Below are 47895 nucleotides of genomic sequence, written 5' to 3' on the forward strand. Positions count from 1 at the left end.
TTTTTTCTTTTGATCTTCCGTGGCTGACGCGCACGGAAACTGTCAGAGGTCGGGCGGGGTGGGTTCGCGGGGGTGTCCGCGGCATGGATGCCGCGGCCAAGCCTCCASGGACGGATTCACGGCGTCYCCCGCGAACCCACCCCGCACGGCCAAGCCCAGCTGCTGCTCCAAGCCACGAGGGGCTCCGCCGTTGGCCGTATCCGCGCCGAAGGCGCGATAATGCCCGGATGGAAACCGTCCGCATCGCTACCCGCAAGAGCCCGCTCGCCCTCTGGCAGAGCGAACACGTCGCCGACCGCCTGCGTCAGGCCCACCCCGGCCTGCATGTGGAACTGGTGCCGATGAGCACCCGCGGTGACGAAGTGCTCGACCGCTCGCTGGCCGCCATCGGTGGCAAGGGCCTGTTCCTGAAGGAACTGGAGCTGGCGATGCTGCGCGGTGACGCCGACTGCGCCGTGCATTCGCTCAAGGATGTGCCGATGGAGCTGGACGCGCCGTTCGCGTTGCCGGCGATGCTGACCCGCCACGATCCGGCCGATGGCTTCGTTTCCAATCTTTATGCCTCGCTGGATGCGCTGCCGATCGGTGCGCGGGTCGGTACGTCGTCGCTGCGTCGCCAGGCCCAGCTGCGCGCGCTGCGACCGGACCTGGAACTGCTCGACCTGCGCGGCAACGTCAACACCCGCCTGGCCAAGCTCGACAACGGTGGCTACGACGCCATCGTGCTGGCGGTGGCCGGGCTGGAACGGCTGGGCCTGGGCGAGCGCATCGTCGCGCGCCTGCAGCCGCCGCAGTGGCTGCCGGCCCCGGCGCAGGGCGCAGTGGCGGTGGAGTGTGATGGCGGCAACGCGCGCCTGATGGCGTTGTTCGCCGGCCTGGATGATGCAGCTACGCGTGCCTGCGTGGAAGCCGAGCGGGCGATGAACCGCGCGCTGCATGGCAGCTGCCATGTGCCGGTGGCGGCGATCGCGCAGTGGCAGGGTGATGATCTGCACCTGCAGGGCCTGGTCGGCAGTGCCAGTGATGGGCGTGCGGTGCGCGCCGAAGCGGTGGGCCCGGCCGGCGATCCGGAAGCGCTGGGCCAGCGCGTGGCGAAGCTGCTGCTGGACGATGGCGCCGGCGAACTGCTGAACGTCTGAACCATCGCAGGTAGTGCCGGCCGCTGGCCGGCAACCTCGTGCCCCAGTTGAATGCAGTTGCCGGCCAGCGGCCGGCACTACCGGAAGCAGAACGGGCGCCCTGGGCGCCCGTTCTGCTTATTTGAACTTGTAGACCACGTTCATCGTGGTCAGCGTATCGGTCTTGCGCTTGTCCTCGGCCACGTCACTGTTGTAACGCGCCTGCCAGCCAGCCTTCAGCGCCAGGTGCTCGTTCATGCTTACCGACACGCCGAAGTCGTTCTGGCCGAAGGTGTTGTACGAACCGGATTCGACCAGCAGGGTGTTCACCAGATCGGTGTTGTCGGTCAGCGAGTACTTCAGGTCGAACAGGCCACGACCGATCATGCCGGTACGGGTGCGGTCGTCCTCGGTGCTGTGGGTGCGGCGCACACCGGGGCCGATCTGCGCGTCGAAGGAGAAGCGCTCGGTGTTCCACAGGCGGGTGCCGTAACCCAGACCGAACGAGCTCTGGCGGTCGTAGGTGGCGAAATCGTCGCGCTCGGTACGTACCGTCGCGGTCAGCTGGCGGTGCTCGCCCAGCTGCAGCGCGCTGCCGGCGCTGCCGGTGTAGCGGTTGGCGGTGGTGTTGTTGCGGCGGGTGGTGGTGCCGTCGTCGTTGGTCTCGGTCACCTTGGAGCTGGAGCGCAGGCCGAACAGGTCCATGCTGTGCACCCAGTCGCCGTCGGTGTAGCGCAGGCGCAGGCGGCCGTTGAAGCTCTCGGTGCTGCTGTTGCCGCGTGCCGAGGCGAAGCCGAGCTCGCCGCCACTGCCGCTCCACGGCGAAGACATCGCCGCCAGTTCGGAGGCATCCTGTGCATACGCGAGCGGCGCGCACAGCAGCAGGGGGATCAGCAGGGACACGCGCAGGGACATCGGGCTTCTCCGAAGCGGTTGACAGCCGGTGATGATACTGGAAGCGTGATGGCGGTCCGAATCGATCCAAAGCGCGCTTCAGCGAACGTTGCCGCGATCGCCTATTCAGGGCCGATCGATACGCAATGCCGGGTCGTTGAAGCGCGAATAGCGCAGGCGCAGCTGGAAACTGCGGCCATTGCTGCTGCCGCTGCGCACGATCTGCCTCGGCAGGCCCTGGGCGTCCACCCAGTACTCCAGGCGTTCGCCGGCCTGCGCGCCGCGAAGGCGGTAATGACGGGTCTCGACCCCATCCAGCGCTTGGCTGCCCAGGTCTTCGGCCTGCAGGTCGGCAGGCAGGGCGTCGGCCGGCAAAGGATTGCGCCACTGCTCCAACACGCCCGGCGGGGTGGGAACCTGGCGGATCGCGCCGTCAGCCTGCAGGAACATGGTGTCGCCAATGATCGTCTGCGGCCCGGCCGGGGTCTGCACCCGGAAGCGGTCGGGGGCGACGAAGTCCATGGCGCTGCGCACCGGCTGTGGTGCGCCCAGCACCTCCAGCTCGGCGTGGAAACTGCTCAGGGCCGCAAAGCGTTGGCTGGCGCCCAGTACGGCCTGCGCCGGATCTGCCGCGGGCACCGGGGCTTCGGTACTGGCCGGCGCCGGTGCGCGATCGCAGGCAGCCAGCAGCAGGCAGGCCAGCAGGGACAGGGCGGGCAACCGGCGCATCGGGCGTTCCATGGGGGTGGGGGCGACCACGATAGCCCAAACGTCCCACACAAGACCCGCGACTCGGACATAATCGGGGGTATGGACCGATACGAACGCATCACCGCCCTGCATCGTCTGCTCAAGTCCGCGCGCTATCCGGTGACGGTGGCGACCCTGCAGGACAAGCTCGGTTGTTCCCGTGCCACCGTCTACCGCGACCTGGCCTTCCTGCGCGATGCGCTGATGGCACCGATCGAGGGCGACGGCGAGGCCGGCTTCCGCTACCAGGCCGACGAGAGCGACCGCTTCGAGCTGCCCGGCCTGTGGCTCAGCTCGGAGGAGCTGCATGCCCTGCTGGCCTCGCAGCACCTTCTGGCGCGGACCGGCGGCGGCGTGCTGTCCTCGGTGCTGGCGCCGCTGCAGCAGCGTATCGAGAGCCTGCTGGCAGCCCAGGCCGGTGTCTCCAACTGGCCGGTGGACCGTGTGCGGGTGATCCCGCACCGCGGACGCAAGTTCGATGAAGGCAGCTTCCGCAGTGTCGCGTCGGCCGTGCTGGAGCGCCGCCAGCTGGCGTTCGAGTACCGTGCCCGTTCCACCGACGAGCCGACCAAGCGCACCGTCTCGCCACAGCGCCTGACCCATTACCGCGACAACTGGTACCTGGATGCCTGGGACCATGACCGCGAAGCCCTGCGCAGCTTCGCCGTGGACCGCATCCACAAGGCGCGGGTCGTCGACAGCACCGCCCGCGACGTGGCCGACAGCGAGCTGGACGAACAGCTGGGTGCCAGCTACGGCATCTTCTCCGGTGCGCCGAAGGGCTGGGCGACCATTCTGTTCAGCGCCAAAGCCGCGCGCTGGGTGGCCGACGAGCATTGGCACTCCAAGCAGCAGGGCCGCTTCCTGGCCGATGGCCGCTATGAACTGAAGGTGCCGTACAGCGTCTCGCGCGAGCTGCTGATGGACGTGCTGCACTACGGCTCGGATGCCGAGATCGTCGAGCCGGTGATGCTGCGCGAGCAGGCCAAGGCGCTGCTCGAGCTGGCCCTGAGCAACTACGAAAAATCCTGACACTCCCCCCGAGAACCCCGCCGCCCATGAAGAAGACCCTGTTGCTGCCCCTGCTCGCCGCTGCGCTGGCCCTGACCGCCTGTGGCAAGTCCGGCGAACCCTCGCAGAAGCTGGTGGTGGCTGCCACGGCCGTGCCGCACGCCGAGATCCTCGAGGTGGTCAAGCCGATCCTCAAGCAGGAAGGCGTGGACCTGGACGTGCGCGTGTTCAACGACTACGTGCAGCCCAACGACCAGCTGGTGCAGAAGCAGGTGGACGCCAACTATTTCCAGACCGAACCTTACCTGGATGCGTACAACCGCGACCGCAAGACCGATCTGGTGAAGGTGATCGGCGTGCACATCGAGCCGTTCGGTGCGTACTCGCGCAAGATCAAGTCGCTGGCCGAGCTGCGCGAAGGTGCCGACGTGGTGATCCCGAACGACCCGAGCAACAACAGCCGCGCGCTGATCCTGCTGCACAAGGCCGGCGTGATCGCTCTGAAGGACCCGGCCAATGCCCTGTCGACCCAGCGCGACATCATCGCCAACCCGAAGAACCTGAAGTTCCGCGAGCTGGACTCGGCGATGCTGCCGCGCGTGCTGGACCAGGTCGACCTGGCCTTGATCAACACCAATTATGCGCTGGACGCCGGCCTCAACCCGACCCAGGACGCACTGGCGATCGAGAGCAAGGATTCGCCGTACGTGAACTTCCTGGTCGCGCGGCCGGACAACAAGGACGACGCCCGCGTGCAGAAGCTGGCCAAGGCCCTGACCAGCCCGCAGGTGAAGGCCTTCATCGAGACCAAGTACAAGGGCGCGGTGCTGCCGGCGTTCTGACCGGCGCTACGGACGTTCTGACCATGCAGTAGGTGCCGGCCGCTGGCCGGCAATCTGCAAACGCCGCCAAGGATCATGGGGTTGCCGGCCAGCGGCCGGCACTACCGTCAGTCGACGTGGAAGGCGAGGGTGGCCGCCACGGCCTGCTGCCACCCGGCATACAGCTTCTCGCGCCGGGCCACCTCCATCCGTGGCTCGAAGCGCCGGTCCAGGCCCCACTGCGCGGCGATCTGCTCGCGGCTGGACCAGAACCCCACTGCCAGACCGGCCAGGTAGGCCGCGCCCAGCGCAGTGGTCTCGGTCAACCGCGGCCGCAGCAGCGGCACGCCAAGGATGTCGGCCTGGAAGCCGGCCAGGAAGTCGTTGCCGATCGCACCGCCGTCGGCGCGCAGTTCGGTCAGCGCGATGCCCGCATCGGACTGCATCGCATCAAGGACGTCGCGGGTCTGGTACGCCATCGCCTCCAGCGCCGCGCGCACGAAGTGTGCCTTGCGGGTGCCGCGGGTCAGGCCGAACATCGCGCCGCGCACATCGCTGCGCCAATAGGGGGCGCCCAGGCCGACGAACGCCGGCACCAGGTAGGTGCCACCACTGTCGGGCACCTGCGCGGCCAACGCCTGGCTGTCACTGGCACGCTCGATCATGCGCAGGCCGTCGCGCAGCCATTGCACCACCGAGCCGGCGATGAAGATCGAGCCTTCCAGCGCATACTCCACGCGGCCATCCAGGCCCCAGGCGATGGTGGTCAGCAGGCCGTTACGGGATCGCACCGCCTGCGCGCCGGTGTGCATCAGCATGAAGCAGCCGGTGCCATAGGTGTTCTTGACCATGCCCGGCTGGAAGCAGGCCTGGCCGAACAGCGCCGCCTGCTGGTCTCCGGCGATGCCGGCGATCGGGATCGGGTGGTCGAAGAAGAACTGCGGCCGGGTGTGCGCATACACCGCGCTGGAATCGCGCACCTGCGGCAGCATCGCGCGGGGTATGTCCAGCAGCGCCAGCAGGTCGTCATCCCAGTCCAGCGTGTGGATGTTGAACAGCAGGGTGCGCGCGGCGTTGCTGTAGTCGGTCACATGGGCCTGGCCGCCGCTGAGGTTCCATACCAGCCAGCTGTCGATGGTGCCGAACAGAAGTTCGCCACGCTCGGCGCGTTGCTGCGCACCTTCCACATGGTCGAGGATCCAGCGCACCTTGGTGGCGGAGAAATAGGCGTCGATCAGCAGGCCGGTGCGTTCGCGGACCAGTGCCTCATGCCCGTCGGACTTCAGCCGCTCGCAGATGGCGTGGCTCTGCCGCGACTGCCAGACGATGGCATTGTGGATCGGCTGGCCGGTGGCGCGGTCCCAGACCACGGTGGTCTCGCGCTGGTTGGTGATGCCCAGCGCGGCGATGTGACGCGGATCGATCTGTTCGCGGCTGAGCAGTTCGGTCAGCGTGGCATAGACGCTGGTGAGGATCTCGCGCGGGTCATGCTCGACCCAGCCGGGTTGCGGGAAGATCTGCGCGAACTCGCGCTGCGCACTGCCGACGATGTCGCCAGCACGGTCGAACAGGATCGCGCGCGAACTGGTGGTGCCCTGGTCGATGGCCAGCACGTAGCGGGGCGTCATGCAGCGTCTCCGGTAGCGATGGGGAAATCCTAAAGCATCGGTAGCGCCAGGCCATGCCCGGCGCCACTGCGAACCGCCGCGCATGGCCCGGCGCTACCGTTGCGACATCCACGCCTGCAGCCGTGCCACCTGGGCAGCGTCCATCCGCAGGCCCAGCTTGCTGCGTCGCCACAGCACGTCCTCGGCGCTGCGTGCCCATTCGTGGTCACGCAGGAAGGCGACCTCGCGCGCGTGCAGGCCTGCACCAAAGTCCTCGCCAAGATCCTCCAGGCTGCGCGCATCCTGCAGCAGCGCAGCACTGCGGCTGCCGTAGGCCCCGGCCCAGCGCTGTGCCGTATCGGAGGGCAACCACGGTGCCAGTGCCTGCAGGTGCAGGCGTGCCTGCGCGGCGTCGCCCCAGTCGCTGCCCGGCAGCGGATGGCCTGCTGCCGTCCATGCTGGTCCCATCTGCGGCAGGGCAGGGCGCAGCAGGTCCAGCGCTTCTTCGGCCAGTACCCGGTACGTGGTCAGCTTGCCGCCCAGCACATGCAGCGCAGGCGCCGGGCCGGACTGCAGTTGCAGGCGATAGTCACGGCTCAGTTTCGCTGCACGCGGGTCCGGATCGGCCAGCAGCGGGCGTACCCCTGCGAACTGCCAGACCACATCCTGCGGGGCGATCGGCTCGCGCAGGTAGCGGTTGGCGGCCTCGCACAGGTAGGCCACTTCGGAAGGCAGCACGCTGCACCGGGCCGGGTCGCCGCGGTAGTCGGTGTCGGTGGTGCCGACCAGCAGGTGGTCGTGGGCGAAGGGCAGCAGGAACACCACGCGGCCATCGGGCTGCTGAAGCAGGCAGGCACTGTCATCGGGCCAGGGCCGGCGCAGTACGATGTGGCTGCCCTGTACCAGGCGCAGGGCGGGGCCGCCATCGCGCGCCTGCATCCGTTCCAGCAGGCCTCCTGCCCAGGGGCCGGCCGCATTGGCAACGGCGTGGGCGATCACCGTTTGCTGCCGGCCGTCGGTGGCTTCCAGCGTGGCCTGCCAACGGCCCTGCACAGGGCGCAGTCCGATGCAGCGGCTGCGCACATGTACCCGTGCGCCACGCTGGGCGGCGTCCAACGCGTTGAGCAGCACCAGCCGCGCGTCATCCACCTGCGCATCGGCGTAGCTGAAGGCCTGCCGCAGATCCGGGGAGAGCCAGGGCCCGAGCGGGTCGCGTTGCAGGTCCAGTGCGCGCGAGGCGGGGAAAGTCGGGCTGCGTCGGCCGAGATTGTCATACAGCCACAGGCCCGCGCGCAGCATCCAGCGCGGTCGCAGGTGGGGTTCCCATGGCAGTACGAAGCGCAACGGACGGACCAGATGGGGTGCCTGCCGGCGCACCACTTCGCGTTCACCCAGTGCCTTGCGCACCAGTCCGAACTGGCCTTGCTCCAGGTAGCGCAGGCCGCCGTGGATCAGTTTGCTGCTGGCGCTGGAGGTGTGCGCGGCCAGGTCATCCTGCTCGCACAACAGCGCCCGCAGGCCGCGGCCGGCTGCATCACGGGCGATGCCGGCGCCGTTGATTCCGCCACCGATCACCAGCAGGTCGACTTCGTCCATCGCGCCTCCGTGTCCTGATTATGTAGAGCCGAGCCCATGCTCGGCTGCTTTCCGGGTGGCCGGGCAAGCTCGACTCTACAAAAAATGCAGCCGAGCATGGGCTCGGCTCTACAGGCGGAACGTGGGTGACGGAAACGACGACGGGCCCCGCAGGGCCCGTCGCGTTACATCAATGAAGCCGGTGCTGCCTGGATCAGAAGCGGGCGCCGATGCCGAAGCCGACGGTCCACGGATCCATCTTGGCTTCGCCGATCTTCTCGCCGCCGACCTTCACGTCCGGACGCGAACGCATGTAGCGGGCATCGGCACGGGCGAACCAGGTCGAGTTGATGTTCATGTCCACGCCGACGGTGCCGATCACGCCCTTGGCATCCTTGAGGCGGATGTCGGAGCTGCTGCCGTCAGCCAGCGTTTCATTGCTGAAGCTGGACTGGTAGTAGCCCACGCCCACGAACGGACGGAACACGTTGTCAGCCTGGCCGAAGTGGTACTGGCCGCTCAGCGCGACCGGCTGCTGCTCGACGTTGCCCAGGCGGGCATTGTTCGGGCCCTTCACCTTGTGGTCGAACTTGTCGGCGGCGCCCCACAGTTCAACGGCCCAGTTGTCGTTGATGTAGTAGCTGAAGCTGACGGTCGGCGCCGGGCCGCCATCGACCTTCTTGATGCCGTCGATCGGATCATTCTTCGGCTGCAGCAGCGCGACGCCGCCAACCACGGCAAAATGCTTGCCCGAAGCGGTATCGGTGGAGCTGCTGTCCTGGGCGAAAGCGGCCGGCGCGAAGGCGGCGGAGGTCAGCAGGGCGAGACTGAGGATACGGATGGAGCGCATGGGGGTATCTCCTAGTGTTTCTTGTTTTGGGCCCCCGGTTGCGGGGCGAGCACACCGTAGTCGCCTCAACATGAATCGAATCCGACGCGCGTTAAAAAATAGTTCTCCTTGTTCAGCGATCAGTGCGAAAAGCCTGTTTCCATGGGGTTTTCCGCGCGCGCCGACATTCATGCAGTTGGAGAAGATGTGAGCGAAGCAACGTTGTGCATCGGCCTGCAAGCGCAGGTGAACGTGCAGTGCCGGGTGCTGTTGCTGGGCTCGATGCCGGGCGCGGCGTCGTTGCAGGAGCAGCGCTACTACGCCCATCCACGCAATCGTTTCTGGTCGCTGATGGCTGATATCTGCGGGTTTGATGCAGGCCTGCCGTATGCACAGCGGTTGCAGGCAGTGCGGGCGGCAGGTGTCGGCCTGTGGGATGTGATCGGCCAATGCGAACGTCGCGGCAGCCTGGATGCGCACATCGTGCGCGGCACGGAAGTGCCCAATGCGCTGCCGGCATTGATCGCTTCTCTTCCTGAGCTGGAGCTGATCGGTTGCAATGGTGGTGCATCGATGCTGGCGTTCCAGCGCTGGGTGCTGCCACGGCTGGAGGCCCCACCCCGGCTGCTGGCGCTGCCTTCCACCAGCCCGGCCAATGCGGCCTGGTCGTTGCCGCGCCTGCGTGTGGCCTGGCAGCCGGTGGCCGACGCACTGGCGACATGAAGCGGACATCGTCCGGACAATACGCTACCGACTGGTCGGGGCCGCACCCCATGGGCAACAGCCTGTCCCGGCTGCGTGCGTACTGAAAACACCTGTAACGGTTGGCGCTGGCCCCCGCTGGCCGCACAATAGACGTTTCCCTACACCAGATTGCCGGAGTTATCCCCATGGCCGAAATCAAGGAAGCACTTGTCCCCGATATCGGTGACTACAGCGATATCCCGGTAATCGAGGTGCTTGTCGCCGTCGGCGATACGGTCAGGAAGGACCAGGGCCTGGTGACGCTGGAAAGCGACAAGGCCACGATGGAAGTGCCGTCCTCGGTGGCCGGTGTGGTCAAGGAACTGAAGGTCAAGGTTGGCGACAGCCTGTCCGAGGGCAAGGTCGTGGCGCTGATCGAAGTGGCCGAAGGCGAGGCCGCTGCGCCGGCAGCTGCCGCTCCCGCACCGGCCAAGGCCGCTGCCCCGGCTGCGGCTGCCCAGAGCGCACCGGCTCCGGCCGCTGCTGCTCCGGCTGCTCCGGCTGCCCCGGCTGCCAGCGGCGGTGCGGTGGAAGCGCTGGTGCCGGATATCGGCGATTACTCCGGCATCCCGGTCATCGAAGTGCTGGTCGCCGTCGGCGACACGGTCAAGAAGGACCAGGGCCTGGTCACGCTGGAAAGCGACAAGGCCACCATGGAGGTGCCGTCTTCGGTGGCCGGTGTGGTCAAGGAGATCAAGGTCAAGGTTGGCGACACTCTGTCGCAGGGCAATGTGGTCGCCATCATCGAAGCCGAAGGTGCTGCCGCGCCGGCACCGGCCAAGGCGGCCGCTCCGGCCCCGGCGGCTGCACCGGCCGCTCCGCAGGCTGCCGCACCGGCCCCGGCTGCGGCTCCGGTTGCTGCCGCGCCGTCGGCCGGCACCCCGGCAAGCCCGCCGGTGCAGTTCAACGCCGATGGCGTGCTGCCGGCCAAGGTGCCGTACGCCACCCCGGCCGTGCGCGTGTTCGCCCGCGAACTGGGCGTGGACCTGCTGCAGATCAGCGGCACCGAGAAGGGCGGCCGCATCACCAAGGGTGACGTGCAGAAGTTCGTCAAGGCGGCACTCAGCGGTGGCGTGCCGGCGGCTGCCGGTGGCGCCGTTGCTGCTGGCGGTGGCCTGAACCTGCTGCCGTGGCCGAAGGTCGACTTCAGCAAGTTCGGCGAGACCGAAGTGCAGCCGCTGTCGCGCATCAAGAAGATCTCGGGTGCCAACCTGGCCCGCAACTGGGCGATGATCCCGCACGTCACCCAGTTCGAGCAGGCCGACATCACCGACCTGGAAGGCCTGCGCGTGGCGCTGAACAAGGAGAACGAGAAGGCCGGCATCAAGCTGACCATGCTCGCTTTCCTGATCAAGGCCAGCGCCGCGGCACTGAAGAAGTTCCCGGAATTCAACGCTTCGCTCGATGCCAGCGGTGAAAACCTGACCCTGAAGAAGTACTTCCACATCGGCTTCGCCGCCGATACGCCGAACGGCCTGGTCGTGCCGGTCATCCGCGACGTGGACAAGAAGGGCGTGGTGCAGATCGCGCAGGAAACCGGCGAACTGGCCAAGAAGGCGCGCGACGGCAAGCTGGGCCCGGCCGACATGAGCGGTGGCTGCTTCTCGATCAGCTCGCTGGGTGGCATCGGTGGCACCGCGTTCACCCCGATCGTCAATGCACCGGAAGTGGCCATCCTCGGCGTCTCCAAGTCCTCCATCCAGCCGGTCTGGAACGGCAAGGAATTCGCGCCGAAGCTGATGCTGCCGCTGTCGCTGAGCTACGACCACCGCGTCATCGATGGTGCCCTGGCCGCACGCTTCACCACGTACCTGTCGCAGGTACTGGCCGACATGCGCCGCGTGCTGCTGTAAGGCACCGCTTCGCCCCCACCGTGCGGCCGCAGCCCCWGGCGCGGCCGCGTGAACAGATGCAGTGACAGCCCACCGGCCATGCCGGGCGGGCACGAGGAAAACCCACCATGGCCACGATTGAAGTCAAGGTTCCCGACATCGGCGATTACAGCGATGTGCCGGTGATCGAAGTGTTGGTCGCCGTCGGCGACACGGTGAAGAAGGATCAGGGTCTGGTGACCCTGGAATCGGACAAGGCCACCCTGGAAGTGCCGTCCTCGGCCGCCGGTGTGGTCAAGGAAATCAAGGTCAAGCTGGGCGACACCCTGTCCGAAGGTGCCGTGGTCGTGGTGCTGGACGCTGAAGGCGCCGCCGAAGTGCCGGCCCCGGCAGCGGCCGCTCCGGCCAGCAAGCCGCCGGTGACCCCGTCGCACCGCGCCCCGGCCGAGCCGGCCGCACCGAAGCCGGCGCTGTCCAGCGGCAAGCCGGCCGACATCGAATGCGAAATGGTCGTGCTGGGCTCGGGCCCGGGCGGCTACACCGCTGCTTTCCGCGCCGCCGACGTCGGCCTGGATACGGTGCTGGTCGAGCGCTACGCCAGCCTCGGCGGCGTCTGCCTCAACGTCGGCTGCATTCCGTCCAAGGCGCTGCTGCACGCGGCAGCGGTCATCGACGAAGTGGCCCATGCCGGTGATTTCGGCGTCGAGTTCGGCAAGCCGACCATCACCCTGGACAAGCTGCGCCAGTACAAGGAAAAGGTCGTCAACCAGCTGACCAAGGGCCTGGCCGGCATGGCCAAGCAGCGCAAGGTCCGCAGCGTGCAGGGCGTCGGCAGGTTTGTTTCGGCCAATGAACTGGAAATCACCGCCGCTGACGGCAGCACCCAGCTGCTGCGCTTCCAGAAGTGCATCATCGCCGCCGGTTCGCAGGCAGTGAAGCTGCCCAACTTCCCTTGGGACGACACGCGCGTGATGGATTCCACCGACGCGCTGGAGCTGGCCGAAGTGCCGGGCTCGCTGCTGGTCGTCGGCGGCGGCATCATCGGCCTGGAAATGGCCACCGTGTATGGCGCGCTGGGCAGCAAGGTCACCGTGGTCGAGTTCATGGACCAGCTGATGCCGGGCGCCGACAAGGACCTGGTCAAGCCGCTGGCCGACCGCCTTAAGAAGCAGGGCATCGAAGTCCACCTGAAGACCAAGGCCTCGGGCGTCACCGCCGATGCCAAGGGCATCACCGTCACCTTCGAAGCCGCCGAGGAAGGCCAGGCGCCCGCGCTGGCGCAGGGCACCTTCGACCGCGTGCTGGTGGCCGTGGGCCGCTCGCCGAACGGCAAGAAGATCGATGCCGAGAAGGCGGGCGTGCAGGTCACCGACCGCGGCTTCATCCCGGTGGATCGCCAGATGCGCACCAACGTGCCGCACATCTTTGCCATCGGCGACATCGTCGGCAACCCGATGCTGGCCCACAAGGCCACGCACGAGGGCAAGCTGGCGGCTGAAGTGGCGGCTGGCCACAAGAAGGAATGGGTCGCCCGCGTGATTCCGTCGGTGGCCTACACCAACCCGGAAATCGCCTGGGTCGGCGTGACCGAGACCGAAGCCAAGGCCAAGGGCCTGAAGGTCGGCGTGGCCAAGTTCCCGTGGGCCGCCAGTGGCCGCGCGATCGGCATCGGCCGTACCGAGGGCTTCACCAAGCTGATCTTCGACGAGGAAACCCACCGCATCATCGGTGGCGCGATCGTCGGCGTGCACGCTGGTGACCTGCTGGCCGAGATCGGCCTGGCCATCGAGATGGGTGCGGAAGCCGAAGACATCGGCCACACCATCCACGCGCACCCGACGCTGAGCGAATCGGTGGCGATGGCTTCGGAAATCTACGACGGCACCATCACCGATCTGTACATGCCGAAGAAGAAGTAAGGCGTCCGCGCCTTCGCGAACGAAAAAGCCCTGGCCTCTGCCGGGGCTTTTTTGTTGGGCTTCGATCACTCTCATTGCGAGCGTTCGGGCCGCAGCACGGGTGGCAGGCGTTTGGACAAATGTCCCCCGTTGCCCGCCTGTGGCGGTCGCCTCCTCCTTTACTTTGTCCAAACGCCCGCCACCCGCGCTGCGGCTCGGCTTGCGGACGGCCGAGCGCCCTGCCCAAGCCGCCTGGATGCCTGGCACGCGGAGGGAGCGGGGGATGTGTGCGAAGTAAAGGAGGAGGTGCCGGCCGCAGGCCGGCGCCGGGGGACATTCGCACGCAGCCCCCGCTCCCTCCAGCGCTCGACCAACCTGCTTCTGCTCTTCTGTCAGGAATCCACAAAAAAACGCGGCCCCGATATTCCGGAGGCCGCGTCAGGAGAGAGGGTGCCGTGGAAGGGGCGGGGGATCAGAACACGAAGCTGACGCCCGCCACCGGGCCCTTGAATTCCTGCTTCAGGCCGATGGTGCCGTCGCTGCCCTTCTTGTCCGCATCGAGCTTGAACCAGTCGTAGCCGGCGAACACGCCGAAGTTCCTGGTGAAGCGGTAATCGACGATGGCGTTGGCGCGGCTCAGGTCACCCTTGTAGTCGTCGAAGCTGCCCCAGCGCGTGTTGAGGTACTGGCCCTGCAGCGTGATCATCCACTTCTCCGACGGCGTGAAGCTCAGGCGCGCGCCGACCACCGGTGCTACACCGTCGGTCTTTTCGTTGAGGAACTGGCCCTCGTAGACGGTGCCCAGGTCGGCGTAGGCCTTGCTGCTCACCTTGGCGTACTCGGCACCAATCTGCAGGCCGAGGTCGAAGGTGTCGGTGTCTACCACCGAGTAGTCATAGACCAGGCTGGCCACCTGGTACTTCAGCTCGCCCTTGACGAAGCTGCCGGACGGCACGTTGACGTCCCCGAAGGAAATGTCCTGGCCGAGGGTCTCGCGGCGGTCCTTGTCGTACTTGAAGTAGTTGAACAGCAGGCGCTGGCGGTTGCTGATGCGGAACATGCCGTCGATGCGCGGTTCCCACTCCTTGCCACCCAGCTTGAAGTCCTCGGAGAAGCCGATGTCCTGGCCGGCCACGTTGGTCTTGCCGCGGATCGTGTTGTCCGAGTCGATGTTCATCGCACCCAGGCGCAGGGCGAAGCGGTCATCGCCTTCGGCGGCGTGGGCGGCAGTGGCGAACGAGGCGCCGGCGGCGAGCAGGGAGAGGGCGAGCAGGGTGGGTACGGAGCGCATCGAAGAGTCCTTGCAGTGGTTCATCAGAATGAAGGCCACTGTGCCGGACATCGCCGTCCACCATCCGTGAACGTATGGTCCACGCGATGTGCACGGTTCAGCACTGTCGCCACGATGCAAAAAGATGGCCCCGGAGCGGGGCTTCGGGGCCATCGTGGGACCTGCGGGGCGAAGCGTCGACGAGGTTGCTGCAGGCAGGTCGAAAGATCGGACCGGTGCATTCGGCGAAAGTTCCGCGGCCTGCGACCAAAGTTCAATACTGCGGTGCAGCATCACGCGGACGTCATTGTCCCCCGGGTGGCACGCAAAAATGTAACCGTTACCGCAACTTGCGGCTTCCCGGGATGAACAGGGAGCGGTTGTCTCGCAAATTGTCCCATTGCTATAATTTGGCGGCTCGATGAGGCCCCCCTGCTGTAGCCGCCTCAGCCCTCCACTTGCAACCACGCGGGACGTCCTGTGCTGAACTCCGTTGATGCGGGTCGGCGACTGATGCTGCGCGCCGCGGTCTACCCGCTGGCCGCAGTGGCTGTCCTGGCCCTGGCCTTCCTGCTGGTAGGTCCGAAATACGCCCTCGGCGCATTGGCGTCCGGTGTGGCCATTTCGGCCGGTGGCTGGGTGGCGGCACGGATGGCACTGGGCGGTGGGGCACTGGCCGCAGGATCGGCGATGGCTCGCCTGATCATTGCCATCGTGGCCAAGTGGGTCGTGGTTTTCGGCGTCCTGCTGGTGGGGTTCCTGGTCTTCAAGCTGCCTGCATTGGCGCTGTTGGCCGGTATCGCCGTCGGCTTGATGTTCCAGGTCCTGGCGATGGCCAGGCGTTGACAGAATTCAATTAACTGAAGGTTCCGGACACATGGCGGGCGAGGCTCTAACCCCTACCAGCTACATCCAGCATCACCTGCACAACCTGACCGCGCCGGTCGGCAAGGGTGAGGGTATGTTCTGGCATATCCACGTCGATACCTTCCTCACCGCGGTCCTGATGGGCCTTGTGATCGTTGTCGCGTTCTGGCTGGGCACCCGCAAGGCCACCGCCGGTGTGCCGGGCAAGTGGCAGGCCTTCGTGGAAATCTGCCTGGAGTTCGTTGACCGCCAGGCCAAGGACACCTACCACGGCAAGAGCAAGCTGGTCACGCCGATCGCCATCACCATCTTCTTCTGGATTCTGCTGATGAATCTGCTGAAGATGATCCCGGCCGATTTCATCGCCAAGCCGCTGGAATGGGTGGGCGTGCACTACTGGAAGCCGGTCCCGACCGCGGACGTCAATGCCACCCTGGGCATGGCCATCAGCGTGTTCTTCCTGATGCTGTTCTTCGCGCTCAAGTCCAAGGGCCTGGGCGGCTTCATCAAGGAATTCCTGACGGCGCCGTTCGGCAAGTGGATGATGCCGTTCAACCTGATCCTCAACATCGTCGAGTGGCTGAGCAAGCCGATCTCGCTGGCGATGCGACTGTTCGGCAACATGTTCGGCGGCGAAATCGTGTTCCTGCTGATCTGGGTGCTGGGTGGTGCCGGTTTCTTCGGCGCCATTGCCGGTGGTGTGTTCGGCCTCGGCTGGATGCTGTTCCACCTGCTGGTGATCCCGCTGCAGGCCTTCATCTTCATGATGCTGTCGATCGTGTACCTGAGCCTGTCGGAAGACGCTCACTGAGTTTCAAGCTTCAACGCGTTTCAACCTTCATCCGTTTCATCACCCTTAGCAACTTAAGTTCCTGGAGATAACCATGTACTTCGCCGTCCTGACCAACTTCGCGCAGATTCAGAGCTCCACCGCCCTTGCCGTCGGCATCATGATCGGCCTGGCCGCGCTGGGCGCCGGTCTGGGTCTGGCCATCATGGCTGGTAAGTTCCTGGAGTCGGCCGCCCGCCAGCCGGAACTGATCCCGGTCCTGCAGGTCCGCATGTTCATCACCGCCGGCCTGATCGACGCCGCGTTCATCATCTCGGTCGCCGTCGGCCTGCTGCTGGCCTTCGCCAACCCGCTGTCGGCTGCCTTCGCTGGCGCCGTCACCAAGGCTCTGGCCGGCTGATACAGCGGTTTGAGACGACCGGGTGCTGATGCACCCGGTTTCGGATGAAGGCCGGATGCGCCGCTACGGCGGCGCGTCCACCCCGAAACCAGCGATCGAGCTAACCATGAATATCAATTTCACCCTTCTTGCGCAGGCGCTCGCCTTCGCTGGTCTGATCTGGATCATCGCGACCAAGATCTGGCCGCCGCTGATGAACGCGATCGAAGAGCGCCAGCAGAAGATTGCTGAAGGCCTCGCTGCTGCCGACCGCAGCCAGAAAGATCTGGCCCAGGCGCAGGAGAAGGTCAACGAAGCGCTGAAGGAAGCACGCACCAAGGCCAACGAGATCATCGATCAGGCCCACGCACGTGCCAACCAGATCGTTGATGCTGCCCGTAACGAAGCGATCACCGAAGCCACCCGTCAGAAGGAACTGGCCCAGGCTGAAATCGACGCCGCCGCCAACCGTGCCCGTGAAGATCTGCGCAAGCAGGTGTCCGTGCTGGCCGTGACCGGTGCCGAAAAGCTGCTCAAGCGCGAAATCGACGCCAACGCCCACAAGGCGCTGCTCGACGAGCTGGCCTCGGAGATCTAAGGATGAGCCAGGCCCTCACGCTTGCCCGCCCGTACGCCCGCGCCGCGTTCGCGACCGCGCGCGACGAAGGCGCGTTCGCGCCGTGGTCGGACGCCCTGGCGTTCTCCGCCCACGTCGCCGCCGACCCGCGCGTGGCGGCCCTGCTCGCCAACCCGGAGCTGGGTCGTGACGACGCCGTCGCCCTGCTGGCGCCGGCGTCCCACGGCGAGACCTACTCGCGCTTCCTGGCCATCCTGGCCGAATCGCATCGTCTGCCGCTGCTGCCGGAAATCTCCGGCATGTTCGACGCCCTGCGCGCCGAAGCCGAGCACGTGGTCAAGGCCACCGTCACCTCGGCCGCCGAACTGTCGGCCGGTGAGCTGGACGCGATCAAGGTCGCGCTGCGCAAGCGCTTCAACCGCGAGGTCGACGTGACCACCGCGGTCGATGCCTCGCTGATCGGCGGCGCCGTGATCGACGCCGGCGACGTGGTCATCGATGGTTCGCTGAAGGGCAAGCTGGCCCGTCTGCAGACCGCGCTCGCTAACTGAATTCATTTAACGTCCGGCCCCGCTGCCGGCACTAGGACTTGACGATGGCAACCACGCTCAACCCCTCCGAAATCAGCGAACTGATCAAGAACCGCATCGAGAAGGTCAAGCTGGCCGCGGAATCGCGCAACGAAGGCACCGTGACCAGCGTGTCCGACGGCATCGTGCGCATCTTCGGTCTGGCCGACGTGATGCAGGGCGAAATGATCGAACTGCCGAACAACACCTTCGCCCTGGCCCTGAACCTGGAGCGCGACTCGGTCGGCGCCGTGGTCCTGGGTGACTACGAGCACCTGCGCGAAGGCGACGTCGCCAAGACCACCGGCCGCATCCTGGAAGTGCCGGTCGGTCCGGAACTGCTGGGCCGCGTCGTGAACGCGCTGGGCGAGCCGATCGACGGCAAGGGCCCGCTGGGCACCGACCTGACCGCTCCGGTGGAGCGTGTTGCGCCGGGCGTGATCTGGCGCAAGTCGGTCGACCAGCCGGTGCAGACCGGTTACAAGTCGGTCGACGCGATGATCCCGATCGGCCGTGGCCAGCGCGAGCTGATCATCGGCGATCGCCAGACCGGCAAGACCGCGATGGCCATCGATGCGGTGATCAACCAGAAGGGCACCGGCATCAAGTGCGTGTACGTTGCGATCGGCCAGAAGGCTTCGACCATCGCCAACATCGTGCGCAAGCTGGAAGAGAACGGCGCGCTGGCCCACACCATCGTGGTGGCCGCGACCGCTTCCGAATCGGCTGCCATGCAGTACATCAGCGCCTACTCGGGCTGCACCATGGGTGAGTACTTCATGGACCGCGGCGAAGACGCGCTGATCGTGTACGACGATCTGTCCAAGCAGGCTGTCGCCTACCGCCAGATCTCGCTGCTGCTGAAGCGCCCGCCGGGCCGTGAAGCCTACCCGGGTGACGTGTTCTACCTGCACTCCCGTCTGCTCGAGCGCGCTGCCCGCGTGTCCGAGGAATACGTCGAGAAGTTCACCGAAGGCAAGGTCACCGGCAAGACCGGTTCGCTGACCGCACTGCCGATCATCGAAACCCAGGCCGGCGACGTGTCCGCCTTCGTTCCGACCAACGTGATCTCGATCACCGACGGCCAGATCTTCCTGGAAACCGACCTGTTCAACGCCGGCATCCGCCCGGCCGTGAACGCCGGTATCTCGGTGTCGCGCGTCGGTGGCTCGGCCCAGACCAAGATCATCAAGAAGCTGTCGGGCGGCATCCGTATCTCGCTGGCCCAGTACCGTGAGCTGGCTGCGTTCGCGCAGTTCGCCTCGGACCTGGACGAAGCGACCCGCAAGCAGCTGGAGCGTGGCCAGCGCGTTACCGAGCTGATGAAGCAGAAGCAGTACGCGCCGATGTCGATCGCCAACCAGGCGCTGTCGATCTACGCCGTCAACGAGGGTTACCTCGACGACGTGCCGGTCAACAAGCTGCTGGCGTTCGAAGAAGGCCTGCACGCCCACTTCGCCAACACCCAGGGCGAACTGGTCAGCAAGGTCAACGCCACCGGCGGTTGGGACAACGACATCGAAGGTGCCTTCAAGAAGGGCATCGCCGAGTTCAAGACCACCGGCAGCTGGTAATCGCGGTCCTGTAGAGCGGAGCCGCGGGCTCCGCTGGACCAGATGACAAACGGTTGAACAACGCGGGGCACCAGCCCCGCGCCACGGGAAACAAAAGATGGCAAGCGGACGCGAAATCAAAACCAAGATCAAGAGCGTGCAGAACACCCGCAAGGTGACGCGCGCCCTGGAAATGGTCTCGGCCTCCAAGATCCGCAAGGCGCAGGATCGGATGAAGACCTCGCGTCCGTACGCGCAGGCGATGAAGCAGGTGATCGGTCATCTGGCCCAGGCCAGCACCGACTACCAGCATCCGTTCCTGGTCGAGCGCGAGCAGGTCAAGCGGGTCGGTTTCATCGTGATCTCCTCCGATCGCGGCCTGGCCGGCGGCCTGAACAACAACCTGTTCCGCAAGATGCTGGGCGAAGCCAAGGCATGGCAGGACAAGGGTGCGGAAGTGGACCTGGTGACCATCGGCCAGAAGGCATCGACCTTCTTCCGCCGCGTGAAGGTCAACATGGTCGGCAGCGTGACCCACATCGGCGACGTGCCGAAGCTGGAATCGCTGATCGGTGTGATCAAGGTCATGCTCGATGCCTTCACCGAAGGCAAGGTCGACCGCGTGTACCTGGTCTACAACCGCTTCGTGAACACCATGACGCAGAAGGCCAGCTTCGATCAGCTGCTGCCGCTGCCGCCGGCTGAGAAGCAGGTCGCTCACCACGACTGGGACTACCTCTACGAGCCCGATGCCGCGACCGTGCTGGAGCACGTGATGACGCGTTACATCGAGTCGCTGGTGTACCAGGCACTGCTGGAAAACGTCGCCTCCGAGCATGCGGCACGCATGGTTGCGATGAAGGCGGCGAGCGACAACGCCAACAAGCTGATCGGCACCCTGCAGCTCGTCTACAACAAGGCGCGCCAGGCAGCGATCACCCAGGAAATCTCCGAAATCGTCGGCGGCGCGGCAGCAGTCTGACCGCGTTCGTTCAAAGCACACATTAGAGGATGCAGCAATGAGTCAGGGCAAGATCGTTCAGATCATCGGCGCGGTCGTCGACGTCGAATTCCCGCGTGAGTCGGTGCCGAAGGTGTACGACGCACTGAAGGTCGAAAACACCGAGATCACCCTCGAAGTCCAGCAGCAGCTGGGCGACGGCGTGGTGCGTACCATCGCCCTCGGTTCCACCGACGGCCTGAAGCGCAACCTGGTTGCCGTCAACACCAACCGCGGCATCTCCGTGCCGGTCGGCGCCGGCACCCTGGGCCGCATCATGGACGTGCTGGGCCGTCCGATCGACGAAGCCGGCCCGGTGGCCGCCAGCGACAGCTGGGAAATCCACCGTGCGGCCCCGTCGTACGAAGACCAGTCCCCGGCCACCGAACTGCTGGAAACCGGCATCAAGGTCATCGACCTGATGTGCCCGTTCGCCAAGGGCGGCAAGGTCGGCCTGTTCGGCGGCGCCGGCGTCGGCAAGACCGTCAACATGATGGAACTGATCAACAACATCGCCAAGGCGCACAGCGGTCTGTCCGTGTTCGCCGGCGTGGGTGAGCGTACCCGTGAGGGCAACGACTTCTACCACGAAATGAAGGACTCCAACGTCCTGGACAAGGTGGCGATGGTGTACGGCCAGATGAACGAGCCGCCGGGCAACCGTCTGCGCGTCGCCCTGACCGGCCTGACCATGGCCGAGTACTTCCGCGACGAGAAGGACGAAAACGGCAAGGGCAAGGACGTCCTGCTGTTCGTCGACAACATCTACCGCTACACCCTGGCCGGTACCGAAGTGTCGGCACTGCTGGGCCGTATGCCGTCCGCCGTGGGTTACCAGCCGACCCTGGCCGAGGAAATGGGCGTCCTGCAGGAACGCATCACCTCGACCAAGAACGGTTCGATCACCTCGATCCAGGCCGTCTACGTTCCTGCGGATGACCTGACCGACCCGTCGCCGGCGACCACCTTCGCCCACCTGGACTCGACCGTGACCCTGTCGCGTTCGATCGCCTCGCTGGGTATCTACCCGGCCGTCGATCCGCTGGACTCCACCAGCCGCCAGATGGACCCGCTGGTCATCGGCCACGAGCACTACGACACCGCCCAGCGCGTCCAGCAGACCCTGCAGAAGTACAAGGAACTGAAGGACATCATCGCGATCCTGGGCATGGACGAACTGTCCGAAGAGGACAAGCAGGCCGTGTCGCGCGCCCGTAAGATCGAGCGCTTCTTCAGCCAGCCGTTCCACGTGGCCGAAGTGTTCACCGGTTCGCCGGGCAAGTACGTGCCGCTGAAGGACACCATCCGTGGCTTCAAGGCCATCGTCGATGGCGAGTACGACCACCTGCCGGAGCAGGCGTTCTACATGGTCGGCGGCATCGAAGAAGCGGTCGAGAAGGCCAAGAAGATGGCCGAGAAGGCCTGATCCGGGACGGGCGGGAGCGATCCTGCCCGACCTGACGCCGGTGCCGGGCAACCGCCCGCGCCGGTGGACTCCCACGGTGGCATTGCGCCGCCGCGAACAGCGAAGAGATTTGCATGAGCACGATCCGTTGCGACATCGTCAGCGCCGAGCAGGAAATCTTCCGTGGCGAAGCGACCCTGGTCGTGGCCACCGGTGAGCTGGGCGAACTGGGCATCGCGCCCAAGCACGCACCGCTGATCACCCGCCTGAAGCCGGGCAAGGTGGTGGTGACCACGCCGAACGGCGAGCAGCTGGATTTCGCCATTTCCGGCGGCATCCTGGAAGTGCAGCCGCAGGTGGTGACCGTGCTGGCCGACACCGCGATCCGCGCGCAGGACATCGACGAAGCCTCGGTCCGCAAGGCCAAGGAAGAAGCCGAGCGCATCCTGGCCAACCGCGGCGAAGCGATGGAAGTGGCTGAAGCCCAGCAGAAGCTGGCCGAAGCCGTCGTCCAGCTGCAGGCCCTGGAGCGCCTGCGCAAGACCCTCAAGCACTGAGGCTCACGCGCTGCATCCACGAGAACGCCGGCCTTGTGCCGGCGTTTTTGTTTGGAGCGGGGCAGGCCCGCCTGGGTAGAGTCGACTGTCAGTCGACTATCGCGCGCAGCGCGGCATTCTCGCGACCTGATGGAAGAGCAGTCGACTAACAGTCGACTCTACCGATCCCGATCCCGATCCCGATCCCGATCCCGATCCCGAATCCCGATCCCGATCCCGATCCGGCATCCAGAATCCCACCCCGTATCAGCGATACACCACGTACCGCATCAGCAGGAACGACACGAAGGCCAGCGCGCCCTCCACCAGCGGCTTGGCCAGCCAGGTGTACCGCAGGCCGAGCGCATGATCGACCAGGCTCACCAGCAGCGTGCTCGCCACGGTCATCAGCAGCCATAGGCCGAAGAAGCGGGCAAAGCGCTTCCAGCCAAGTCTATGTGCGCCCGCCTCGGCAAAGGTGTAGCGGCCGTTGAGCCAGAAGCCCAGCAGCATGCCGGCCACGCGCCCGGCCACGTTGGCCGGCGCAACCGGCATGCCCAGCGCGGTGGCGGCCACGAACACCAGCCAGTCGAGCAGCAGCTGCACGAGCCCGATGACGAGGTAGGCGCTTCCCTGGCGGATGAGGCTCATCGGCATGGCGAAGGGGGAGGGATGCCCATGTTAACGGCGCACGCTCTAGAATCACCGGCAACGAACCACGGACTACCGTTCCATGACCCAAGCCCTGCACGTCATCATCCTCGCCGCCGGCGCTGGCAAGCGCATGAAGTCGGTGCTGCCGAAGGTGCTGCAGCCGATCGCGGGCCAGCCGATGCTGGCGCACGTGATCGATGCGGCCCGTGAGCTCCAGCCGGCGGCGATCCATGTGGTCCATGGCCACGGCGGCGAAGCCGTGCGCCAGTACTTCGTCGGCCAGCAGGACCTGCAATGGGCTGAACAGGCACAGCAGCTCGGCACCGGCCACGCCGTCGCGCAGGCGATGCCGCAGGTGCCCGATGCTGCACAGGTACTGGTGCTGTACGGCGACGTACCGCTGATCCGTGCGCAGACCCTGCGTGAGCTGCTCGCGCAGCCGGGTCGGCTGGCGGTGCTGGTGGCCGAGGTGGATGACCCGACCGGCTATGGCCGCGTGCTGCGCGATGCCGAAGGCAAGGTGGGTGCGATCGTCGAGCAGAAGGATGCCAGCGACGAGCAGTTGCGCGTGCGCATCATCAACACCGGCATCATCGCCGCAGAATCTACCGCGCTGCGCCGCTGGCTGTCGCAGCTGTCGAACAGCAACGCACAGGGCGAGTACTACCTGACCGACGTGTTCGCGTTCGCCGCGCACGAGTACACCCCGGCCGAGATGGCGCTGGTGGCCGACGCGCAGGAAGCCGAAGGGGCGAACGATCCGTGGCAGCTGTCGCAGCTGGAGCGTGCCTGGCAGCGTCGCGCGGTGCGTGCGCTGTGCGCGCAGGGCGCGCGCGTGCGCGACCCGGCACGGGTCGACATCCGCGGCACCGTCACCGTGGGCAGCGACGTGCTGATCGACGTCGATGTCGTGCTCGAGGGCGACGTGGTGCTCGGCGACGGCGTCACCGTCGGTCCGTTCAACCGTTTGAAGGACGTCAACCTCGGGCCGGGCACTGAAGTGCGTGCGCACTGCGATCTGGAGGGCGTGGTGACCGAGGGTGCGGCGCAGATCGGCCCGTTCGCGCGCCTGCGCCCGGGCACCGTGCTGGCCGATGGGGTGCACGTCGGCAACTTCGTCGAAACCAAGAAGGTCACGCTGGGTGTGGGCAGCAAGGCCAACCACCTCACCTACCTGGGCGATGCGGTGATCGGCAGCAGGGTGAACATCGGCGCTGGCACCATCACCTGCAACTACGATGGCGTGAACAAGTCGACCACCACCATCGGTGACAACGCGTTCATCGGCTCCAACAGTTCGCTGGTAGCACCGGTGACCATTGGCGACGGCGCGACCATTGCCGCCGGTTCGGTCATCACCCGCAACGCGCCGGACGGCAAGCTGACACTGGCACGTGCACGACAGGAAACCATCGATGGCTGGAAGCGCCCGCTCAGGAAGTCCTGAGCCACGCATTCCCCGCGCCGATGAACTCGGTGTGCTGCCCGGCATCGAGCAGCGCGCCGGCGAGGTGTTGAAGGGCCATGAGGCCTATCCGGTGTTCGCCGGTCATGGCCTGGATCTGCCGACACTACAGGAGGGCCTCGAGCGCCGGCAGCTGTGGGTGGTGGATGCGGCTGACGGTGGCATCGCCGGCTATCTGCTTGCCGGCGAACTGGCCGGTGAGTTCCATGTGCTGCAGATGGACGTGGACCCCGCGCATGCGCGGCAAGGCCATGGGCGCGCGTTGTTGCGCCATGCAGTGGCACGGGCCCGGGCGGAAGGCTATCGCTCGGCTGTGCTGACCACGTTGTCCGACGTGCCGTGGAATGCGGCCTTCTATGCCAGCGAAGGGTTCGTCGCCGCGCCGGAGGCGGAGTGGGGTGCAGGACTGCAGGCGGTGATGGCCGAAGAGGCCGCGCTCGGGTTTCCGATGCATCTGCGCGTGGCGATGCGGCGCGTCTGGTAGCTGCCGACCTTGGTCGGCATATCCACGCATGGCGTGGATCTGCTGACTGGCCGACCAGGGTCGGAGACTACCGGCAACCCCGTTGGCCCGCTCAACCCACCGGCAGCAGGATCGACACGCACAACCCGCCATCACCGCGATTCTGCAGTGACACGCGTCCGCCGTGCGCCTCCACGATCTCGCGCGTCAGCGCCAGCCCCAGCCCGGTGCCGTTGCGCTTGGTCGAATAGAACGGCATCAGTGCGTTCTGCAGCACCTGTTCGTTCATGCCCTTGCCACGATCAAGCACGTCCAGGCGCAGCCACTGCGGCAGCCGCGTCAGCTGTACCTGCACGTCATCGTTGGGCGGCTCGGCTTCGGCGCAGGCTTCATGCGCGTTCTTCAGCAGGTTCAACAGCGCCTGCCCGAACTGCGCGATGTCGATGCGACTGCTCAGCTCCTCGTCCGGCTCACGTTCCATGCCGAACGGAATCTGCTGGCGCAGGCTGGACAGGAACGGTGCCCAGTGCACGGTCTGCAGCTGCGGCTGTGGCAACTTGGCAAAGCGCGCGTAGCCGCGGATGAAACCTTCCAGGTGGCGTGCGCGGTCTTCGATGGTGGTGAAGATCTCCGGCAGCCGGTCGAAGCGCTCGCGCTGCACCAGCACGCCGCCGGAATGGGCGAGCGAAGCGATCGGCGCCAGCGAGTTGTTGAGCTCGTGGCTGATCACCCGGATCACCTTCTTCCAGGTCTGCACCTCCTGGCGCCGCAGTTCGGCGGTCAGCAGCCGCACCAGCAGCAGGTCGTGCGGGCGGCCGTTGAGCTGGAACGCGCGGCGCGAGAGGTGGTAGACCTGCTCATCGTCCTCGTCGCCATCCTCGCCTTCGGCGTGCACCGCAAACAGGCTGTCACCGCCACGGGCGATGGCATCGCGCAGTTCCACCGGCACCTGTTCCAGCACGTCTTCCAGGCGCTGGCCCTCCAGCTTCCAGCCGCCGTGCAGCAGCTTGCGCGCCGCCAGGTTGGAGAACACCACGCGGGCGACGCCATCACCGCCGGAGGCGATCAGCAGCATCGCCACCGGCGTGTTCTGCACCATGGTGTCCAGCAGCAGCTCACGTTGCACCAGGCCCTGTCGCTGCGCGCGCAGCACGTCGCCCAGTTCGCGGTGGGCCTGCACCAGGTCGCCCAGCTCGTCGTTCCCAGGCCAGTGCACGCCGAAGTTGTATTCGCCGTCGCGGTAACTGCTGGTGGTACCCGCCAGGGCACGCATCAGCGAGCGTACCGGTGCGGTGGCACGGCGCAGGGTCCACCACATCAGCGACAGCAGGACCAGCGCCGATACCGTGGTCACCACCCAACCATGGTCCATCCAGTAGGCCAGCAGCCACGGTAGTGCCGCAGCCAGTGCCAACACCGGCAGCAGGCGCAGGAACAGGCGGAAAGTGAACGAGCGTCGTTTCATTCGCGTGGAATACCGTGGCGGTCCATGCGCCGGTACAGCGCCTGGCGGCTCAGGCCGAGCTCGGCGGCAGCCTGGGCGATGACGCCATGGTTGCGCGCCAGTACATCCTCGATGCGTGCGCGGTCGGGATCATTGCCTGCGCTGGGTGCCGGTCGCGGTGCGATGGCTGTGCGCGGCAGGTTGAGATCGGCCACTTCGATGCGGTTGCCGGTGGCCAGCAGTTCGGCACGCTGGATCACGTTGCGCAGTTCGCGCACGTTGCCCGGCCACGGGTGCCGCTGCAGTGCTGCGGTGGCGGCGCTGGACAGCGGCTTGCCGGCGGTCAGGAAGCGCTCGGCCAGTGGCACGATGTCGCCCGGTCGTTCGGCCAGCGGCGGCAGCACCAGTTCCACCGTATTGAGGCGGTAATAGAGGTCTTCGCGGAAGGTACCGTCGCGGATCATCGCCGGCAGGTCGGCATTGGTCGCGCTGACCACGCGGACCTTGACCTGGCGTTCGCGGTTGGAGCCCAGACGCTCGAAGCGGCCGGTTTCCAGTACGCGCAGCAGCTTCATCTGCCCGCCCAGCGACAGGTTGCCGATCTCATCCAGGAAGAGGGTGCCACCATCGGCGGCCTCGAACTTGCCTTCACGAGCCTTGTTGGCGCCGGTATACGCACCGGCTTCGGCACCGAACAGCTCGGCTTCGATCAGTTCCGAGGGCAGCGCGCCGCAGTTGACCGCCACGAACGGACCCTTGGCCACCAGGGAATTGGCCTGGATGATCTGCGCGATCTTCTCTTTGCCGGCGCCGTTGGCACCGGTGATGAGTACCGGAAGTTCCGAACGTGCGACCTGGCAGGCGAGGGCGATGACGCGCTCGCTGGCCGGGTCGGCGAAGACCGCGCCGCACAGGTCGTACTTCTCTTCCAGCGCGTTGCGCTGGCGCAGTTCACGGCTGCGGCGCCGGTCCAGCTCGCGGCGTGCCTCGGACAGTTCCAGCAGGTTGTTGACCGTGGTCATCAGCTTGCGGTCGTCCCAGGGCTTGGCCAGGTAGTCGGCGGCACCGGCCTTGACCAGGTCCACCGCACTGCTCAGGTGGGTCCAGGCGGTGAGCAGAATCACCGGCAGGTCCGGATGGCGCGCGCGGATCTGCGCGAACAGGGCCTCGCCTTCCTCACCGGAAGTGGTGTCCTCGCTGAAATTCATGTCCTGGATGACCAGGTCGACCGGCTGTGATTCGAGCAGCGCGAGCCCGTCGGCGGGCGTCTGCGCCTGCAGGGTGTCGATGTCGTGCAGGGAGAACAGCACGTCCAGCGCGGTGCCCACGCTGGCGTTGTCGTCGATGATCAGGATCGCAGGCATCAAGCGGTTCTGCAGAAAGGGATGGGCGGCGCCGATGGAGCCGTTCGTGTCCACGCACCGGGAGAGCCCGGCGCCACCCATCAAGCATAGCCAAACCCGTGGCTGTGCAGGAGCGGCCCTCGCTCAGCGCTGGGGCCGGGCCGGAGGCGCTGGCGGCGCTGGTGGCGGTGGCGCGTCCAGCGCGTGGCGCCAGGCCGCCGCGTCGACCGCCACCGTCAGTTCGCGTCTGTCGCGGCGCAGCAACAGATAGGCGGTGGCTGCGTTGGAATGGCGCAGGGCTACCGCAAGGTGCTCGACCCGGCGCACAGCCGTGTCGTCCACGCGCAGGATGCGGTCGCCGCTGCGCACGCCGAAGCGCGCTTCGGGGCTGGCGGCCTCCACATGCACCTGGCCCTCGGTCGAGCGCAGTGACAGCCGCGCTCCATCCTGGCGCCATTCCAGCGTCTGTGCGCTGCCACCACCGGCCAGCGCCGGCAGCGGCAGCAGCAACAGCAACAGGCTCATGCAGATCGCGCAGACGCGCATCTCACGCGCCCCGCGTGGCGACCGCAGGCGGCACCGCCGCCGCACGCCGCGCCGGCCCGAACACGGCGATCTGGCCCAGCACCCACAGCAGCAGTGCACCCAGCGGCAGGTAGTACAGCGGCATGCGCGGCAGCTCGTACAGGTTCATCAGCGCCAGGTTGATCGCGTAGGCCGCCAGCATGCCGAGCACGATGCCCAGCGTGGCCAGCAGGAAGTTCTCGGTCTGGAAGTAGCGCAGGATCTGCCCGCGGGTCGCGCCCAGCGCACGGCGGATGCCGATCTGCTTGCTGCGCTGCTGCACCCAGAAGCTGGCCAGGCCGATGATGCCCAGCGCGGTGACCACCAGCAGCGAGATGCTGACGGTGATCAGCAGGCCGACCATCGCGCGGTCGTTCTTGAAGAAGTCCTTGCGCTGGTCTTCATAGGTCAGCTTGTCGCGCATCAGGCGGTTGGGGTCGTTGCGCTCCAGCGCGGCGGCGCCGGCATCGAGCACCTCCTGGCGGCGTTCGGGCGAGGTGCGCAGGATGTAGGTGCCACCGTCGTCGAAGGTGCGGCGGATCGGCAGCAGCATCGAGTTGGTCCAGTTGTCACTCCAGCCATTGGGCGTGCTGAGGACATCGACGATGCCGACCACGTGCAGCGACTGCTTGCCCATGTAGTAGGTCTTGCCCAGTGCACTGCCGTTGGGCTCCATCTTGGCGGCGGTGGCCTGGGTGAGGATGACCGGGATGGCCTTTCCCTTGGCGCCGCCCTTGCTGGCGTCTTCGAAGTTCTGGTACTCGTCGGGCAGGAAATCGCGGCCGGCGATCAGGTTGATGCCCATCGTGGCCAGCCCGTTCTCGGACAGGGTGTACATCGAGGCGTTGGTGGTCGGCCGTTCCTGGTCGATCTCGCGCGAGATGCTGCTGCTGGAGGAGCCGTTGCGGAAGGGGATCTGGTTGATGATGGTGACGTTGCTGACGCCGGGGATCGCACGCAGCGATGCCAGGTCCTCGCGGGTGCGGGCCATGGCGTCGGTCTGCTTGCCGATGCCACTGACGCGCAGCATCGCCAGTTCGTTCTCGGCGATGCCGCTGGGCATGCTGATCTTTTCCACGCGCTGGCTGACCAGGAACAGCGCGTTGCAGACGATGGCGCAGGTCAGTGCGACTTCCAGCACGATCAGGGCGGCAGCGGTCTTGTGCCGGCGCAGCGTGCTGAGGATGGGGCGGATGTCCATGGGAGTCCTCGTTCGGGTGCTTACTGCGACTTGAGCTGGATGGCCGGGGTGACCTGCATGGCGCGCCATGCGGGCAGGAATCCGGCGGCGAGGCTGGCGAACAGGGTCAGGCCCAGCGCGAGCAGCAGCATGTTGCCGTCCAGGTGGGCCAGCTTGGCGTACTCCACCGGTTGCTGGCGCACCGCGAACAGGCCGAGCAGGGCCAGGCCGATGCCGAGCACGCCACCGACCACGCCGACCGCGCCGGCTTCCACCAGGCACTGCAGGAAGATCTGGCCGCGGCTGGCACCGAGCGCACGGCGCACGCCGATTTCACCACTGCGGCGCAGGAACTTGGCCAGCAGCAGGCCCACCGTGTTGACCAGGCAGACACCGAGGAAGCCCAGTGCCAGCCACAGCTGCAGGCGCACGTCGCTGGGGACCGCACCATTGAAGTCCAGCCATTCCATCACGGTGCGCAGGCGCACATTCGGCGGGTGCTTGAAGCGGCCGGCCTCGCGCTGCTGGGTCGAGTAGTTCTCCAGGTAACGGCGGTAGTCGCCGGCCTTGGCCGGGTCCATCTCCACCCAGTACTGCAGCCACGCGCACGGGGCATTGAGCGAGTAGCTGTTGCCGTCGGGGTTTTCGCCGAAGCAGTTCATGTTGCCGTTGTTGCCCAGCTTCAGGTCGAACGAGGTGGAGATCGGCAGCAGCAGGTCTTCGTTCTTGCCGTAGCTGCCGGTGGTCAGGTCGTAGAAGTGCGGCTCCGGGCTCCATTCCTTCATCACGCCGACGATGCGGTAGCTCTGGCCTTCCATGCGCAGGTCGCGGCCGACGCTGTTGGCGCCCTGGTACAGCTTGTCGTTGAGTGCCTTGGAGATGACCACCACGCGTGCGCGGCCTTCATCGTCCTCGCGCGTCCAGGGGCGGCCGTACTGCATGGGCACCTCGAACATCGGGAAGAAGTCGGCCGAGGTCCAGCGGGTGTCGATGCTGAAGGGCTTGAGCGTGCTGTTGTCCGGCTCGATGGTGCCGCCGCCACCGCTCATCAGCGCCTGGCGCTCGCCCTTGGCTTCGCGCAGCAGTGCTTCACCGTCGAAGCGGGTCAACTGGGTTTCCGGCTCTTCGCCGGCGACATAGGCACCGGTCGCGGCGTCGAGCTGTACATAGAACAGGCGGTCGCTCTTGCCGGGAATCGGGTCACCGGACAGCACGTGGAACACGGTCAACGTGGTCATCGAGGCACCGATGCCGAGCGCGATGGCAACCACCATCAGCGCGGTCAGGACCTTGTTGCGGCGGAAGCTGCGCGCCGCCAATCGGGCGTAGTAGGCGAACATGGTCGGGCCCTCACTCGTTGACGGCGACGATGTGGCGCAGCGGGGTGGCCAGCACCGGCTCGCGTACCAGGTCGGTGACCTGGCCGTCGACGATGTGCACGTTGCGCTGCGCACGCGCGGCCAGTTCCGGGTCGTGGGTGACCATCACGATGGTGGTGCCGGCGGCATTGATCTCTTCCAGCAGCTCCATCACGCCACGGGCCATCTGCGTATCCAGGTTGCCGGTCGGTTCGTCGGCCAGCAGCAGGCGCGGGCTGCCGGCCAGGGCGCGCGCGATCGCCGCGCGCTGCTGCTGGCCGCCGGACAGCTCGTTCGGGTAGTGCTTCATGCGCGAGCCCAGGCCGACCTGGGTCAGTGCCTTCTCGATGCGCTCGCGGCGTTCGGTGGCGCTCATCTTGCGATAGCGCAGCGGCACGTCGACGTTGTCGAACAGGTTCAGGTCCGGGATCAGGTTGAAGCCCTGGAAGATGAAGCCGATCTTCTGGTTGCGCAGGCGGCTGCGCGCATCATCGCCCAGCGTGCTCACGTCCTGGCCGTCCAGCATGTAGGTGCCGCTGGTGAAGGTTTCCAGCAGGCCGGCGATGTTGAGGAAGGTGGTCTTGCCGGAACCGGACGGGCCGGTGACGGCGACGAACTCGCCTTCCTTGACCTGCAGTTCCAGCGAGCGCAGTGCGTGGGTTTCCACCTGTTCGGTGCGGAAGACCTTGGCGACCGAACGCATTTCGAGCATGTACATGGGGTGTCCTCTCTCCAGGATTCAGGTATCAGGTATCAGTTGACGGAGACGCGTTCGGCGTCCTTGAACAGGTCGCTGCCGGAGACCACGATGCGGTCGCCCGGTTGCACACCCGATTTGATTTCCACTTCGCCCAGGCTGCTGACGCCCAGTTCCACCGGACGGCGCACGGCGGTGCGTCCATCCATCACGTAAGCCATGCCGTTGCCCTGTTCGACGAACGGGCCGCGCTCGACCTTCAGCACGTTCCTGCGGGTATCGAGCAGCACGCGCACCGACATCCGCTGGCTCTGGCGCAGGCCTTCCGGCTGCGCGCTGGCAAAGCGCACGCGGGCGTTGACCTCGCCGTTGACCACTTCCGGCGACACCGCGCTGATCTCACCCGGGAACGGCTGGCCGTTGCCACCGGTCAGCTGTGCCGGCATGCCGATCGCCAGGTCGCGGGCGAAGCTCTCCGGCACCTTGATCTCGACTTCGAACTTGGACAGGTCGACCACGCCCAGCACCGGGGCGTTGGCGGCCAGGTTGGTGGACTGCACCGCCTGCACCTGGCCGACCTGGCCATCGAACGGGGCACGCAGCGTCAGCGCATCGACCTGGCGCTGCACTTCGGCCACCACCGCCTTCTGGCGATCGGCCAGCAGGCGTTTGTTGCGGGCATCCAGGTCGGCGCCCTGGCTCTGCAGGCGCGCATCGGTGGTGGCGTTGGCCAGGGTGATGTCGGCCTTCTTCAGCGAGTCCTTGGCCTTGGCCAGGTCGATCTGCGGCACCGCACCGCCGTCGTAGCCGCGCTGGTAGCGCTGCAGGTCGCGATCGGCGGCCTGCCGTTCGATGGTGGCCTGGTCGGTTTCCTTGCGCGACTTGGCGCGGGCCAGGGTGGCGTCCAGCGCGGCACGGCTGGCCTCGGCTTCCAGGCCGGCCAGGGTGGCCTGTTCCTGGGCCAGCTTGCTGCGCAGTTCGGGGCTGTCGATGATGGCCAGCTCCTGCCCCTTCTTCACTACATCGCCAGCGACCACCTTCAGGTCCACGGTGCCCGCAGAGATGGCGTACAGGATCGGGCTGTTGGCGGCGATCACGCGGCCGTCGGCGGCGATGTCGCGGACCAGATCGCCACGCTTCACTTCGGCGATGCGCACGCGGCTGCTGTCGAAGGAGCGGCTGGCGTTGGACCAGGCGTGCACGGCCCAGCCGATGCCGGCGAGCAGGGCGATCGCGCCCAGCGCCGGCCAACGGTAACGGTGCCAGTTGGCGCGCGGAGCGCTGGCCGGAGTGGAGGAAACGATCTGGTCCTGGGCGGAAGTGTCGCGGATCATCGGGTGCGTGCCTGACGGTGGTAGCCAGTACCAAGCACGTAGCGTGCCAACTTTTATCCCTTTCATTTCAATGGGTTGGGTTGGTCTTCGAAGTGTCCGGGTGTCCGCGGACACCTTTCCGGACACTTTCATTAAGCGGACAGGAGGGGGAAGCCGGACACGCAGGCTAGAATGCGACGATCGTCTTCAAGGAAACGCGTGACATGTGTGGAATCGTGGGTGCGATCGCTGATCGCGACGTAGTGCCGGTGCTGATCGAGGGTCTGAAGCGCCTTGAGTACCGTGGTTACGATTCCTCGGGCATCGCGGTGATCGACCATGCCGAGCGGTCGGAGGTGCGTCGCGTGCGTCGTACCGGCCGAGTGTCGGAAATGGCTACGGCGGCCGAGGCCGAGGGCTTCAACGCGGTGCTGGGCATCGGTCATACCCGCTGGGCCACCCACGGTGGTGTCACCGAGGCCAATGCACATCCGCACATCAGCCAGGGCGTGGCGCTGGTGCACAACGGCATCATCGAGAACCACGAAGAGCAGCGCGAGAAGCTGCGCGCGATGGGCTACACCTTCGAATCGCAGACCGATACCGAAGTCATCGCACACCTGATCCACCACCACCTGAAGGATGGCGACGACCTGCTGGTGGCGTTGCAGCATACGGTGAAGGAACTGACCGGCGCCTACGCACTGGCCGTGGTCAGCCGCGCCGAGCCGGAGCGCTTCGTCTGCGCGCGCATGGGCTGCCCGCTGCTGATCGGCCTGGGCGAGGGCGAGAACTTCGTCGCCTCGGATGTCTCGGCGGTGATCTCGGCCACCCGCAAGGTGATTTTCCTGGAGGAAGGCGATACCGCTGAAATCCGCCGCGATGGCGTGCGCATCTTCGATGAGCATGACCAGGCGGTCGAACGTGAGGTGCATCTGTCGGATGTATCGCTGGCATCGCTGGAGCTGGGGCCGTACCGCCACTTCATGCAGAAGGAAATCCACGAGCAGCCGCGCGCGCTGGGCGACACCATCGAAGCGGCGATCGACGCCGGTGGTTTCCCGGCCGAGCTGTTCGGCAAGAACGCCGAGGCCGTGTTGTCGGGCATCGAAGGCGTGCAGATCATCGCCTGCGGTACCAGCTACTACGCCGGCTTGACCGCGCGCTACTGGATCGAGGCCATCGCCGGCCTGCCGTGCAGCGTGGAAATCGCCAGCGAGTACCGCTACCGCGCCGCCTACGCGAATCCGAAGCACCTGATCGTGACCATTTCCCAGTCCGGCGAAACGCTGGATACGATGGAAGCGCTGAAGTACGCCAAGTCGCTGGGCCACAAGCACACGCTGTCGATCTGCAACGTGCCGGAAAGCGCGATCCCGCGCGCCAGCGAACTGGTCTGCTACACCCGTGCCGGCGCCGAGATCGGCGTGGCGTCGACCAAGGCCTTCACCACCCAGCTGGCGGCGCTGTTCCAGCTGACCGTGGTGCTGGGCAAGCTGCATGGCCGTATCGACGCGGCGCAGGAAGCGGACTACCTGGAGCAGCTGCGCTTCCTGCCGGGCAGCGTGCAGCATGCGCTGAACATGGAGCCGCAGATCGCTGCGTGGGCGGAGCGGTTCGCACGCAAGAGCAGCGCGCTGTTCCTGGGCCGTGGCCTGCACTACCCGATCGCGCTGGAAGGCGCGCTCAAGCTCAAGGAAATCTCCTATATCCACGCTGAGGCTTACCCGGCGGGCGAGCTGAAGCATGGCCCGCTGGCGCTGGTGGACGAGGACATGCCGGTGGTGGTGATCGCCCCCAACGACAGCCTGCTGGAGAAGGTGAAGTCGAACATGCAGGAAGTGCGCGCCCGTGGTGGCGAACTGTTCGTGTTCGCCGACCAGGACAGCAACTTCAACGAGTCCGAAGGCGTGCACGTGATCCGCACGCCGCGCCATGCCGGCGTGCTCAGCCCGATCGTGCACACCATTCCGGTGCAGCTGCTGGCCTACCACACCGCGCTGGCACGTGGCACCGACGTGGACAAGCCGCGCAACCTGGCCAAGAGCGTGACAGTGGAGTAAGGCGCACCGGCTGGGTTGGATGCTGCAAGCGAAGGGGGCCCCGGCGGCCCCCTTTCGTTTGTGCCGATGGCAGCGGCAAGTGGGACAGCCGCCGGGTGTTCTGTCCGCCGTCGGCAGCGATCAATCAATCTTTAACACGCGGCATCGCGTGTATTCAGCGGCGGTTTCAGCCGCGGTGCCATTCTCTGGATCGTCGGTTGGTTCCCACGACGAACTGTCCCATCGATGCCGGTAGTGACCGATGGTCGCAGTCGTAGAATCAAGTTGACCGAGGTCCAGGGTGAGCGGTTGAACCCACCTCGTTCGCGTTGCAGCACGATGCCTGCCGATCCATCTCCCAAGGCCGGCGTGTGCGCCAGACGTGCGCTGAAAGGTCTGTTCCCGGGGAGGGGGCGTATCGGAAGAGCACACTTTTTTGACTTCAGTGACCTGCACCAGGAAACAAGAATGAACGTCCGCGAACTCCTGCAATCCAAGAAAGAAGCTGTCATCACCATCGACGCCGAAGACACCATCGGTGCCGCCGCCCACAAGATGAGCGCGAACAGGATCGCTGCGCTGGTGGTGATGAAGGACGATGCCCCGGTGGGCATCATTTCCGAAAAGGACATCGTGCGTACCCTGGCCGACGACGGCCCGCAGGCCGGCCGCCGGGTGATCTCCAGCGTGCCGTCCACCGGCCTGGAAGGCATCGCCCCGGAGGCCACCCTGAAGCAGGCCATGTCGTTGATGACGTACTCGCGGCGCCGTCATCTGATGGTCACAGACGGCACCCGCCTGGTCGGCATCCTCAGCCTGGGCGACATCGTGAAGAACCTGCTGGGCGAGCTTGAGCTGGAAAAGGCCGTGCTGCAGGACATCTACATGGCGGCCCACTGAGGGCCACACCGTCGGAAGCAGAGAAGCCGGGCATTGCCCGGCTTCTTCGTTCACGGCATCGGTGAAATCAGAAAGTGACCTTCACCGAGTCTGCGCTGTAGTTGGCCGGGCCGTGGTAGACCACTTCAATGTTGTTGCCATCGGGATCGAGCACGAACGCGCCGTAATACCCCGGGTGGTAGGGACGTTCGCCGGGCGCGCCGTTGTCGGTGCCGCCGGCGGCGATGGCCGCAGTGTGGAAAGCATCGACGGTGGCGCTGTCGCGGGCCTGGAACGCCAGGTGGTGGCGGCCGGTCAGCTGGCCAGCAGCGGCCTCGCTGCTGGCGCTGGAAATGAACAGCTCATCGGCCCAGAAGTAATCATCACCTTCGCCGGCGATCGGGATGCCGATCGTATCGAACACCGCCTGGTAGAAGCGGCGGCTGGCGGCCAGGTCACGTACGACCAGCTGGAGGTGGTCGATCAGGCGGCCACGGTGCAGTTCCATCGTTTCCATACGAACCTCGCAAAAAAGGGGACGGAGGGGATTAAGTCGCTTCCAGCCCAATAGTGCCAGAAACGACTTAATCCCCTCCGTCCCCTTTTTATCAGTTGGCGATGATCTCGACCCAGTAGCCGTCCGGGTCCTTGATGAAGGCCAGGTTTTTCATGCGGCCGTCGGTCAGGCGCTTCTGGAAGGTCACGCCGAGGTCCTCGAAGCGCTGGCAGGCGGCCTCGATGTCCGGCACCGACACGCAGATGTGGCCGAAGCCGCGCGGGTCGCTGTTGCCGTCGTGGTAGACCGCGCCGTCCTGGTTCTCGGTGCCGTGGTTGTGGGTCAGTTCCAGCACGCCCGGCAGGCCGGCCATCCACAGGCGGCGGGCGCTGTCATCTTCCGGCACCGTGACGCCAGCGGGCACGTAGGCCAGGAAGTACAGGCTGAACTGGGCCTCCGGGAAGTCGCGCTTGTCGATCAGCTGGTAACCGAGCACGCGGGTGTAGAAGTCCAGCGAGGCGGTGATGTCCTTGACCCGCAGCATGGTGTGGTTGAACACGAAGCCGGTGGTTTCGGCCGGGGCCTGGGCGGCGACGCCGGGAACATCGCGCAGGGCGGGAATGGTCATGGGGGAGGTCCTTCAGACGGGGCCGTTGCCGGCCGGATGGGGCCATTCTACCGGCCAGCACCTGACGGCACTGCGACGTACAATGGCCGGATCGCACCGTTCCGTCCTGACAACGATTGCCCGCCATGTCGCAGCGTGAATGGGTGGCCGCCGCCATCCGCAAGATCGAAGCCGATTTCAACCGTTCCGCCGATACCCACCTGATCCCATTGGCGCTGCCAGGGTTCGAGGGCATCGACCTGTACCTGAAGGATGAATCGAGCCATCCCACCGGCAGCCTGAAGCACCGGCTGGCGCGCTCGCTGTTCCTGTATGCGTTGACCAATGGCTGGTTGCGTGAAGGTCGCCCGGTGATCGAAGCATCCAGCGGCTCGACCGCTGTCTCCGAAGCCTATTTCGCGCGGTTGCTCGGCCTGCCGTTCATTGCGGTGATCCCGGCCACGACCTCGCCGGAGAAGATCGCGGCGATCGAATTCCACGGTGGCCGCTGCCACCTGGTCGAGCGCGCCTGCGATCTCAACTGTGATTCGGAAAAGCTGGCCCGCGAAACCGGCGGCCACTTCATGGACCAGTTCACCTATGCCGAACGCGCGACCGACTGGCGCGCCAACAACAACATCGCCGAATCCATCTTCAAGCAGATGGCCGAGGAGCCCAGCCCGGTTCCGGAATGGATCGTGTGCAGCCCCGGCACCGGCGGTACCGCCGCCACGCTGGGCCGCTATGTCAGCTACCGCCGGCATGACACGCGCATCCTGTGCGCGGACCCGGAAGTGTCGGTGTTCTTCGATGGCTACACAGCAGCCGTAGCCGGTGAGCAGGATTGGCGCGGCCTGACCTGCAGCGGTGGCTCGCGCGTGGAAGGCATCGGCCGGCCGCGGGTGGAGCCGAGCTTCATCCCGACCAGCGTCGATGCGATGGTGAAGGTGCCCGATGCGCTGAGCCTGGCCGCGATGCGCCATGTCAGCCGCCAGCTGGGGCGCCGCGTTGGTGGCTCCACCGGCACCAACTTCATCGGTGTGCTGCAGGCCGCGCAGTGGATGCGCGAGGCGGGCCACCAGGGCAGCATCGTCAGCATTCTGTGCGACAGCGGCGAGCGCTACGCGCAGAGCTATTACGACCCGTCGTGGTACGCGCGCCAGGGCATCGATGTCGACGGCGCCGATGCGCAACTGGCGGCGGCGGTGGCCGGGCAGGGGCTGCCGGCGTTGCCGTGGTGCAGCCTGGAAGCGTTGTAGGGCATTCGACGTTGTCGCCGGGCATTGGCCCGGCGGTCACGAGGGTGTCTCAATACCCCGCCGCGGTGAACGCATCCAGCACCGCATCGCGCAGGGCATCGGGCAGCGCCTCGATGTCCATGGCGCGGTCATCCAGGTGCAGGCCGGGATCGAGGGTACTGGCGCGGCCCTGGGCCAGTGCCTGCAGCCACAGCAGTACGCAGATCACGAACTCGCGCTCATGGCCCAGCCGCAACTGGCTGGCGCCGCGCTCGATCACTTCGAACGGGTACCACTCCTGGGCATCGTTGAACGTGCCACCCTGCTGCAGCACCGTCTGCAATTGCTGCAGGTGGCGCGGGCCGTCGTCGCCGGCATCGCACAGTGCGGCGATCCAGGTCAGTTCGGCGGTACTGGCGGACAGCGCCAGCGACCGTTCCGGTGAGGCGGATGCAACTGCAGCCAGACCTTCCATGTGGGGCCTCGTTCGATACGTACCGCTGCGGACTCCCCCGCAGCCAAAGCTTCGAACCCTGACCGTAAGGCCGACGTGAATATCGGGCCGCGTGCCCCTTGTCAGCCACGCCTGGCAGCGCCATATCTAGCGGGCTGCCCGCCTGCCGGGCCCGTACCCTGGAGACCTGCCGTGACCGTTGCCAACCCCCTGCTCGATTTTTCCGGCCTGCCGCGTTTCGAGGCGATCCGCCCGGAGCATGTGGCGCCGGCGCTGGATGTGCTGCTGGCCGAGGCGGAAGCCGCAGTCAGCGCCGCCGAGCAGGTGCAGCCGGTCACCTGGCAGGCCTTCGTGGCCCCGCTGGACGATGCCACCGAACGCCTGTGGCGCGCCTGGGGCCTGGTCGGCCACCTGCAGGGCGTAGTCAACACCCCCGAGCTGCGCGAGGCCTACAACAGCAACCTGCCGCGGGTGACCCGCTTCGCCAGTGCACTGGGCCAGAACCTGGCGCTGTATCGCCAGTACCAGGCACTGGCCAGCAGCCCCGAGGCGGCGACCTTTGATGAGGCCCAGCGCAAGGTGCTGGACAACACCCTGCGCGATTTCCGCCTGGGGGGCGCCGAACTGGAGCCCGAGGCGCAGCAGCGCTTCGCCGCGATCAAGGAGGAACTGTCGGCGCTGTCGGCGAAGTTCTCGCAGAACGTGCTGGACGCTACCGATGCGTGGTCGCTGATCGTCGAGGACCAAGCGCGCCTGGCCGGCCTGCCCGATGACGTGAAGGCCGCCGCGCACGCTGCGGCAGAAAGGGATGGGAAAACAGGCTGGAAACTGACCCTGCAGATGCCGTGCTACCTGCCGGTGCAGACCTGGGGCGAGGACCGTGACCTGCGCGAGATCCTGTATCGCGCCAGTGCGCAGCGCGCATCCGAATTCGGCGACGACGCGCTGGACAACGGCGGCAACATCGACCGCATCCTCGCCCTGCGCGCAGAGCTGGCTGCGCTGCTGGGTTTCGGCTCGTATGGTGACTATTCGGTGGCGACCAAGATGGCGCAGGACCCGGCCGAAGTACTCGGCTTCCTGCGTGATCTGGCCGCGCGCGCCAAACCGTTCGCGGCCAGGGACCGCGCCGAGCTGGAGCAGTTCGCGCGCGGGCAGCTGGGCATCGAGCCGTTGCAGGCCTGGGACCTGGCCTTCGCCGCCGATCGCCTGAAGCAGGCGCGCTACAGCTATTCCGAGCAGGAAGTGAAGCAGTACTTCACCGAACCGAAGGTACTGGGCGGCCTGTTCTCGGTGATCGAGCAGCTGTACGGCCTGCGTGTGCAGGAGGACAGCGCGCCGGTGTGGCATGACGACGTGCGCTTCTTCCGCCTGGTCGATGCGCAGGGCACGCTGGTCGGCCAGTTCTATCTGGATCTGTATGCGCGCGAGGGCAAGCGCGGTGGCGCGTGGATGGATGACTGCCGCAACCGCCGCGTGCGCGCCGATGGCAGCGTGCAGACGCCGCTGGTCTACCTGGTGTGCAACTTCGGCCGCGGTGCCAATGGCAAGCCGGCCACCTTCAGCCACAATGAAGTGACCACCCTGTTCCATGAAATGGGCCATGGCCTGCACCAGCTGCTGACCCGCATTGGTGAACTGGGCGTAGCCGGCATCAATGGCGTGGAATGGGATGCAGTGGAACTGCCCAGCCAGTTCATGGAGAACTTCTGCTGGGAATGGGACCACCTTCAGGCCATGACCGCGCACGTGGACAGCGGCGAACCGCTGCCGCGCGCGCTGTACGAGCGCATGCTGGCCGCGCGCAACTTCCACAGCGGCATGGCCACCGTGCGCCAGCTGGAGTTCGGCCTGTTCGACATGCTGCTGCACAGCCAGTTCGAACCGGCACAGGACAGCGTGCTGGCACTGCTCGATCGGGTGCGCGCGGAAGTGGCGGTGAACCATCCGCCGGTCTGGAACCGCTTCCCGCACCAGTTCAGCCACATCTTCGCCGGCGGCTACGCGGCCGGTTACTACAGCTACAAGTGGGCCGAGGTGCTGAGCGCCGATGCCTACGCCGCGTTCGAGGAAGCGCCGCAGGCGCTGGCGGAAACCGGTGCACGCTTCCGCGATGAGATCCTGTCGCGGGGTGGCAGCCGCTCGGCGGCGGAGAACTTCCGGGCCTTCCGCGGCCGCGCACCGCAGATCGACGCGCTGCTGCGCCATTCGGGCATGGCGTAAGGTGTCTGGTAGGTGCCAACCTTGGTTGGCACGTTCGAAAAAAGGGGACGGAGGGGATTAAGTCGTTTGTGCACAAACGACTTAATCCCCTCCGTCCCCTTTTTTCATTCGGCGTAGATCATCTTCCGGGTCATGCCGCCGTCGACGATGAAATCCTGTCCGGTGCTGAAGCCGGACAGCGAGGACAGCAGGTACACCGCCAGCGCGCCGATGTCCTCGGGTTCACCCACGCGACCGACCGGGTGCTGGCCGTGGTCGGTGGCCGAATACGCAGGCGCGTGCCGGCGCGAGGGTGCCTGCCAGGCCGTGGTGCCGATCCAGCCGGGGCTGATGCTGTTCACCCGCACCGCCGGGCCGGCACTGATCGCCAGCGCATGGGTGAAGGCGACCAGCCCGCCCTTGGCCGCCGCATAGGCCTCGCTGTGTGCTTCGGACTGCCAGGCGCGGGTGGAGGCAACGTTGATGATCGAACCCGCGGCACTGGCCGTCAGCGCCGGCAATGCGTGCTTGCTGCACAGGAACGCGCCATGCAGCGACGACAGGCGGCGCTGCCATTCGTCCCATGCCATGTCCTGCAGCGCGGTGCCGTGCGGCCCGGCGATGCCGGCGTTGTTGACCAGTCCGTCGATACGGCCGAACCGCTGCAGGGCCACGGCGACGAAGTCGCGCACGCTGGCTTCGTCGGTGATGTCCAGGCGCTGGAACGCGGCATCATCACCGCGCTGCCATTCCGCCAGACACGCCTCCCCGGCCTCCACGTCCAGGTCGCCGATCAGCACGCGTCCGCCGGCGCCGAGCACGGCCTGGGCGACGCCACGGCCGATGCCGTTGGCGCCGCCGGTGACCAGCACCACCTTGCCCTGCAGCGGTGCCACCGGCCACGCCGCGATCGGTGGCACCGTGCTCATGACAGGTCGTCGCCACGCAGGCGGCGATGCCAGCCGTCCACGCCGATGCGGTCCAGGGTCTGGATGTTGCGCTCGACGATCACGTCCGGGTCCGGATAGACGTCCACCGCGCGTGCGACGCTGTCCTCGCGCAGCAGGTGCAGGGTGGGGAAGGGGGCACGGTTGGTGTAGTTGCTGGCGTCGTTGGCCGCCACGCCCTCGAACTGGTAATCCGGATGGAAGCTGGCCACCTGCAGGATGCCCTGCAGATCCAGTGCCTCGATCGCCGCATCGGCGTTGTCGAGGAAGTCGTTGTAGTCGAGGAAGTCGGTCAGCACCTGCGGATGCACGATCAGCGTGGTATCGATCTGCTCGGCCGGCGTATCGCGCAGCAGCACCAGTTCCTCGGCCAGCTGTTCGACCAGCGCTTCGGGCGTGGTCGCATCGCTGAGCACGAAACGGACCTGGTCCTTCACGTACACCGCCTTGGCGAACGGGCACAGGTTCAGGCCGATGACGATGCGCTCCAGCCACAGGCGGGTGGCGGCGATCGGGTCATCGGTGGGCAGGTGGGTATCGGTCATGGCGGGCACGTCGGCTGGCGGGGCGGACATTGTAGGCAGTGTGCCGCCGCCGCGCTGTTCACTGTGCAGGAACTGGACAGTCGCCATGCTGGAAATTCCCGCCGATTCAAGCCCTTGTGGGCGACCGCCGAATGGCCGATTGCCTGCCGCGGACGACGGGCGTGGAATGGACGCACGACACAGGAGGACACCCATGACTGCATCTTCCCCGTGGCTGCCGGACGCCCTTTGGGCCGGGGCCTTCTTCGATGGTCACTGGCAGGCGGCCGAGCAACGGCAGCCGGTGATCGAGCCGGCTACCGGCAACACTCTCGGCGAAATCGGCCTGGCCGACCCGGCGCAGGTGGCGCGCTCATCGGCGGCCGCTGCCCAGGCGCAACAGGCCTGGGCATCCGCACCTTACGAGCAGCGCGCTGAGGTGCTGCGCAAAGCGGCGCGCCTGGCTGAAGAGAACATCGACACCCTGGTCGAGTGGCTGGTGCGCGAAAGCGGCTCGACCCGGCTCAAGGCGGGCTTCGAGGCCAAGGTCACCATCAAGGCGTTGCATGAGGCGGCAGCGCTGCCCTCGCGCAGCACCGGCGAGATCCTGCCGTCCGAGCCGGGCCGGCTGAACCTGGCGCGGCGTCGGCCGCTGGGCGTGGTCGGCGTCATCTCACCCTTCAACTTCCCGCTGTACCTGGCCATGCGCGCGGTGGCGCCGGCCATCGCGCTGGGCAACGCGGTGGTGCTCAAGCCGGACCCGCGCACGGCAGTGTGCGGCGGCGCGGTGATCGCACGCCTGTTCGAGCAGGCCGGCCTGCCGGCGGGTGTGCTGCACATGCTGCCCGGCGATGGCGCGGCCGGTGCAGCGCTGACCAGCGATCCGCACGTGGCGATGATCCAGTTCACCGGTTCCACCGCCGCCGGGCGCAAGGTCGGCGAAGCGGCGGGCAAGCATCTGAAGAAGGTTTCGCTGGAGCTGGGTGGCAAGAATTCGCTGATCATCCTTGATGATGCCGACCTCGACCTGGCGGTGGCCAACACCGCGTGGGGCGTCTATCTGCATCAGGGCCAGATCTGCATGGCGACCGGCCGCGTGCTGGTGCATCGGAAGATCCATGATGCATTCCTGCAGAAGCTGGTGGCCAAGGCCAATTCGCTGAAGGTGGGAGATCCGGCACGCGAAGAGGTGGCCATCGGCCCGCTGATCAATGCTGGCCAGCGTGACCACGCCGCGCGCGTGGTCGAGCAGGCGGTGCAGGCCGGTGCCTCGCTGGAGGCGGGCGGTACGCACCGCGATCTGTTCTTCGCGCCGACCGTGCTTGGCAATGTCTCTGCCGACAATCCAGCCTTCAACGAAGAGATCTTCGCGCCGGTGGCGGTGGTGGTGCCGTTCGACGATGACGACCAGGCCGTGCAGCTGGCCAACGACAGCGAGTACGGACTGTCGATGGCCATCGTCTCCAGCAACGTCGGCCGCGCGCTGAAGCTGGGCGAGCGCCTGCGCACCGGATTGCTGCACATCAACGACCAGACCGTGAACGACGAAGTGATCAATCCCTTCGGCGGCGTCGGTGCATCCGGCAACGGCACCAGTATCGGCGGCCCCGCCAACGGGGAAGAGTTCACCCAGTGGCAGTGGTTGACCGTCAAGGGCGAAGCGCCCGCTTACCCGATCTGATCGAAGGAGCCATCACGATGAACGACAACACCGCAACCCGTGAGATCACCGCTGCCGTGGTACGCGGCAAGGAACAGCCCTTCGTCATCGAGCAGGCGCGGTTGCGCGGCCCGCAGGACGACGAGGTCCTGGTGAAGGTGGTGGCGACCGGCCTGTGCCACACCGATCTGATCGTGCGCGATCAGTACTACCCGGTGCCCTTGCCCGCGGTGCTCGGCCACGAAGGCGCCGGCATCGTGGAAGCGGTTGGCCCCAACGTGCGCGACCTCAAGGTGGGCGACCACGTGGTGCTGACCTATGGCGCCTGTGGTCACTGCAATCCGTGCCGGGGCGGTCATGGTGCCTACTGCAAGGACTTCTTTGCGCTGAACTTCGGTGGCGATGATGGCCACGGCCATACCGCGATCACCGATGCGCAGGGCCAGCCGCTGCACGACCATTTCTTCGCGCAGTCTTCGTTTGCCACCTTCGCCATCGCGCGCGAGATCAATGCCATCAAGGTGCCCGACGACGCGCCTCTGGAACTGCTGGGGCCGCTGGGCTGCGGCATCCAGACCGGTGCCGGTGCGGTCCTCAATTCGCTGCAGGTGCGTTCGGGCAGCAGCTTCGCCAGCTACGGCGCCGGTGCGGTGGGCCTGAGCGCGGTGATGGCGGCCAAGGTGGCAGGCGCCACCACCATCATCGCCATCGACGTGGTGTCCTCACGCCTGGAGCTGGCGCTGGAACTGGGCGCCACCCACGTGGTCAACAGCCGCGAGACCGATGTGGTCGAGGCCGTGCGCGCGATCACTGGCGGTGGTGCTGATTTCGCACTGGAATCGACCGGTCGCCCGGAGGTGCTGTCGGCTGGTATCGAGGCGCTGGGTGGCTTGGGGATGATGGGCGTGGTCGGCGCACCGAAGCTGGGTACCACGGCCAGCTTCGATGTGAACAACCTGCTGTTGGGGGGCCGCAGCATCCGCGGCATCGTGGAGGGTGACAGCGTGCCGCAGGTGTTCATTCCGCAGCTGGTGACGCTGTTCCAGCAGGGCCGCTTCCCGTTCGACAAGCTGGTGAAGTTCTACCCGCTGGAACAGATCAACCAGGCGGCGGAGGACAGCACGAAGGGGATCACGCTGAAGCCGATCCTGCGGATCGCCGCGTAACGGGCATCGGTAGTGCCGGCCGCTGGCCGGCAACAGCAAAAGCCGGCTATCCGTGGGTTGGCGGGGTGGGTCCGGTTGCGGGGGGCGCTGCAAGTTCCCCTCCGGGGTCCGGCCCAGCCGCTGGCGGCTGTGCGTTCGGGCGCTTGCGAAGCAGTGCTTCGCAAGCAAAGCGCCCTCACCCATGTAAGCTCGGTCGCCGCATCCATGCGGCTCACGCCCCCGCAACGGGATCCACCCCGCCTTCGACAGTTTTCTGCGAGCTGTCGGTACCGCACGGGGTCGGATCCGTTTTCCACGGGAAAACGGCTCTGACCCCTTGTTGGATTTCTTGTCTGAATGTCCGATGGAAACGGAAACATTCCGTTGCCGGGACGTAACGCGGGCAGGACGTGCGTGGGTGTACTCTGCCTCCATGATGGCCACGACAGTCGGGCAACAGCAGTTGGTGGCGGCACGCGCCGCCTTCGCCGAGGGCGATGCGCGTTCATTGGGCGTGCTGCCGCTGCCGCTGCAGCAGTCATGGCTGCGATCGCGCGCGGCGGGCCTGCTGCCCGGGCAGGAGCCGGACTATCGTCCGCTGCTGGGTGACGGTCGGCATCTTTCCGATTCCGGCGACCGTCGGCTCGCGCGCTGCGTGCGGCCGGAGCTGGAACAGCTGTGGGCTGCCTTTGGCGGGCGTGGCTGGACGATGTTCTGTGCCAACCGTGAGGGCATGGTGATCGCGCAGCAGGCCCATGGCCTGGAAGATGCACCGCTGCTGCGTCCGATCCAGGTGGGGCGGCGGCTGGGCGAGGGCGAGATCGGCACCACGGCCCCGGCGGTCAGCCTGGCCGACGACCTGCCTGCGCTGGTGCGGGGCAATGAACACTACCTGCAGCGCTTCGCCCCGGTGTTCTGCCTCAGCGAGCCACTGCACGATCTCGATGGGCGGGTATGCGGAGTGATCGATATCACCGGCCTGGGGGAGCGCGATCCCTCGTTGCTGCAGGGCTATTTCCGGCAGGCCGCGCTGGCCAGCGAGAACCGGCTGTTCCACACGCTTGCCGACGTGCACCTGCTGGCGCTGCAGCACGATCCGCGTTGGCTGGCGTCACCATTGCAGGGGCTGCTGGCGGTGCAGGAGGACGGCCAGCTGCGCGCGGCCAACCGTGTTGCGCGGCGCCTGCTGGGCCTGCCGCGTCGGGGGCCGTTGCCGCTGTTGAACCTGGAAAGCCTGTTTGCCGGCGCCAGTGCCGCGCAGCGGCGACGCCTGCTGCAACCGGGGGCGCCGCATCGGGTGCGGGTGGGCGAGGGCAGTGCGGTTTACCTGCAGCACCTGCAGGCACCGCGGAAGGTCGCTGGCCGCAGCGCGCAACGGCCTTCAGCGGCGACGATGGATGCACCGCTGCTGCGTGACCAGCAGCGTGAAGCGGCGCGCCGTGCGGCGCAGGCGGCGGACGGCAATCTGAGCCTGGCCGCACGCCAGCTGGGTATCTCGCGCACCACGCTGTACAAGCTGCTGCGCGGTTGACGTTGCAGTCCGCCGGGCCATGCCCGGCGGGCAGATCAATCGCGGAAATTGTTGAACTGCAGCGGCAGCTCGAACTTGCCGGCCTTGAGCACGGCGATGGCGTCCTGCAGGTCATCGCGCTTCTTGCCCTGCACGCGCAGCTTGTCGCCGTTGATCTGGCTTTCCACCTTCAGCTTGGCCTCCTTCAGGGCGGCCGCGATCTTCTTGGCGATCTTCTGCTCGATGCCCTGCTTGACGGTGATCTTCTGCCGGGCCTGTGCCAGGTTGGTCTCGATGTCGCCGAACTCCAGGCTGAGCACATCAATGCCGCGTGCGGCCAGGCGTGCGCGCAGGATGTCGTTCATCTGCTTGAGCTGGAATTCGGTCGGTGCAGTCTGGTTGATGACATCGCCATCGCGCTCGAACCTGGCGTCCACGCCCTTGAAGTCGAAGCGGGTGGCCAGTTCGCGGTTGGCCTGGTCGATGGCGTTGGTCAGCTCGTGGGTGTCGACTTCGGACACGACGTCGAAGGAAGGCATGGGCGTGGCTCCGCAGGTTTCAGTGGCGGCCATTCTATCGTGCGGGGCCACGTGCCCGCCCTCCGTAGAGCCTTGCCCACGCCCTGGCAGCCGATTTTTTGTAGAGCCGAGCCCACGCTCGGCTGCTTCGTGAAGAGCATCCGGGCGTGGGCTCGGCTCTACAGAAGGCAGCGACCGGGCGATAATGGGCCATGAACGTGCAACGCTCCCCTTCGCGTGCGGTGGCCTGGATGGTCGCTGCGGTCGCCTGTTTCTCGCTGATGGACGCTGGCATGAAGCAGTTGTCGGCCAGCTATCCCACTCTGGAAGTGACCTTCCTGCGCGGCGCGGCCTCGCTGCCGTTCGTGCTGGTCTGGGTACTGGTCAGTGCCGGCCCGCGCTCGCTGGTGCCGCGGCGCTGGGGCCTGCACCTGCTGCGCGGCGCGCTGGGCATGGCGATGATCGGCTGCTTCGTGTTCGCCCTGCGCGACCTGCCGCTGTCCACCGCCTACACCATCTATTTCGTTGCTCCGCTGTTGATCGCTGCACTCTCGGTGCCGCTGCTCGGTGAACGGGTCGGGCCGCGGCGCTGGGTCGCCATCGGCATCGGCCTGATCGGCGTGCTGGTGGTGCTGCGCCCTGGCGTGGATGGCTTCATCTCGGTGCCGGGGCTGATGGTGCTGGCCGCGGCCACCGCCTATGCCGTGGCCGCGATCACGGTCAGCCTGCTGACCCGCACCGATACGTCGCAGTCGATGGTGGTCTGGTTCCTGGTCATCATGGCGATCGGCGCGGGCCTGCTGGCCCTTCCCGGCTGGGTACCGCTGCAGCTGGCGCATGCGCCGCTGATCGCCGGCATGGGCCTGGCCGGGGCGCTGGGCCAGATCGCCCTGACCAAGGCCTTCCAGCTGGGCGAGGCGTCGATGATCGCGCCGTTGGAGTACAGCGGCCTGGTCTGGGTGATCGGTTGGGACCTGGCCTTCTGGGGCCAGCTGCCGGACGGCTATACCTGGGTGGGTGCGGCGATCATCGTGGCCTCGGGGCTGTACCTGCTGCACCGCGAGCGGGTGAACCGGCAGGAACCGCCGAAGCCGCTGGATCATCCCTGAAGCGGGGGTAGTGCCGGCCGCTGGCCGGCAACCTCTCCGGCGCAAGGAGTTGCCGGCC

General features: G+C 66.5%; 45 protein-coding genes. 25 read left to right on the forward strand and 20 right to left on the reverse strand.

The features are described 5' to 3' along the window. Positions 1-227: 227 nt before the first annotated feature. A complete protein-coding gene (gene hemC, locus D7T59_RS06615; protein WP_164137768.1) occupies positions 228-1139 on the forward strand; it encodes a hydroxymethylbilane synthase in 912 nt (303 codons plus the stop codon). A gap of 117 nt (positions 1140-1256) precedes the next feature. Here hemC and D7T59_RS06620 read toward each other — a convergent pair whose 3' ends face one another. Both D7T59_RS06620 and D7T59_RS06625 read right to left on the reverse strand, forming a co-directional pair. Then, positions 1257-2033 (reverse strand): DUF481 domain-containing protein, encoded by a 777-nt coding sequence (locus tag D7T59_RS06620; protein WP_046987542.1) that lies wholly within the window; start codon positions 2031-2033, stop codon positions 1257-1259. Positions 2034-2138: 105 nt separating this feature from the next. Further along, positions 2139-2741, reverse strand: a complete 603-nt coding sequence (locus D7T59_RS06625) for a LolA-like protein (protein WP_180853004.1) — start codon at positions 2739-2741, stop codon at positions 2139-2141. An 81-nt stretch (positions 2742-2822) separates the two neighbouring features. On the opposite strand from D7T59_RS06625, the gene D7T59_RS06630 reads away from it, so the two are divergent. Continuing rightward, entirely contained in the window at positions 2823-3794 is a 972-nt protein-coding gene (locus D7T59_RS06630) for a helix-turn-helix transcriptional regulator (RefSeq protein WP_005411144.1), read from the forward strand. 26 nt (positions 3795-3820) lie between these two features. Beyond that, the gene (locus D7T59_RS06635; RefSeq protein WP_164137765.1) at positions 3821-4615 is read left to right on the forward strand and encodes a MetQ/NlpA family ABC transporter substrate-binding protein; all 795 of its coding nucleotides are present in this window, start codon (positions 3821-3823) and stop codon (positions 4613-4615) included. A 107-nt stretch (positions 4616-4722) separates the two neighbouring features. Here D7T59_RS06635 and glpK read toward each other — a convergent pair whose 3' ends face one another. The 3 genes from glpK to D7T59_RS06650 all read right to left on the reverse strand — a co-directional run bounded on the left by glpK (position 4723) and on the right by D7T59_RS06650 (position 8626). Further along, entirely contained in the window at positions 4723-6222 is a 1500-nt protein-coding gene (glpK, locus tag D7T59_RS06640; protein ID WP_180853005.1) for a glycerol kinase GlpK, read from the reverse strand. Between the two features lie 93 nt (positions 6223-6315). After that, the gene (gene glpD, locus D7T59_RS06645; protein WP_180853006.1) at positions 6316-7797 is read right to left on the reverse strand and encodes a glycerol-3-phosphate dehydrogenase; all 1482 of its coding nucleotides are present in this window, start codon (positions 7795-7797) and stop codon (positions 6316-6318) included. Positions 7798-7990: 193 nt separating this feature from the next. After that, the gene (locus D7T59_RS06650; RefSeq protein ID WP_005411140.1) at positions 7991-8626 is read right to left on the reverse strand and encodes an OmpW/AlkL family protein; all 636 of its coding nucleotides are present in this window, start codon (positions 8624-8626) and stop codon (positions 7991-7993) included. A gap of 186 nt (positions 8627-8812) precedes the next feature. On the opposite strand from D7T59_RS06650, the gene D7T59_RS06655 reads away from it, so the two are divergent. The 3 genes from D7T59_RS06655 to lpdA all read left to right on the forward strand — a co-directional run bounded on the left by D7T59_RS06655 (position 8813) and on the right by lpdA (position 13100). Further along, positions 8813-9328: a DNA-deoxyinosine glycosylase gene (locus D7T59_RS06655; RefSeq protein WP_180853007.1), complete on the forward strand. Its 516-nt coding sequence runs from the start codon at positions 8813-8815 to the stop codon at positions 9326-9328. A gap of 167 nt (positions 9329-9495) precedes the next feature. After that, a complete protein-coding gene (gene aceF / locus D7T59_RS06660) occupies positions 9496-11202 on the forward strand; it encodes a dihydrolipoyllysine-residue acetyltransferase (RefSeq protein WP_180882681.1) in 1707 nt (568 codons plus the stop codon). 107 nt (positions 11203-11309) lie between these two features. Next, positions 11310-13100: a dihydrolipoyl dehydrogenase gene (gene lpdA, locus D7T59_RS06665; RefSeq protein ID WP_180853009.1), complete on the forward strand. Its 1791-nt coding sequence runs from the start codon at positions 11310-11312 to the stop codon at positions 13098-13100. 451 nt (positions 13101-13551) lie between these two features. Here the strand turns inward: lpdA and D7T59_RS06670 are convergent, their stop codons facing one another. After that, complete coding sequence (locus D7T59_RS06670; RefSeq protein ID WP_180853010.1) at positions 13552-14370, reverse strand: hypothetical protein; 819 nt, start codon at positions 14368-14370, stop codon at positions 13552-13554. A gap of 459 nt (positions 14371-14829) precedes the next feature. On the opposite strand from D7T59_RS06670, the gene D7T59_RS06675 reads away from it, so the two are divergent. The 9 genes from D7T59_RS06675 (at position 14830) to D7T59_RS06715 (ending at position 22046) form a co-directional block, all read left to right on the forward strand. Continuing rightward, positions 14830-15195 carry a hypothetical protein gene (locus D7T59_RS06675; RefSeq protein WP_006394654.1) on the forward strand — a complete coding sequence of 122 codons (366 nt, stop codon included), beginning with the start codon at positions 14830-14832 and terminating at the stop codon, positions 15193-15195. A gap of 31 nt (positions 15196-15226) precedes the next feature. Next, complete coding sequence (atpB, locus tag D7T59_RS06680; RefSeq protein ID WP_010481316.1) at positions 15227-16027, forward strand: F0F1 ATP synthase subunit A; 801 nt, start codon at positions 15227-15229, stop codon at positions 16025-16027. A 73-nt stretch (positions 16028-16100) separates the two neighbouring features. Next, positions 16101-16406 carry a F0F1 ATP synthase subunit C gene (gene atpE / locus D7T59_RS06685; protein ID WP_005411133.1) on the forward strand — a complete coding sequence of 102 codons (306 nt, stop codon included), beginning with the start codon at positions 16101-16103 and terminating at the stop codon, positions 16404-16406. A 106-nt stretch (positions 16407-16512) separates the two neighbouring features. Continuing rightward, entirely contained in the window at positions 16513-16983 is a 471-nt protein-coding gene (locus tag D7T59_RS06690; protein ID WP_180853025.1) for a F0F1 ATP synthase subunit B, read from the forward strand. Between the two features lie 2 nt (positions 16984-16985). After that, complete coding sequence (locus D7T59_RS06695; protein WP_164137759.1) at positions 16986-17513, forward strand: F0F1 ATP synthase subunit delta; 528 nt, start codon at positions 16986-16988, stop codon at positions 17511-17513. A gap of 44 nt (positions 17514-17557) precedes the next feature. Next, a complete protein-coding gene (gene atpA, locus D7T59_RS06700) occupies positions 17558-19105 on the forward strand; it encodes a F0F1 ATP synthase subunit alpha (protein ID WP_008266965.1) in 1548 nt (515 codons plus the stop codon). 97 nt (positions 19106-19202) lie between these two features. Continuing rightward, positions 19203-20066 (forward strand): F0F1 ATP synthase subunit gamma, encoded by an 864-nt coding sequence (gene atpG, locus D7T59_RS06705; protein WP_006471334.1) that lies wholly within the window; start codon positions 19203-19205, stop codon positions 20064-20066. Positions 20067-20103: 37 nt separating this feature from the next. Beyond that, positions 20104-21510 (forward strand): F0F1 ATP synthase subunit beta, encoded by a 1407-nt coding sequence (gene atpD / locus D7T59_RS06710; RefSeq protein WP_164137758.1) that lies wholly within the window; start codon positions 20104-20106, stop codon positions 21508-21510. 113 nt (positions 21511-21623) lie between these two features. After that, on the forward strand, positions 21624-22046 hold the full coding sequence (locus D7T59_RS06715) for a F0F1 ATP synthase subunit epsilon (protein ID WP_005411127.1): 423 nt from the start codon (positions 21624-21626) through the stop codon (positions 22044-22046). Between the two features lie 246 nt (positions 22047-22292). On the opposite strand, the gene D7T59_RS06720 is transcribed toward D7T59_RS06715, so the two are convergent. Then, positions 22293-22676, reverse strand: coding sequence for a GtrA family protein (locus D7T59_RS06720; protein WP_180853011.1), 384 nt, complete (start codon positions 22674-22676; stop codon positions 22293-22295). 82 nt (positions 22677-22758) lie between these two features. Here D7T59_RS06720 and glmU point away from each other — a divergent pair, with 82 nt between their 5' ends. Continuing rightward, positions 22759-24126, forward strand: a complete 1368-nt coding sequence (glmU, locus tag D7T59_RS06725; RefSeq protein ID WP_180853012.1) for a bifunctional UDP-N-acetylglucosamine diphosphorylase/glucosamine-1-phosphate N-acetyltransferase GlmU — start codon at positions 22759-22761, stop codon at positions 24124-24126. Then, on the forward strand, positions 24095-24628 hold the full coding sequence (locus D7T59_RS06730) for a GNAT family N-acetyltransferase (protein ID WP_180853013.1): 534 nt from the start codon (positions 24095-24097) through the stop codon (positions 24626-24628). Before glmU ends, D7T59_RS06730 begins: the two co-directional genes overlap by 32 nt. A 91-nt stretch (positions 24629-24719) precedes the next feature. On the opposite strand, the gene D7T59_RS06735 is transcribed toward D7T59_RS06730, so the two are convergent. The 7 genes from D7T59_RS06735 to D7T59_RS06765 all read right to left on the reverse strand — a co-directional run bounded on the left by D7T59_RS06735 (position 24720) and on the right by D7T59_RS06765 (position 32527). Continuing rightward, positions 24720-26072: a sensor histidine kinase gene (locus D7T59_RS06735; RefSeq protein WP_164137754.1), complete on the reverse strand. Its 1353-nt coding sequence runs from the start codon at positions 26070-26072 to the stop codon at positions 24720-24722. Next, positions 26069-27415, reverse strand: a complete 1347-nt coding sequence (locus D7T59_RS06740; RefSeq protein WP_164137753.1) for a sigma-54-dependent transcriptional regulator — start codon at positions 27413-27415, stop codon at positions 26069-26071. Before D7T59_RS06740 ends, D7T59_RS06735 begins: the two co-directional genes overlap by 4 nt. A gap of 123 nt (positions 27416-27538) precedes the next feature. Further along, positions 27539-27940: a PDZ domain-containing protein gene (locus tag D7T59_RS06745; protein WP_180853014.1), complete on the reverse strand. Its 402-nt coding sequence runs from the start codon at positions 27938-27940 to the stop codon at positions 27539-27541. Position 27941: 1 nt separating this feature from the next. Beyond that, positions 27942-29159: an ABC transporter permease gene (locus D7T59_RS06750; protein WP_180853015.1), complete on the reverse strand. Its 1218-nt coding sequence runs from the start codon at positions 29157-29159 to the stop codon at positions 27942-27944. Between the two features lie 20 nt (positions 29160-29179). Continuing rightward, positions 29180-30478: an ABC transporter permease gene (locus D7T59_RS06755; protein ID WP_005414537.1), complete on the reverse strand. Its 1299-nt coding sequence runs from the start codon at positions 30476-30478 to the stop codon at positions 29180-29182. A gap of 10 nt (positions 30479-30488) precedes the next feature. Beyond that, the gene (locus D7T59_RS06760; protein WP_180853016.1) at positions 30489-31214 is read right to left on the reverse strand and encodes an ABC transporter ATP-binding protein; all 726 of its coding nucleotides are present in this window, start codon (positions 31212-31214) and stop codon (positions 30489-30491) included. A gap of 35 nt (positions 31215-31249) precedes the next feature. Next, a complete protein-coding gene (locus D7T59_RS06765) occupies positions 31250-32527 on the reverse strand; it encodes an efflux RND transporter periplasmic adaptor subunit (RefSeq protein ID WP_180853017.1) in 1278 nt (425 codons plus the stop codon). 203 nt (positions 32528-32730) lie between these two features. Here D7T59_RS06765 and glmS point away from each other — a divergent pair, with 203 nt between their 5' ends. Further along, on the forward strand, positions 32731-34569 hold the full coding sequence (gene glmS / locus D7T59_RS06770) for a glutamine--fructose-6-phosphate transaminase (isomerizing) (protein ID WP_180853018.1): 1839 nt from the start codon (positions 32731-32733) through the stop codon (positions 34567-34569). Between the two features lie 447 nt (positions 34570-35016). After that, a complete protein-coding gene (locus tag D7T59_RS06775; protein ID WP_088027260.1) occupies positions 35017-35448 on the forward strand; it encodes a CBS domain-containing protein in 432 nt (143 codons plus the stop codon). Positions 35449-35515: 67 nt separating this feature from the next. Here D7T59_RS06775 and D7T59_RS06780 read toward each other — a convergent pair whose 3' ends face one another. Next, complete coding sequence (locus D7T59_RS06780; RefSeq protein ID WP_032961230.1) at positions 35516-35944, reverse strand: VOC family protein; 429 nt, start codon at positions 35942-35944, stop codon at positions 35516-35518. A gap of 91 nt (positions 35945-36035) precedes the next feature. After that, on the reverse strand, positions 36036-36551 hold the full coding sequence (gene gloA, locus D7T59_RS06785; protein WP_164137746.1) for a lactoylglutathione lyase: 516 nt from the start codon (positions 36549-36551) through the stop codon (positions 36036-36038). Between the two features lie 125 nt (positions 36552-36676). On the opposite strand from gloA, the gene D7T59_RS06790 reads away from it, so the two are divergent. After that, complete coding sequence (locus D7T59_RS06790) at positions 36677-37789, forward strand: PLP-dependent cysteine synthase family protein (protein WP_180853019.1); 1113 nt, start codon at positions 36677-36679, stop codon at positions 37787-37789. Positions 37790-37838: 49 nt separating this feature from the next. On the opposite strand, the gene D7T59_RS06795 is transcribed toward D7T59_RS06790, so the two are convergent. Continuing rightward, positions 37839-38243, reverse strand: coding sequence for a hypothetical protein (locus D7T59_RS06795; RefSeq protein WP_180853020.1), 405 nt, complete (start codon positions 38241-38243; stop codon positions 37839-37841). Positions 38244-38414: 171 nt separating this feature from the next. Here D7T59_RS06795 and D7T59_RS06800 point away from each other — a divergent pair, with 171 nt between their 5' ends. After that, positions 38415-40445, forward strand: a complete 2031-nt coding sequence (locus D7T59_RS06800) for a M3 family metallopeptidase (protein WP_180853021.1) — start codon at positions 38415-38417, stop codon at positions 40443-40445. Positions 40446-40549: 104 nt separating this feature from the next. Here D7T59_RS06800 and D7T59_RS06805 read toward each other — a convergent pair whose 3' ends face one another. Both D7T59_RS06805 and D7T59_RS06810 read right to left on the reverse strand, forming a co-directional pair. Then, entirely contained in the window at positions 40550-41353 is an 804-nt protein-coding gene (locus D7T59_RS06805; protein ID WP_180853022.1) for an SDR family oxidoreductase, read from the reverse strand. Then, positions 41350-41916, reverse strand: a complete 567-nt coding sequence (locus D7T59_RS06810; RefSeq protein WP_029379749.1) for a DUF1415 domain-containing protein — start codon at positions 41914-41916, stop codon at positions 41350-41352. Before D7T59_RS06810 ends, D7T59_RS06805 begins: the two co-directional genes overlap by 4 nt. Before the next feature lie 193 nt (positions 41917-42109). On the opposite strand from D7T59_RS06810, the gene D7T59_RS06815 reads away from it, so the two are divergent. From D7T59_RS06815 to D7T59_RS06825, 3 genes are all read left to right on the forward strand, one after another. Beyond that, complete coding sequence (locus tag D7T59_RS06815) at positions 42110-43576, forward strand: benzaldehyde dehydrogenase (protein ID WP_180853023.1); 1467 nt, start codon at positions 42110-42112, stop codon at positions 43574-43576. Positions 43577-43593: 17 nt separating this feature from the next. Continuing rightward, the gene (locus tag D7T59_RS06820; RefSeq protein WP_180853024.1) at positions 43594-44721 is read left to right on the forward strand and encodes an NAD(P)-dependent alcohol dehydrogenase; all 1128 of its coding nucleotides are present in this window, start codon (positions 43594-43596) and stop codon (positions 44719-44721) included. Between the two features lie 397 nt (positions 44722-45118). Further along, positions 45119-46231 (forward strand): helix-turn-helix domain-containing protein, encoded by a 1113-nt coding sequence (locus tag D7T59_RS06825; protein ID WP_343203083.1) that lies wholly within the window; start codon positions 45119-45121, stop codon positions 46229-46231. A gap of 35 nt (positions 46232-46266) precedes the next feature. On the opposite strand, the gene D7T59_RS06830 is transcribed toward D7T59_RS06825, so the two are convergent. Further along, positions 46267-46749, reverse strand: a complete 483-nt coding sequence (locus D7T59_RS06830) for a YajQ family cyclic di-GMP-binding protein (protein ID WP_164136587.1) — start codon at positions 46747-46749, stop codon at positions 46267-46269. 191 nt (positions 46750-46940) lie between these two features. Here D7T59_RS06830 and D7T59_RS06835 point away from each other — a divergent pair, with 191 nt between their 5' ends. Then, positions 46941-47837 carry a DMT family transporter gene (locus tag D7T59_RS06835; protein ID WP_164136586.1) on the forward strand — a complete coding sequence of 299 codons (897 nt, stop codon included), beginning with the start codon at positions 46941-46943 and terminating at the stop codon, positions 47835-47837. Positions 47838-47895: the final 58 nt, after the last annotated feature.

It is taken from the genome of Stenotrophomonas maltophilia, from assembly GCF_013464915.1.
Lineage (GTDB): Bacteria > Pseudomonadota > Gammaproteobacteria > Xanthomonadales > Xanthomonadaceae > Stenotrophomonas > Stenotrophomonas maltophilia_AT.

Bases quoted from the DNA above. Each gene is read 5' to 3' on its own strand.
- D7T59_RS06815 (WP_180853023.1), top strand. From the start codon at position 42,110: ATGACTGCATCTTCCCCGTGGCTGCCGGACGCCCTTTGGGCCGGGGCC.
- atpE (WP_005411133.1), top strand. From the start codon at position 16,101: ATGTACTTCGCCGTCCTGACCAACTTCGCGCAGATTCAGAGCTCCACC.
- atpD (WP_164137758.1), top strand. From the start codon at position 20,104: ATGAGTCAGGGCAAGATCGTTCAGATCATCGGCGCGGTCGTCGACGTC.
- glpK (WP_180853005.1), bottom strand. From the start codon at position 6,222: ATGACGCCCCGCTACGTGCTGGCCATCGACCAGGGCACCACCAGTTCG.
- D7T59_RS06820 (WP_180853024.1), top strand. From the start codon at position 43,594: ATGAACGACAACACCGCAACCCGTGAGATCACCGCTGCCGTGGTACGC.
- D7T59_RS06790 (WP_180853019.1), top strand. From the start codon at position 36,677: ATGTCGCAGCGTGAATGGGTGGCCGCCGCCATCCGCAAGATCGAAGCC.
- atpG (WP_006471334.1), top strand. From the start codon at position 19,203: ATGGCAAGCGGACGCGAAATCAAAACCAAGATCAAGAGCGTGCAGAAC.
- D7T59_RS06625 (WP_180853004.1), bottom strand. From the start codon at position 2,741: ATGCGCCGGTTGCCCGCCCTGTCCCTGCTGGCCTGCCTGCTGCTGGCT.
- gloA (WP_164137746.1), bottom strand. From the start codon at position 36,551: ATGACCATTCCCGCCCTGCGCGATGTTCCCGGCGTCGCCGCCCAGGCC.
- D7T59_RS06690 (WP_180853025.1), top strand. From the start codon at position 16,513: ATGAATATCAATTTCACCCTTCTTGCGCAGGCGCTCGCCTTCGCTGGT.
- D7T59_RS06780 (WP_032961230.1), bottom strand. From the start codon at position 35,944: ATGGAAACGATGGAACTGCACCGTGGCCGCCTGATCGACCACCTCCAG.
- atpA (WP_008266965.1), top strand. From the start codon at position 17,558: ATGGCAACCACGCTCAACCCCTCCGAAATCAGCGAACTGATCAAGAAC.
- atpB (WP_010481316.1), top strand. From the start codon at position 15,227: ATGGCGGGCGAGGCTCTAACCCCTACCAGCTACATCCAGCATCACCTG.
- D7T59_RS06765 (WP_180853017.1), bottom strand. From the start codon at position 32,527: ATGATCCGCGACACTTCCGCCCAGGACCAGATCGTTTCCTCCACTCCG.
- D7T59_RS06750 (WP_180853015.1), bottom strand. From the start codon at position 29,159: ATGGACATCCGCCCCATCCTCAGCACGCTGCGCCGGCACAAGACCGCT.
- glmS (WP_180853018.1), top strand. From the start codon at position 32,731: ATGTGTGGAATCGTGGGTGCGATCGCTGATCGCGACGTAGTGCCGGTG.
- glpD (WP_180853006.1), bottom strand. From the start codon at position 7,797: ATGGACGAAGTCGACCTGCTGGTGATCGGTGGCGGAATCAACGGCGCC.
- D7T59_RS06720 (WP_180853011.1), bottom strand. From the start codon at position 22,676: ATGAGCCTCATCCGCCAGGGAAGCGCCTACCTCGTCATCGGGCTCGTG.
- D7T59_RS06730 (WP_180853013.1), top strand. From the start codon at position 24,095: ATGGCTGGAAGCGCCCGCTCAGGAAGTCCTGAGCCACGCATTCCCCGC.
- D7T59_RS06635 (WP_164137765.1), top strand. From the start codon at position 3,821: ATGAAGAAGACCCTGTTGCTGCCCCTGCTCGCCGCTGCGCTGGCCCTG.
- D7T59_RS06830 (WP_164136587.1), bottom strand. From the start codon at position 46,749: ATGCCTTCCTTCGACGTCGTGTCCGAAGTCGACACCCACGAGCTGACC.
- D7T59_RS06795 (WP_180853020.1), bottom strand. From the start codon at position 38,243: ATGGAAGGTCTGGCTGCAGTTGCATCCGCCTCACCGGAACGGTCGCTG.
- D7T59_RS06810 (WP_029379749.1), bottom strand. From the start codon at position 41,916: ATGACCGATACCCACCTGCCCACCGATGACCCGATCGCCGCCACCCGC.
- glmU (WP_180853012.1), top strand. From the start codon at position 22,759: ATGACCCAAGCCCTGCACGTCATCATCCTCGCCGCCGGCGCTGGCAAG.
- D7T59_RS06670 (WP_180853010.1), bottom strand. From the start codon at position 14,370: ATGCGCTCCGTACCCACCCTGCTCGCCCTCTCCCTGCTCGCCGCCGGC.
- D7T59_RS06745 (WP_180853014.1), bottom strand. From the start codon at position 27,940: ATGCGCGTCTGCGCGATCTGCATGAGCCTGTTGCTGTTGCTGCTGCCG.
- hemC (WP_164137768.1), top strand. From the start codon at position 228: ATGGAAACCGTCCGCATCGCTACCCGCAAGAGCCCGCTCGCCCTCTGG.
- D7T59_RS06835 (WP_164136586.1), top strand. From the start codon at position 46,941: ATGAACGTGCAACGCTCCCCTTCGCGTGCGGTGGCCTGGATGGTCGCT.
- D7T59_RS06805 (WP_180853022.1), bottom strand. From the start codon at position 41,353: ATGAGCACGGTGCCACCGATCGCGGCGTGGCCGGTGGCACCGCTGCAG.
- D7T59_RS06715 (WP_005411127.1), top strand. From the start codon at position 21,624: ATGAGCACGATCCGTTGCGACATCGTCAGCGCCGAGCAGGAAATCTTC.
- D7T59_RS06695 (WP_164137759.1), top strand. From the start codon at position 16,986: ATGAGCCAGGCCCTCACGCTTGCCCGCCCGTACGCCCGCGCCGCGTTC.
- D7T59_RS06740 (WP_164137753.1), bottom strand. From the start codon at position 27,415: ATGCCTGCGATCCTGATCATCGACGACAACGCCAGCGTGGGCACCGCG.
- D7T59_RS06620 (WP_046987542.1), bottom strand. From the start codon at position 2,033: ATGTCCCTGCGCGTGTCCCTGCTGATCCCCCTGCTGCTGTGCGCGCCG.
- aceF (WP_180882681.1), top strand. From the start codon at position 9,496: ATGGCCGAAATCAAGGAAGCACTTGTCCCCGATATCGGTGACTACAGC.
- D7T59_RS06630 (WP_005411144.1), top strand. From the start codon at position 2,823: ATGGACCGATACGAACGCATCACCGCCCTGCATCGTCTGCTCAAGTCC.
- lpdA (WP_180853009.1), top strand. From the start codon at position 11,310: ATGGCCACGATTGAAGTCAAGGTTCCCGACATCGGCGATTACAGCGAT.
- D7T59_RS06755 (WP_005414537.1), bottom strand. From the start codon at position 30,478: ATGTTCGCCTACTACGCCCGATTGGCGGCGCGCAGCTTCCGCCGCAAC.
- D7T59_RS06775 (WP_088027260.1), top strand. From the start codon at position 35,017: ATGAACGTCCGCGAACTCCTGCAATCCAAGAAAGAAGCTGTCATCACC.
- D7T59_RS06735 (WP_164137754.1), bottom strand. From the start codon at position 26,072: ATGAAACGACGCTCGTTCACTTTCCGCCTGTTCCTGCGCCTGCTGCCG.
- D7T59_RS06760 (WP_180853016.1), bottom strand. From the start codon at position 31,214: ATGTACATGCTCGAAATGCGTTCGGTCGCCAAGGTCTTCCGCACCGAA.
- D7T59_RS06650 (WP_005411140.1), bottom strand. From the start codon at position 8,626: ATGCGCTCCATCCGTATCCTCAGTCTCGCCCTGCTGACCTCCGCCGCC.